The following is a 51,677-nucleotide window of genomic DNA, read 5'->3' on the forward strand; positions in this document are numbered from 1 at the left end:
ACATCGAACGCATCACCCTGTACGAGCCCGGCGACGACCACGACCTCGTCCGGACCCACCCCACCGGGCTGCGACTCCACCACTCACCCGCCACCGGCACCAGCACCGCCACCACCCCGGACGGCCGCGTCGTCGCCCAGATCTCCGGCATGCGCGCCACCGTCCTCGCCCGCGTCCCGGCCCGCCCCCGCACCGCGACCGCCGAGACCGTCACCACCGCCGTGCGGGCCGCGACCGGACCGACCGCGGACGGTCGCCGGACCGAGGACGACACCCCGTGACGCCGGCGGTCCCCGTACTCACCGGAGCCCGCCACCGCCGGGTGGCCTCCGCGGCGGGCCCGGTCGACCTCTGGTGGTACATCGCCCCGCGGGGACGCCCCGTACCCGGCCGGGTCCTGCTGCGCCACGCCGTCGCGGCGCGGCAGGCCCGCCCGGCCGAGACCGTCGCCCTGGTCCGCGACCCGCTCGGCCGCCCCGCGCTCGCACCGGAACAGAACCTGCCGCCCCTGCGCCTCACCGCCGCCCACTGCGGGTCCGTGACCGTGGCCGCACTGGTCGCGGCGCCCCGGGACGGCATCCGGATCGGCATCGACATCGAGCATCTGGTCTCCCCTCCGCCGCCGGAACTGCTGCGGTACGCGCTCCGTCCGGGCGAGGCCACCACGTCGGCCGACCGGCCCGAGACCATACGGAGGGAGGAGTTCCTCACTCTGTGGACGGCCAAGGAGGCCATGGCCAAGGCCCTGGGCTGGTCCCTGCTGCGGGCCCTCGTCGACGTCGAGATCACCCTGCGCCCCCGGCTCTCCCTGGCCCGACTGGGATACGAACCAGCGCCCCGCGGCTGGCAGTTGCTGCCCCTGAACCTGCCAGGGACACCGCACACGATCACCCTCGTCACCCACCATCCGCCCTCCGGCCCACGACGGGAGAACACATGGACCTCACCGGCAGGACCGCGCTGATCACCGGAGCCACCCGAGGCATCGGCCTGGCCATCGCCCACACCCTGCACGCCCACGGCGCCCGGCTCGTCATCACCGGCCGCTCCGAGGAGGTCGGCCGGGCGGCCCTCGCCCGGCTGGACGCCGGGGACGACATCGCCCTGTGCGTGGCCGACGCCACCGACCGGGCCGACGCCGAACGCGCGGTCGACGAGACGGTGGACCGCTACGGGCACCTCGACATCGTCGTCAACAACGTGGGCGGCGCCACCGACTTCGCCACCGTCGCCGACATCACCGACCACACCTGGCACCACACCCTCGCCCTCAACCTCGACTCCGCCCTCTACACCACCCGCCACGCCCTGTCCCACCTGATCCCGCAGCACTCCGGCCGCGTCATCAACATCGCCTCCATGGAAGGCCGCGACCCGGATCCCGGCCTGTGCGCCTACGCCGCCGCCAAGCACGCCCTGATCGGGCTCACCCGGGTCCTGGCCAAGGAGGTGGGGCCGTACGGCGTCACCGCCAACTGCGTGTGTCCCGGTGCGGTGGAGACCGACTGGTTCACCGAACAGGGACCCCGGGCCGCGCGCGTTCTCGGCACCGACTACCCCGGCCTGGTGCGCCACTTCACCGACCGCACCGCCACCGGCCGCCTGACCCGCCCCGAGGAGGTCGCCGCCGCCGTCCTGCTCCTCGCCTCCCGCGCCGGCTCCGGCATCACGGGCGCGTGCATACCCGTCGACGGAGGCGCCACCGTCTGAGAGCTCCCCGGTACGGCGCCAGGAGGCTCCTCACGGGCCTCCCCGTCGGAGATCCGGTGTTCAGGGAACGGCGGGAATCTGCCGACGCGGGGCGAAGAGGCTTGATTGAATGGGGAGTTGGGACGGGAATCAGGAAATGGGGAATCGGGACCATCACGCGACGAACCGGTGGGGTCGCCCGGTCTCCGGGACTGGGGGCAGACGTGGACGCACGGGACAGCGCATCAGGGCCGTTCGAGCAACCGCAACCGCGACCACCGCTTCCCCCGTACCCTTCGTTCCCGCCGCTTCCCCCGCAGGTACCGCACCTCCCGCCGCCGCCACCGTCACCGCCGGCGGCGGCGGGCAGTCGGGCGTCCCGGGCGGCCGGAGCGCTTGTCCGGTCATTCAAATCCCATCGCCGGTACTGGTGTTGGGGAATCCTGTCGCTGGTCATGGTGCTCGTCGCCGGTCTGCTGACCTTTGTGTTCCGGCCGGAGGAGAAGACGCCTCCGCAGCTGGCCTCGGAGGCCACGAAGAGCCTGCGTGCCTGGCGCGGGATCACCTATGCGGGGACCACGGTGAACGGCAACGGCGCGATCATCGGCTTCCGGCTGACGGTCGCCCGCGACGGCACCGCGTACGGAACCCTGAGCCGTGACTCGGGGGCGCTCGCGGAACTCGCTGTGCGCCCCGGGCGAACCCTTCTGCGCGGCAACGGCCAGTGGTGGTTCGAGCACGAGCCGGGCAGCGCCGAAGCGCTGGCCAACACCTGGATCGCCGACCCGCCGCAGAGCGTGACCGGCCTGGCCGAGCTGTCCCGGATGACCCCGACGGCGCTCGCCGACGCCCTCTCGGGCAAGGACACCGACGGTCCGTCCGGGCGGCCGTCCACGTGGCGCCAGAGCGGGGCCGCGTCGGTGAACGGCCGCCCGGCGAAGGCACTGACCAACGGCACCCTGCGCTTCGTGGTGAGCGCGTCCCCTCCGTACCGGCCGCTCTCGGTCGGCCTGCCGGGCGAAGCCGAACCCGAGGAGGACACCACGTTCGCACCTGCGCCGGATTCCTCGGACGCGCACACCGTCGCCTTCCGTCAGGGCCCGTCGGACGCTGCCGCACGGGGCGCGGGCCGGGTGCGGGCAGCGGCCGGTGAGCCCGCGCCCGCCCCGGCCCTGTCGTCCGCGGTCAGCGAGCCCGACAAGGCCCAGGTGCGGAGCACAACGGAGAACGTACGCCGGGTCGACACCTCGCAGGAGCAGGCCGAACCGCTGAGCCGACGTGTGGCGGCCCAGACGGACGTGGCCGTACAGCTCTCGACATCGTTCTGCGCCACTCCGAGCTGCCCGGCAACCGTGAAGGTGACCAACCAGGGCACCGCTCCGGCCAACGGCACGGTGATCGTGACCGTAGCCGGACAGACACCGCTGAACAGTCCTGTTTCCGTGCCCCCCGGCGGAAACCGCACGCTGACGACGGCGGCGAGGAATGTGGCACCGCCCGGCCAGACGATCCGGGTGAGCTGGTCCGCGGTCTTCTACGAGGCGAGCGTCATGGGCGACGACCCGGCGCTCGTCAAACGGCTGATGGGCCGCGGCTTCAAGCTCAATGAGCCACTGGGGGACCAGCGGGCCAACGACAGCAAGGGCAGGCCCGTCCTGCAGCTGCTTGAGGCGATGACGCCCGACATCGGTCCGCGGACCAGCCCCCAAGTCCGCGAGGACCGGATCAGCAAGGTCGGCCAGACGGTGGCCAATCTGGTGCGGCAGGGCGCGTTCGAGCCGTTCCACGACTTGGCCGTGAACACCGACGGCCTGCAGCTCACCACCGCATCCGGCTTCGCCGAACTGGAGGCGAAGACAGCTCAGCTCACCACCTCCGACCGACGAGCACTGGAGCACGCGGGCGATCTGGCGCGCGCGGGAAACAAGATCGTCTGGGGCGCCACCTACAAACCCAAGGACTCCGCGGACGGCTACGAGGCCGACCTCCAGAACCTGACCGGCAAGCAGACCATCCAGCTCAAGGCCGTGTCCGGGGGCACGGACGAGGTCGTGGACGACTTCGCGAAGGCGGTCGACGAGCTGTCCGGTGACGGAGTGGTCCCGCCCGGCTTCGAAAAGGTCGCCTGGATCGACATCGCCCCCGACGCGTCCACGCCCCTGGCCGGCAGCGACCGGCAGGCACTGGTGAAGGAGCTCAGGAGGCTCAAGCTCGACAAGCACTGCCGGGGCGCGAACGGTCCCGCCTTCGACACGGCCGTGTTCACCACCCATCCGCCCGGCCCCGACGGCACCCCGCAGCGTACGAACAGCGTGTTCACCTGCAACGAGCTGCTGAACAGTGCCGCCGACCACCGCAAGCACATCCAGGACGAGATGGTCTGGAAGGCCAACAACGACCCGGTCTGGTACTTCCGCAACTACATCATCGACGGCCGCCGAAGGAGCGAGGAGACCACGGAGAACGGCGTCACGCTGCCGATACTCGCCAAGGACAACGAGAACCACTGGATCTCCAAGAACAAGATGCCCTCGGCACCCGGCGCGAAGCTGTCCCCCGCGAAGTTCGTCGGCCTGGGTTCGGTCGGTGACGCGAAGCGGATGGGCCTGCTCGACAAGGTCGCCGACCATCGCAAGGCGTCCGTGGATCTCACCAACGCGGAGCGGAAGTTCCGGGAGAACGAGAGCACGGCCAATGGGCAGGCGCGGGACAAGGCGCTTCAGCGCTACCGGAAAGAACTGGGCGTCAAGCCCAACAACAGCTCCATATCCGAGCGGCTCGGTGAGAGCGCGGCTCGCTACCACGTCATTCCGGAGGAGTTCCGGGGAGCCCGGTGGATTCCCCTGCCCAAAACCCCCAATGGTGCCGACATGTTCGACCAGCTGTACCTGCTCAAGGACGGCAGTCTGCTCATCGTCGAGGCCAAGGCGCCATCGGGCAGCCTCGGCTGGCGTCAGGGGAAGGGCCGTCAGAAGAACAGGCTGGTCCAGCAGGGGACCAGGGAGTACCTGGAGACGATCATCGAGGCGATGAAGGAGCGTGCGGCGAAGTCCCCGCGGGACGGCGAGCTGGCGCACGACCTGGAGGAGGCGCTGGGCCGGGGCAAGCTCCGCTACGTCCTCGTGAAGGCGAAGGACGGCGGCAGCTCCTACGGGGGTGCCACCATGCAGGAATGCGCCATCTGACAGGAACGACGGCGTTGACGGCTGCACCGCCGGACCTCGGGGCCGGGCGGGACCAGGACCGTTGTCCGGGTGCGGGCCCGGCGCGGCCATGTGTCGGTACCGCGCCGGGCGGGATGCCGGCGCGGCCCGACTCCTGGCCTGTGGCGGGACGGGCTCACGCGTTCTCCGCGGCGGATCGGGCGGCCTCGCCGTCCGGGGGCCGGGGCCCGGGGACGGCCGCCGCGGCGAGGCCGGGGCGGGTGTCCCGCAGGGCCCGGCAGACGGCGGCCTCGTAGACCGGGCGCACCACCCCTGCGCCAACCGTGTTCGTCGGTGCGGTGGAGGGGTCATCGTGGTGCGCCGGGCGGTGGTTCGACGCGTGCCAGCCAGGTGGTGAGCAGCGTTTCGAGGTGTGCGGCCTCGTCGGGGTCGAGCTCGTCGAGCATGCGGCGCTCGTTGTTCATGTGGTCGGTGAAGGCCCGGTCGAACAGCTCCCGCCCTGCCGTGGTGAGCGCGACCACGCGTCCCCGGCCGTCCTCGGCGGACCGGCGACGCGTGACCAGCCCGTCGCGTTCGAGCCGGTCGATGCGCTTGGTCATCGCGCCCGTGGTGACCATGGTGAACGCGGCCAGCTCGCCCGGGGCGCGCTCGAAGGGGTCCCCGGCCCTCCGCAGCGCCGCCAGCACGTCGAACTCCCCCTCGTTCAGCCCGTGTCGCCGGTAGACCAGGCACAACTGCTCGGTCAGGAGGCCGGCGAGGCGATGGAGCCGGCCGATCACGCCCTGGGGGCTCACATCCACGTCCGGGCGCTCCCGGGCCCACTCGGCCTGGATGCGGGCGACGTGATCCTCGTAGTCGTTCACGACTTCACTATAGCTTCCATGGAAGCTATATTTCCTTCCGTGGAAGCTACTGTGCGATGGACGCTCGTGACGGCGATCGCCCCGGTCGCCTGGGGGACGAACTACTTCGTCACCCACGAATACCTGCCCACCGGCCATCCGCTCTACGGCGCGGCGATCAGGGCCTTGCCCGCAGGGGTTCTGCTGCTGGCCCTGTGCCGGCGAATGCCCCACGGGGCGTGGTGGTGGAAGTCGCTGATCCTCGGCACCCTCAACATGGGGTCCTTCTTCGCCCTGGTCTACCTCGCGGCCCAGTTGCTGCCGACGAGCATCGCCTCCACCATCATGGCGGCCTCACCACTGGTTCTGATGCTGCTCGCCCTGGCCGTGATCGCGGAACGGCCCCGCGGCCTCCCGCTGCTGGGCGGCGGCATCGGCATCGTCGGCGTATGCCTGATGCTGTTCACCGGCACCGTGGGCCTGAACGCACTCGGCGTCCTCGCATCGGTCACGGCGATGGTGACGTCCTCCCTCGGCCACGTGCTCGCGAAGCGGTGGAGCGCCGAGGTCGACGTCCTCGCCTCGACGTCGTGGCAGCTCGTCGCCGGAGGTCTGGTCGTGCTGCCGTTGGCCGTCGTCCGCGAAGGAGAGCCTCCCTCCCTCGACGCGGGCGCGGTCCTCGGATTCGCCTACGTCACCGTCGTCGCGACCGCGGTCGCCTTCGTCGCCTGGTTCACCGGCCTGCGTCATCTGCCGGCGGCCGCCGTCGGCCTGGTCGGACTGCTCAACCCGGTCACCGGCGTGCTGCTCGGCACCGTTGTCGCCGGAGAGGCCCTCACCCCGAGGCAGACGTGCGGACTGCTCCTCGTCCTGCTCGGGATCGTGCTCGGGCAACCCGCCGCCGCCACGGCCGCCGCCCGCATCCGGTCCCGGGTGACCGGGGCGGACTCCCGTCGCGACGGGCCCGCTGACCGGACCGGCCGCCCCGGCCGACGGGAAACCGACCGAGCCGCACGGCGGGGCCGCTGACCGGGCCCGCTGCGGAGGGCTCACGCGCAGGGCTCACCGAGGTGCGGGGGAATCCCCGGTCGCGCGTCGTCGGCCGGGCCACATGTCGTCGTACGCCGCGTCCATGAACCGCGCCTGCGGCCCGCGCAGCGCGGACGTGTCGTTCGTCCCGCCCCGGGCCGCCCCGGCGAGGCCCGCCGCGTAACGGTAGGCGGCGCCCCGCAGGGGCTCGCTTCCGGCGGCCAGGTCGATCTCCGCCTGGGCGAGCCACAGGTCGTCGACGAGCAGGTCCAGTTCCGGATCGACCGCGGCACCGTCACCGGACGGGCGCCTGAGCACCGCCTTCTCCACCTGCGACGCAATGCTCAGGAACTTCAGGACCGCATCCTTCAACTCGGCCCGGTGCGCGGCCGATTGCTGCACTTCGAGCTGCCGGGCACTCACCCGGGAGACGAGGAACTGGCCGAACAGAGACCCGCCCGCGCCGAGCGCAACACCTGCCAGCGACAACAGCGCCGGCCCCAAGGTTCCCCAAGATCCCATGGCCGGATTATCCCAACACCGGTTCGGCAAAGGGTCTCGGGCCCGGGACGACCGGACGATCGCGAAGGCGCGCTGCTCGTTCTTCACCCCGCGCCCGTTCTTCACCCCGCGCTCGTTCCTCACCCCGTGGTCGACCCGCCGCGGTCGTCGCGGGCGTGGCCCTTCGCCGCGACCCCGTCCCGTATCACCAGACGGGGCGCCAGGGCGGGATCGAGTCCCCGGCCAAGGCGCGGATGACCGCCGCGAGTTCGGCCCGCGGAACCTGTCGGCCGGCTTCGTGGAGCTGCTCGGCCAGCTGCGCCTCCAGCTCATGCAGGATCCGTCCGGCCGCGGCCAGGTGCTCCAACGCCTTCCCGGTCAGGACGACGAGCTTGCGCCGGCCGCCGGCGGGGTGCGGCCGGCGCTCGACGTAGCCCCGCTTCTCCAGGTCGTCGATGATCTGGCCGGCGGCCTGCTTGGTGACCCCGAGCCGCTCGGCCAGTTCGCTGCTCGTCGCGCCGGAACCGCGCAGCGCCTGGAAGACGAGCCCGTGCACGGGGCGCAGATCGGCGTGGCCGGCGGCGTCGAGACGGCTCACGAACTCGGAGAGGACGAGCTGGAAGGCCATCCCGAGCAGGAAGGTGAGTTCGGCGCGCTCAAGGGGGTCATGGGTCTCCACCGGTTCATCTTGACACACCTGAATAAAGCAACTTTACTCATCGCAAGTAAAGGAGCTTTACACAGGAGGTGCGTACATGCACGTGGTCAGCGAGAGCGACCGGCGGACGACCAGGACTCCGGCCGGCTCCATGTTCGGCCTGGCCGCCCCCAGCCAGGGCAGTACCGAGGTCAGCACCTGGCGGGTGGAGCTCGGCGCGGACTCCGCCACGCCGGTGCACGTCATCGACCGGGAACAGGTGTGGATGCCCCTGTCGGGCGAGTTCGAGATCGAGGCGGAGGGCGGGACCGGGTGCGCCGGGGCCGGTCAGGCCGTCATCGTGCCCGCCGGCGCGATACGGCGACTGAGGGCCGCGGGCGGCCCTGCGGTGGCCCTGGTCGCCATGGCCGTGGGCGGCAAGGCGATGCTGCCGGGCGGGGAGGACAAGATCCCGCTCCCGTGGGCCGAGTGAGTTCTTCCCTCTTCCCTCCCATGTGAACGGCCCGGCCGGCCGACGGTACCCGCGGACATGGCGGGATCGGCATCGCGAGCCGCTGAACGCGCGGCTCGCAGGTCCGGGAATCCGGGCGGGTCAACCTCGGGAAGTGGATCGGTGGCGGAGCGGGAAGGGCGGCGATCCCGCCCCGCCACCGAACCGGCGGCGGGAACACCCCGACCGCCGACGAAAGTGACCGTTTCGGCGAGTGGGGCCCGGTCGATGAGGTCGCGACACGCGTCCGGGGCCTCGAACCCGATGGACACGCCGCAGAACAGGATCAGTCCCGGCAGGGGCGACACGGCCTCCGCGACGGTCCGGCAGTACACCGACCACGCCATCTGGGGGCAGGTGTGCAGCCCCTCGGCCCGCAGCAGCAGCATGACGGTCTGCAGGTACATGCCGAGGTCGGCCCATTGGGCCGGTCCCATGTCGCGGTCGATATAGCAGAACAGGGCCGCGGGTGCACCGAAGCAGTCCCAGTTCGCGGCAACGGCCGCCTCGCGCGATCGCCGGTCCTCGTGTGGGATTCCGAGCGCGGCGTAGCGTTGCTCCGCGGCGGCGGATCGGCGGTCCCGGTACGGGGACTTCAGGTCGGGCGGGTACATCTGGTACTCCCGCGCGTCCCCGGGGTCGCCTGCGGTCACTCGCTCGGCGGTGCGTTTCTTCAGCTCCGCCAGTGGTGCGTCGGTCAGCACGTAGACGTGCCAGGGCTGGAGGTTCGCCCCGGACGGCGATCGGGCTGCGGCGGACAACACACGTTCCAGCGTTTCCCTGGAAATCGGCTCCCCGCTGAACCGGCGCACCGCCCGTCGGCTCGCAACCGCTTCGTAGACGTCCAAGACGAACTCCCCGCATGTCGACTCCGGCCCCGTCGGTCACCTGATGTCGGGACCCTCCATGGTGATGACGGCCGGCGACGGGGAGAGGTGACCGACGAGCGCGCACGACGGCCTCGCAGAGGGCTTCGAGACGCACCGCAGCCGACTGCGCGCGGTCGCCCAGCGCATGCTCGGCTCCTGCGGCGAGGCGGAGGACGCGGTCCAGGATGCCTGGCTGCGACTGGCCCGGACCGAAGCCGACACCGTGCACAACCTGGGTGGCCGGCTCACGACCACGGTCTCCCGCATCTGCCTGGGCGTGCTGCGGGCCCGCACGTCGCGGAGAGAGGACCTGACGGGCCACCCGATGCCCGATGAGGGCCTGGACCCCGCTGCCGGTGGGCGCCCTCGAAGGCGATGTCCCCGAGCCGGCCGACGGCCCGGCCCTTGGAGGCGTTCACGGGCCGCACCTCGACCGCGGCATCGGTCCGGTCCCCGGCGATCACCTGGATGCGCCCCGCGGGAACGTCCAGGACGACGGAGACCGGGGCGGTGATGTCGAACGTCTGCATGCTGCTCTCCTGCACTCACTCGATGTTTCCGATACAAGAAAAGCTATGTTGCGTTCATGAATTAGGAAACAAATCCGTTGCGGATGATCTGAATCAATGCAGCTAGCAGCGATTAAATCGTTGCAAAAGAACTGAAGGCAATGCAATTTCAATTCAGTTTTCGTTGCAATGAATTGAGTGTGAACGCTATGCTGACGGCCTCGGAGAACATGAAGGAGGCCGTGATGCCGGGAGGCAGGCTCACCCAGCAGGACCGTCAGCAGATCGCACTGGGGCTGGCCGACAGCCTCTCCTACGCGGAGATCGCCAGAAACCTCGGCCGCCCGACCTCGACGGTCACGCGTGAAGTGATGCGCAACGGCGGCCCCACCGGATACCGCGCGGATCTGGCCCACCGCGCCACGGAACGGCGTGCCCACCGGCGCAGGCCGGCCCCGTCCCGGGAGCCGGAGTCGGCCCCCCAGCCGCACGGGCGGGACGCCGAAGCCGTCCGTGAGTACGAGGAGCTGTTCACCACCACCATGATGGAATCGGGCCTGCCCAAGATGATGTCGCGGGTGATGGTCTGCCTGCTCACCAGCGACTCCGGCAGCATGACGGCGTCCGAGCTCGCCCGACGCCTCCAGGTCAGCCCGGCGACCGTCTCCAAGTCGATCGCCTTCCTGGAGAGCCAGGTTCTCGTCCGCAGGGAGCGCGACGAGCGCCGCCGCGAGCGCTACATCGTCGATGAGGACCTCTGGTACCGGACGGTGATAGCCAGTGCCCGGTCCCTCGCCCAGCAGGTCGAGGTCGCGCGGCGGGGAGCCGGTGTCCTGGGCCCCGGCACCCCGGCCGCCGTCCGCCTGGAGAACGTCGCCCGCTTCCTCGACTTCGTCGGCGAGAGCCTCGCCCGTGCCGCGGAACAGGCCCGCGAGGTCCTCGGCACGAAAGCCGAGACCACCCCGGCCGACCTCGCCGGGCCGGACCCGGACCCCGCCGGGCCGGACTCGGAACGCTGAGCCCGAACAGCCGGGCCCGGACAGCCGGTTGTGAGTGCCGAATGGGACCACGCCGTGGGGTTCGGGTGATATCCGCAGGCCGCGGCGCAGCCCCTGCCCGTGGCGCGCAGGCGGAGACGGAGCGGACCGGGGCAGGAGCCCTCGCGGCCGCCTCCGTCGAAAGCGGTCGGACGCGGCGCCTCCCCGCAGCCGGTCGGGGGAGGCGCCGCGTCGGGAGCACGAGTGATCAGCTGTCCGCCGAGCTGCCGCGGACCATGCAGGAGTGGTTGTTCTCCCAGCCCCAGCCGTCGCCATCGGGGTCCGATGAGCCGGAGGCGCAGTAGGGGTAACCGTTCGGGGCCGTGTCACCGCCCTCCCCGCCTCCGTACACCGTCGCGGGCTCGGACGTGGTCGAGATGCCGTTGGCCCCGGTGAGGAATCGGCTGCCCCAACTGGTGGGCGCGTCCGGGTCGAAACCGTCGACCATGTCGAGGTATTCGACCCCGCTGCCGTTCCCGCTCCAGGACCAGCCGATGTATCCCACCTTCAGGGACTGGGCGGTCGCCATGATGGCGTCCTCGTCCGGGTCGCCATCGCTGTGCGCGTTGCCGAACTCGCCCACGACGATGGGCAGTCGGTTGTCGACGAAATAGTTGAGGTAGTCCTGCACCTCGGCTGCGGTGTCGTACACGCCGTACATGTGGATCGAGAAGATCGTGTTGCGGTCGGGGTCGGAGCCGAAGCCGGAGGCGGCGTTGGCCCTCATGGTGTTGGACCAGTCCTGGCCCCAGTTGGGCGCGTCGACCATCAGCGCGTGGTGGAGGCCGGCGCCGCGGAGTTTGGCGATCGCGTTCTTGGTGGCATCGGTCCAGGCGCTGTAACCCGTGTTGCCGAAGGGCTCGTTGCCGATGTTGACGACGACGTAGTTCTCCTGTCCTTCGAGGGCGCTCTTGACGGCAATCCAGTAGTCGGCGGCGCGGTCCAGGGACGTGGCGGCGCCGTCCTCGCCGTAGCCTGTGGTGTCGTGCACTTCCAGGACGCAGATCAGCTTGTTCGCCTTGCACTGGTCGATCAGTGAGGAGACTTCGGAGGCGCTGGTCCTGGTCCAGCGGTCACCACTGCCGAGGACGATGCGGACCGTGTTGGCTCCGGTGGCCGCGATGTCGGCGAGCGAATCGGTCTCACCCGGGTACCAGACGTGAGCGTGGTTGACGCCCCGCATCACGAACTCGTTCCCGTTGGCCTCGTACAAGCGACCGTCGGTGACCCGCAGGCCGGTCGCGGCTTCCGCGTCGGCAGCCGTTCCGAAGACGGCCAGCACGGCGCCGATCAGGCCGGCCATCGCCATGACGACGACCGTGTGCAGAGTGTTGCTCGGCGGCGGTTTCATGTCTCTCCTCAAAGTGGGGGCTGCGGAAGTCCTGGCGGGGCCGGGAAGGCCGGCTGCATCCCGGGTACGGCTTCATGAGCGGCTCGGCCGACGGCTGTGCACGCCGTACGGCTCGGGGGTACCGACGGTCGATCGGTGCGCCGACCACGTAGACAACGTTGTCGTCGACCTGGACGAAGGGCGGGACTCGGATCGTGCGAGGGGCATTCGTCCAGGAGTGACGCACCGGGACCTGTTTGCGCCTGCGGACGGAAGATCCCCCGGGCACGCCGAGTTGCGGCGAGCCCCGGGCACCGGCAGCAGGTCGGATGTCGCACCCATATGAGGCATCCAATGTTCCCGCCATGTCAATAGACGTGTCATGGATGTTTCGTCCCCCGTTCCGCGTGGGGTTCCGTCGCTGCGGGCCGACTTCCCGGCGGCCGTACCGGAATTCGCCCGGCACCTCCTGGTGCAATCGGAGATACCGCGAGGTCTTCGGTGGTGAGGGGCGCCTCGATCCAGCGGATTCCTGTCCGAATGCCGGAGGGGTCGATCGCATTCCCTTGATATGCGTCAAGTGGGATTTTGCTAAACTTTTACTTTACTGAACCAGTTCACTAGACAACGTTGTCAAAGCGAGGCACAGTATCGATTCCGAGCGATCGGGCATTCCGGCCAGGAAAGGGAAGAACGTGACGGTGTACGGAGCACTCGACATCGGCGGTACCAAGATCGCAGGGGCGCTCCTCGACGGAGAGGGCCGTCTCCTCGCGCGGGCGCAGCGCGCGACACCGGCCACGGGACCTGCTGTCGACCTGGCCGCGGTCGTGATGGGGGTGCTGGACGAACTGGCGACACACCCGGCCTGGGACGAGCTGTCCTGCATGGGCATCGCCAGTGCGGGACCGGTCGATACCGTCGTGGGCACGGTCAGTCCCGTCAACATTCCCGGCTGGCGCGGGTTTCCGCTCGTCGATCTCGTGCGCACGCACTCCCGGCTGTCCCCGGGGATCCTCCCGGTTCTGGTCGGGGACGCCGTCGCCATGACGGCGGCCGAACACTGGCTCGGTGCCGCACGCGGGTGCGGGAACGCCCTCTGCATGGTGGTGTCGACCGGTGTCGGGGGCGGACTGATCCTCGACGGGAGAGTGCACGCGGGGCGCACGGGCAACGCCGGGCACATCGGCCACATCACCGTCGACCACGAGGGTCCGCGCTGCGTCTGCGGTGCGCCGGGATGCGTCGAGAGCCTGGCGAGCGGAACGGCGATCGCCGCCCACGCCCGTGCTCTCGGATGGACGGCCGGGCCCGGCGTGCCGCCGAACGCCGCCGCGGTCGCCGCCGCGGCCCGTGCGGGGGACGAGCGGGCCCTTGCCGCCTACCGGAGAGCGGCGCGGGCCCTGGCCGCGGCGACGGCGGCCACGGCAGCCCTCGTCGAGCTGGAGCGGGTGGTCATCGGGGGCGGCGTCGCCCAGGCCGGGGACATCCTGTTCTCCCCGTTGCGGCAGTACGTGAACGACTACGCCGTACTCGACTTCACCCGTGGCATCCCCATCGTCCCCGCCGGTCTCGCACTGGACGCCGGACTCGTCGGAGCGGCCGCCACGGCATCCGCCCGAGCCGCGTCCCCGGCGGGGATCCCGCATTTCTGACACCGTCGTGTGCCGCCTTCGTCGGCAGCCCGGAAGGAAACACCTGTGGATCGGCTCCTGAACACCATCCGGCCCTACGACTGGGGCTCCACCACCGCGCTGCCCGAACTGATGGGCACCGCCCCCGACGGCACGCCACAGGCCGAGCTGTGGATGGGGGCCCACCCGGCGGCACCCTCGCGACTCCTCCGCGCCTCCGGTCCCGAGCCGCTCGACGCACTCATCCGCGCACGGCCGGCCGCCGAGCTCGGAGCGGCGACGCTCCGCAGGTTCGGGCCCCGACTGCCCTTTCTCCTCAAGCTGTTGGCCGTCGAGTCACCGCTCTCCCTCCAGGTGCACCCGGATCTGGCCCAGGCCGCCGTCGGACACCGGATCGAGAACTCGCAGGGTGTCCCTCCTGACGCCCCTCACCGCAATTACCGGGACGACAACCACAAACCGGAAATGATCGTGGCGCTCGGCAGCTTCGAGGGCCTCTGCGGCTTCAGGCCGCCCGCACACTGCGCCGACCTGCTCGAAGCTCTTCGTCTTCCCGAACTCGCCCCCCATGTCGGGGCTCTGCGGAAGGAGCCCGAGGAGCCCGCCCTGCGCGCCGTGTTCTCCGCCTTCCTCGCTGCCCCCGGGGCCCTGGTCGACGCGGTGGCCGCGTCGGTGGCCCGCGAGGCGGAGGGCGCGGGGCGCCACCGGTCCGTGTGGGAGGCGTATGACGGGATCGCCCGGGCCCGTCCGGGCGATCCGGGGCTGCTCGCCGCGTTGATGCTGCAGCACGTGCGACTGGCCCCGGGGGAAGGGATCTTCCTGGGAGCCGGGGTCCCGCACGCCTATCTGAGCGGGCTCGGCGTCGAGATCATGGCCGCGTCGGACAACGTCCTCCGATGCGGCCTCACCTCCAAGCACGTGGACGCGGAGGAGCTGCTGCGCGTGGTGAGGTTCACCGCCTCGCCCGTACGGGTCCTGCGGCCCGCCGCACGCGGAACGGAAGCCGAAGCGGTCTATCCGGCCCCGGTCGACGACTTCCGGCTCTCCCGCGTCCGCCCCTCCGGTGGATCGTGCGTCGTCCTGGACGCGACAGCACCCCAGATCCTCGTCTGCACGCGCGGGCGGATCGGGCTGAACGGCCCACACGGTTCGTTGGCCCTGGAGCCGGGGGACTCCGCCTACGCGCCGGCAGGCGAGCAGATCACCCTCCGGGGCGAGGGCGAGGTCTTCCGGGCGACTGTCGACGCGGGGTATGCGCACGGGGAGGGGCGTGCGACCGGTGCCGGTATGAAGCCCTGACACTAAACCGGTTTGGTTTCCGGTCCGTCTCGAATGAACACCTTCTGGAGACCGCTGCCCCGGGCTTCACCTCACCCGGCGGGCAGGTGTCCGTATGAGGATTTCTTCACGGCCTCCCTGCGAACCGTCGGCTCTTCCGCTGATCGCTGTTCTTTTCCGGCCCAGGTGATTCGAAAGTCATGGCAGCAGCTATTCGAACTTCCTGCGCGCGTGATTGCGGCCACCACTTGTTTCGAGGGGCCGGTGCGGGGCGGAAGTTCCGTACGGCCTGCTGTGAATGTTCGGCCGCGAAGGGCGTCCCACCCCGCCGGGCACCGCGTTCGCCAGGGCCCTTCACCTGCTGAGTGTGGCCGACCTGGCCGACGACACCTGTCGCCGCCGGACGAACCGGCAACTCACCGTGCAGGAGCCCTGCCACAAGTCGGCCCGGGCATCTGCCACGGCAGGCGCGGGCAGATCATGCGGGCATTCGGGACCGGGCGGGAGGCCCGGCTCGGTGCGTTGGGCCGCTCCATGGCTTCCGCGCCTCTCCATTCCGGCCGGCGGCTTGTGGCCGCTGCGCGGCCCGGCCACCGCCGATACCAAGGAGGAAGAGGAGGGATGAGCCGGGGCGGGGCCAGTCGGTGGACGCCGACGCGGTGTTCGGAGTGCTTGACGGCCCAGGTCGGGACCGTGCGACACCAGTGGTCGAATATTGCGCGCCCCGCATATTTGCGTGCCGCGCAATTTTTGTTACCGTCCTTCCATGGGGTTGCGAGAACGGAAGAAGGCCGAGACACGCACCGCGCTCAGCTGGGCGGCACTGCGTCTGGCCGTCGAGCGCGGGCTCGACAACGTCAAGGTCGAGGACATCGCCGAGGCAGCCGGTGTCTCACCGCGCACGTTCAACAACTATTTCTCCAGCAAGGGCGAGGCGATCGTCGCCCGCCACCTCGATCGTTGCCTGCGCATCGCGGAAGCACTGCGTGAGCGCTCGGCAGAGCCGCTGTGGGACGCGATCACTCGCGCGGTGCTGACACAGTTCGGACCGGACACCGCAGCGGCCGCTCATCCTGTTCCGGACGCGTCGGAGTGGATGGCAGGCGTGCGCATGATGGTGGCCGAACCGACGTTGCAGGGGGAGATGCTGCGGGCCGGGGCCATCGCCGAGGCCGAGATCGCCGCAGCCATCGCAGACCGCACCAGTACCGACCTGAAACAGGACCTGTACCCGCACCTCGTCGCATCCACGGTCATGGCCGCAACCAACGCCGCCATGGCACACCACCTCCGCACCGAACCGCCGGTACCGATGGGGCGCCTGCTTGCAGACGCCCTTGCCCGGATCGCGGCGGGTCTGCCGACTCCCTGACAATCCACTGCGGACAGCAAGCCCGGCGGGAAGTCGGGCCGGTGCCCCCGCCCGGAAAAGGAAACTGCCCATGATCGACGTCATCGTCGCGGGCGCCGGCCCCAATGGTCTGATGCTGGCCTGCGAACTCGCTCTGGCCGGTGCGCGCCCGCTCGTCCTGGAACGCCTCACCGAACCATCCGGCGAGCAGCGCGCGAACGGCCTGGTCGGCCAGGTCGTCCGTATGCTCGACCGGCGCGGACTGTACGAGCGGCTGACTGTACCCGGTGCCACACCTGAGCCGGCGTCCGGCTTCGTGTTCGGTGCGTTCCCGCTCGACCTGAACGACCTGCCGGACAATCCGCTCCACACGCTGATGGTCCCGCAACACAGGGTCGAGCGGATGCTCGCGGAGCGGGCAGCCGAACTGGGCGTCGAGATCCGCCGCGGTCACGAGGTCACCGGCCTGACGCAGGGCGAGGACTCGGTGACGGTCGGGCTGCGCGGGCGGGAGCCGGTGAAGGCGGCGTTCCTGGTCGGCGCCGATGGCGGGCACAGTACGGTCCGCAAGCTCGCAGGGATCGGGTTTCCCGGCGTGACCACGGATGCCTCGGTGTCACGCACCGCACACGTGAGCGTGCCCTTGGAGATGCTCGGTGCTGATGGCGGCCTGGCTGTACCCGGTTTCGGTGTCATACCGCCGTTTCGGCACCTGCGCACCGAGCGTGGCCTGATCACCTGGGCACCGTTCCCGGGCGGCGCTCCACTGATCAGCACGACGGAGTGGGACCAGCCGGCCGAGGGCAAGGCTTCACTTGACGAGCTTCGGTCCAGCGCCTCCCGGGTACTCGGCGCGGACCTGCCGCTTCACCCGCCGACCGGACCGGGACCGCACATGATGCGGCGGCTGTTCGGCGGCAACACCCGGATCGCGTCGCGGTACCGTGCGGGCCGTGTTTTCCTGCTCGGTGACGCCGCGCACGTGCACTCGGCGATCGGTGGCCCGGGGCTCAATCTGGGCCTGCAGGATGCGGTGAACCTCGGTTGGAAGCTGGCTGCGGAACTGCGCGGCCACGCGCCGGAGGGGCTGCTGGACACCTACGAACGGGAGCGGTCCCCGGTGGCGCGGCGGGTCGCCATGCACACTCGGGCGCAGTCGCAACTGATTCGCCCAGGCGCCGATGTGACGGCGCTGCGCGAACTGTTCGGCGAGCTGCTTGCCCAGCCTGCGACACGGCAGCACATCGCGAATCTGCTGTCAGGTGCGGACATCACCTACGACATGGGGCCGGCAACCGGACCGTTCGTCGGCCGATGGGCGCCGGACCTGCCAGGCCTGCGTGAACTCACCTGCACCGGCCGCCCGCTCCTCCTGGACCCCACCGGCACCCTCGACGCGGGCGTCTGGGCGTCGCACGTCGACACCGTGACCGTCCCGGGGCTGGACACGGCACTGCTTCTCCGGCCCGATTGCTACGTCGCCTGGCAAGGCACCACGAACGATGGCCTGCACGAAGCGCTGGGGGCCTGGTTCAGGGCGGCCTGAACAGCACGCCCGGCGGGGCGGTCGACCTCATGTGCTCCTCGCCGGACCGTTCCCTCACCGACATCGCCCACGGCCTGGGCATCCATCTGGAGACCCTGCGCAAATGGGTCCGCGACGACCGGACCCACACCCGGACGGCGGAGGGTGAGGGTGACGCCGACATGACTCCTGATGAGAAAGAAGAGCTCAGGTGTCTGCGGCGGGAGAACGCCCGGTTGGAGGAGGACAACGAGATCCTCCGGAAGGCCGCCGCCTGTTTCGCGCGGGAGACGACACGGTGATCCGCTTCCGTTTCGTCGACGGACACAGAGGCGCCCACAGGGTGAAGCGGATCTGCGACGTTCTCGGTTGGGACCGCTCCGGCTGCTGCACCCGGTACCAGAACAAGGAGGCACGGCAGGTGGAGGCCGATGCGGAAGAGGGTCCGGCCCGCCGCATCCGGGAGATCCACACCGATTCCCGGGGATCCTGCGGGGCTCTGCGGATCACCCGGAAACTCCGGTACCAGGGGCACGTGGTGAACCGCAAGCATGTCGCTCGGATCATGCGGGAGAGTGGGATCGTCGGGATGACGCGACGGAAGTCGCGGTCGCTGACGAGACAGGACCGCACGGCGCCGCCGGCGCCGGATCTGATTCTGCGAGACTTCACCGCGCCGCTGTCGGGTCCGAAGTTTGTCGGGGACGTCATCTGCCTGCCGACGGCCGAGGGACGGCTGTATCCGGCGACGGTGATCGGTCTGTGCACGCGGGAGGTCGTGGGCCGGTCGATGGCCGACCGCATGCGCACCACACTGGCCGCAGACGCCATCCGGATGGCGTCTGCGGGTGGACACACGGCAGGAAACGCGATCTTTCACTCCGATCGCGGGTCGCCGTACACGTCCCATCAATTCCACTCCCTGCTGGGCGAGTTGGATATTCGGCAGAGTGCCGGACGCACCGGTTCGTGCTTCGGTAACGCCGCCGATGAACCCGGTCAGCCTCCAAGTCCATCCGCGTGAGATCGGCGTCCCGCCGCAGCACGGCAGGACCTCCGCAATCCGTCGGCTCGTTCTCCGAGTCCCGGCCCCGTCAGCGCGAAGGCACTCGGCCACCACGACAAGACCACCACCCGCCTGGGCACCGAGGCTGGTGGAACCTGGAACCGATACGCCCTGGCGACCACGATCGGTGACCACCGGAGGACGGAAGCTCAGGCAACCGACGCCCTGAAAGGGTCGGTGGGGACGATCTCTGCCTGGTCGAAGAGCTGCTCCAACGCCTCGTGTCCGTGATGTCTGCGGAACTGGATCTCGGCTGTCGTTACGGGCAGGGTCCACAGGATGCGGGTGCGGCCCTCTGGAACGGGACAGTGTTCAAGGTCTGGTCCGTGGAGACAGGGCAGGCTGATCAGCAGGTGATCACAGCTCGACCTCGGCACCCACGGTTCACCGATCGGCATGCTGTACTCCAGGTCGAGCTGATGTCCTCCGCAGTGGTAGTGGGCGATCATCGCCATGAGCTCGATGAACCGCTGATCGCGGACGTGGGCGGTCATGACGAACTCGAGGCCGTGACCGTCCTTCTCCATCGCGGCCCAGCACCCGGCGGTCATATAGGCCCAGCCGTCGTTGCGGGGACCAGGCCCCACAACGAGAACTCGCAGATCGGGCGCCACCTCTCGCCGTTCCGGCCCGAGGCCGTAGTCGACGACCTGCACCGAGTGCCCCTCGAAGAACGCCCGGAGCCCGACCCGGACCCGGACCGGGAGCCGGCGTCGGAGCCGGACCCGCATTCCGGCCGAGGCCGCAGGAAGAGGCCGCGGGAAGGGGTTGCGGGAAGAGGCTGCGGGAAGGGGCCGCAGGAAGGGATTGCGGAAGCGCGGCGACCGCGTTACTTGGTCGCGCCCTGGGCGAAGCCGTTGTAGATGTAGCGCTGGAGGAACAGGAACGCTATCAGCGTGGGGACGATGACGAGAACTGCCCCCGCCGAGATGTTCTCCCAGTGGGCTCCGAAGGGGCCCTTGAAGCGGAACAGGGCGGTGGAGATCGTGCCGAGTTCCTGGGAGGGCATGTAGAGGAAGGGGATGTAGAAGTCGTTGTAGACGGTGATCCCCTTGATGATCACCACGGTTGCGATCGCCGGTTTGAGCAGCGGGAGGATGATCTTGCGGTAGACGGTGAACGAGTTCGCTCCGTCCAGTCGCGCGGCTTCGTCCAGGGAGACCGGGATGCCGCGGATGAACTGCAGAAAGATGTAGATCGAGACGATGTCCGTGCCCATGTAGAGCAGGATCGGGGCCCAGCGCGTGTCGAACAGCCCGAAGCCGTTGATGACCTGGAAGGTCGCGACCTGTGTGGTCACTCCGGGCACGAGGGCGGCGATCAGGAAGAGGCCCATGACGAGCTTCTTGGCGCGGAAGCGGAAGCGGTCGATGGCGTAGGCCGTCATCGACCCGATGAGCACGGTGCCGGTGATCGAGAACAGCAGGATGAACGCGGTGTTGCCGAAGGCCGTCAGCATCCGGCCGTCGGAGAACGCGGTCATGTAGTTGTCGAAGTTCAGCCAGTTGCCGGGGAGCGACAGCGCGTTGCCCTCGGCCGCTTCCTCGGAAGTCTTCAGGGACGTGAGGAAGACGACGGAGAGCGGGAGAAGCACCACCAGCGAGGCGACGACGAGCGAGAGGTAGACGAGTGTCTGCCCGAGCCTGCCGCGCAGTTCGGCGGAGCGGCGCGAGGGGGCGGTGGTCTGCTGGGCCGTGGTCATACGAGGTCCACCTTTTCGTCGGGCACGAGCCGGCGCTGGATCCAGGTGATCAGCAGGATGATCAGCAGCAGTACGACGGCGGCCGCGGAGGCCAGCCCGGTTTTGTTGAACTGGAACGCGAGCTTCACGGTCTGGATGACGAACGTCGACGTGCCGGTCGCGCCGCCGGTCATGATGTAGGGGATCTCGAAGACGGCGAGTGAGCCGGAGATCGCCAGGATGATGCTCAGACTGAGGACGGGCTTGATGCTGGGGGCGATGATGTGGCGGAACTGCTGCAGCCGGCTCGCGCCGTCCAGTTGAGCGGCCTCGTGGAGTTCGCCGGGGATCGACTGGATGGCGCCGAGGAACAGGACGAAGTTCAGGCCGGTGAAGCGCCAGACCGAGACGCCGGCGAGCGAGGTGTTGGCCGAAGCGGGGTCGCCCAGCCACGCGTGGTCGGTCCCCGCTCCGAACCAGGACAGGACCGAGTCCAGGGTGCCGCCGTCCTGGAAGAAGTACAGGAAGACGAAGCCGATGGCCACGCCGTTGATGAGGTAGGGGAAGAAGAGCAGGCCCTTGAACAGGTTGCGGAACCGCAGATTGAAGCTGAGCACCGTGGCGAAGTGCAGCGCGACGACGATCTGCACCCCGGATGCCGCCAGGTAGTAGAGACTGACGAAGAACACACGGAAGAGCTCGGGGCGGGTGAAGATCTGGACGTAGTTGTCCGCCCCGGTGAAGTCGCGGTCGGGGCTGATCCCGTCCCAGTCCGTGAAGCTGTAATAGATCATGTTCGCCACGGGGACGTAGGTGAACGTGATCAGCAGCGCCAGTGGCGCCACCAGGAAGAGCCAGGGTGTTGCGCGACGCAGCAGCCGTCCCCGCGGCGGGTGCGGCGGTGCGGTCCGGCCGCCATCGGCGGTTTCGCGCGGGGGGAGTGCGGCGCGGTGTGCCTTCGCACCCGCCGCCTCGGTCGTTCCGGTCATGTCGGGCCTTTCGTCATCCGCGTCTCGTTCCTTGTGCACGGGAGGGGTGGGCCCCGGCCGGTGTCGTACGGCCGGGGCCTTCCTCGCCGGTTCAGGAGCCGACGGTCCTCGCCGCCTCGTCCCATCGCTTGTCGAGCTCGGCGAAGTAGTCGTCGAGGCTGCCCTTCTGGGCACCACGTGCGATGTCGATCAGCTTCTGGCGGTAGTCGGGCTTGTTGAGCCCGATCTCTGCGGCGTTGTCGATCTCGTTGACCTCGCCCGTGTCGCTCTCCGAGCGCTCCGTAAAGATGACATCGTTGTCAACGAAGTCCTTGAGGGTGCTGGGCATCGGGGCCGACTTGAGGGTGGGGACGGCGCCCTCCTTGGCGGAGTACCCCGACTTCTCGGTGAACCAGTCGATCCAGGCGCGGGCCGCTTCCTTGTGCTTCGAATGGATGTTGACGGCCTGCTGGTAGTCGGAGACCAGAGTGGCGCAGTGGCCGTCCCCCTTCAGGACCGGGAGGGGCATGTAGCCGATGTCGTCCGGGTTCCCACCCGCCTTCTCGGCGGCTTCCCGCATCTGCGTGATGGACCAGGAGCCCACCATCATGGAGCCGATCTCGCCCTTGGCGAGCTTGGTCTTGGAGGCTTCCCAGTTCGTGGTGCTGGGGTCCTTCTCCGAGAGCCCTCCCTCGACGATGTCGTACAGCAGGGTGTCGATCACCTGGAGTTCGCTGCCCGACTTCCACGGGGAGACGGGGCCGGCCAGCTTGTTGGTGGCGTCCTCGTCGCAGGTGACCGAGCCGATGTTGGTGGTCCACTGGACCAGCGGCCACCCGTCCTTGAAGTTGGTGTAGTAGGGGATCGCACCAGTCTTGGCCCTGATCGCCTTCAGGTCCGCGAGGAACTCGTCCGATGTGGTGGGCCAGGCGGTGATGCCGGCCTTCTTCCACAGGGCCTTGTTGTAGACGAAGCCGTTGGCGGTGCCGAACTGGGCGATGCCGTAGACCTTGTCGCCGACGGTGGACTTGTCGTTGAAGCGGTACTTGTCCGCCATCTTGATGGAGGGGCCGAGCGGCGCGAAGAACTTGGGGTAGTCGTTCTTGGCGACGGAGGCCGGGATCATGAGGACGTCCCCGTAGTCCTCCGTGTTCATCCGGATCTTGACCTCGCCCTCGTAGTCGGTCAGGGCCTCGAACTTCACCTCGACCTTGGGGTAGATCTTGTTGAACTCCGCCGCGTACGCGTCCATGGCCCCGCTCTGGACCAGATCCGTCCGCTGGGTGAGGACCGTGATGCTGCCGGTCGCCGTGCCCGGGTCGGCGGGGGCCGTGGCCATTTCGGTCGACGGCGCCCCGCCGCCGCTGCAACCCGTCACGGCAAGTGCCGCGACGGCCAGAAGTACGCCCGTGAGCGTCTTCGTGTTCCCCATGTGCCCAACTCCTTAGGTGGCGGCTCGGGTCTGCGGTGGGATGTTGGCACTATGGCAGGGCGCATGTGAACCGGTAAAGCTCACATTTCTTTGGCGATACTTAATCGTTACCAGGTGTTGCGATCATGCACTCAAATGGGTCATTTGTGGGCATCGGTGTTGCGGATTCGTTACTAGACCGGTTTATGGACAGTGGTCAATCTGCACGTTAGGTTGTGTGCCGTCAGCCATCTGAGAGCGCGCGAATTCGGGCGATTGGAGCCGCACATGAAGGACGTCACCCAGCTCACCGAGGGGTGGAACCTGCGCCACGGCCGGGAGTTGCTGCCGGCCCGGGTCCCCGGCTGTGTCCACACGGATCTGCTGGCCGCCGAAGTCATTCCGGACCCCTTCCTCGGCCTCAACGAGACCGAGGTCGCCTGGGTCGGCCGGCGTGAGTGGACCTACGTCACCGACGTTTCGCACGACAGCGGGCACGAGCGCACCGACCTCGTCCTCGACGGCCTGGACACCGCCGCGCGGATCACCTTCGGCGGCCGTGAGATCGGCACCACCCGGAACATGCACCGCACCCACCGGTTCGATGTCACCGGGACGACCGGCGAACTGGAAGTGCGCTTCGCCTCCGCCTACGACGAGGCCGAAGCGGTCCGGGAGGTGACCGGGGACCGGCCCAACGTCTATCCCGAGCCGTTCCAGTACATCCGCAAAATGGCTTCCGGCTTCGGCTGGGACTGGGGACCGACGCTCGTCACCGCGGGCATCTGGCGGCCGGTGCGCCTGGAGCACTGGTCGACCGCGCGTCTCGCGTCCGTCCGCCCGCTGGTGACCGTCGGCGAACGGACGGGCGGCGTCGAGATCCGGCTCCGGGTGGAGCGGACGGACCGGGGGGCGGGCCGGGACCTGCTGGCGCGGGCCACGGTCGCCGGGCAGGAGGCGCAGGTCCGCTTCGAGGGCGACGAGGCGGTGCTGCGCCTGACGGTCGAACGGCCTCGCCTCTGGTGGCCGCGCGGGTACGGGGACCAGCCCCTGTACGACCTCGACGTCACCCTGCTCGACGCGGACGGGGAACTGGACACCTGGCACCGCCGCATCGGCTTCCGCACCGTCGAACTGGACCGCACCGCCGACGAACGGGGTTCGGGCTTCACGCTCGTCGTGAACGGCGAGCGGGTGTTCGCGCGGGGCGTCAACTGGATCCCCGACGACGTGTTCCCCTCGCGTGTGACCCCCGAGCGCTATCGCGCCCGGCTGGGCCAGGCGGCCGACGCCAACGTGGACCTCGTGCGCGTCTGGGGCGGCGGCATCTACGAGGACGATGCCTTCTACGACGTCTGCGACGAGCTCGGGCTGATGGTCTGGCAGGACTTCCTCTTCGCCTGCGCCGCCTACCCGGAGGAGCAGCCCCTGCGGGGAGAGATCGAGGCGGAGGCTCGTGACAACGTTATCCGCCTCATGCCGCACCCCAGTCTGGTCATCTGGAACGGCAACAACGAGAACCTCTGGGGGTTCCGCGACTGGGGCTGGGAGCCCGAACTCGCGGGCGACTCCTGGGGCGAGGGCTACTACCTCGGCCTGCTGCCCCGCCTGGTCGCCGAACTCGACCCCACCCGCCATTACACCGCGGGCAGCCCCTGGTCCGGATCGTGGGACCACCACCCCAACGACCCCGACCACGGCACCCACCACTCCTGGGAGGTGTGGAACCGGCAGGACTACGCCGAGTACCGCGCGAACGTCCCCCGTTTCGTCGCCGAGTTCGGCTGGCAGGCACCCCCCACCATGGCCACGCTCCGACGCGCGCTGCCCGACGAGGAGCCGGCCCCCGACTCCCCGGGAATGCTGCATCACCAGAAGGCCGAGGAGGGCAACGACAAACTCAACCGCGGAGTCGCGCGCCACTTCGCCCTGCCCGAAGGCGACTTCGACCGCTGGCACTACCTGACCCAGGTCGTCCAGGCCCGGGCGGTCGCCGCGGGCATCGAGCACTGGCGCTCCCACTGGCCCGTCTGCTCCGGCACCGTGGTCTGGCAGCTCAACGACTGCTGGCCGGTGAGCTCCTGGGCCGCGATCGACGGGGACGGCCGTTCCAAGCCCCTCCACCACGAGCTGCGCCGTGTCTACGCCGACCGCCTGCTGACCCTGCAGCCCGGCGAGGGGGCTCCCGTCCTCGCCCTCGTCAACCAGTCCGCGACCGAGTGGCGGACCGCAGTGACGCTGCGCCGTCTGGAGGCGGCCGGTGCCACGCTCGACCGCAGCGTCCAGGAGGTGGCCGTTCCCGCGCGTTCGGTCCTGCGCCTGCCGGTACTGCCCGGACTCGTGCCCCGGGCGCACACCGCCGAGGAGTTCCTCGTCGCCGACGCGGACGGTCTGCGTGCCCTGTACTTCCCGGTGACCGACAAGGACTTCTCCTACGTGCGGCCCGCCTTCGACATCGCCCTGGAACCGGTCGGGGGCGACGGCGGTAAGGTCGACGTCGTGGTGAACGCGCATACCCTTGTCAGGGACCTCCTCCTCCAGGCCGACCGGCTCGGCCCCGACGCCCGCGCCGACCGGGGCCTCACCACCCTGCTGGCCGGCGAGCAGGCCCGGATCCGCCTCGACGGCTGTGACGGCGTGACGGAGGACGACGTACGGGCCGCCCTGTTCTGCGTGGGCGCGAAGTGAGCGGTTCCGCCCGGATCACCATCAAGGACGTCGCGGCCCGGGCCGGCGTCTCCAAGGGCGCGGTCTCGCTGGCGTTCAACCGCAAACCGGGTGTTTCGGAGGCGACGCGCGAGCGCATCTTCGAAGCCGCCCGGGACCTCGGCTGGGCGCCGAACCAGACGGCCCGCAGCCTCTCCAGCCAGCGAGTCGACATCATCGGCCTGGCCCTGTGCCGCCCCGCCCGGCTGCTCGGACTCGAACCGTTCTACATGGACTTCATCTCCGGCATCGAGAGCGTCCTGGCGGAGCGTTCGTGCTCGCTGCTCCTGAGGCTGGTGCGGGACGTCGACGAGGAGATCGACCTGTACCGGACCTGGTGGCGCGGTCAGACGATCGCCGGCGCCATTCTGGTCGACTTCGAGGAGAACGATCCGCGGGTTCCGGCGCTCCAGGCCGTCGGCCTGCCCGCGGTGGCCGTCGGACACCCGTCGCTGACCGGTTCCTTTCCCGCGGTGTGGACGGACGACGCCACGGCGATGGCCGAGGCCGTCCGCTACCTGGCCGCCCTGGGGCACCGGCGGCTGGCACGGGTGGGCGGGCCCGCCAGGTTCGGGCACAGCGCCATCAGGACCGCGGCTTTCGCCTCGACCGTACGCGAGTTGGGGCTGGAGGAGGGGCGGCAGACAGCGACCGGATTCGACGAGAGGGAAGGCGCACGCGCGACCCGGTCCCTCCTCCTGGCCGCGAACCGTCCCACAGCCATCATCTACGACAACGACATCATGGCGGTCGCGGGCGCCGGCGTCGCGGCGGAGATGGGCTTCGTCGTTCCGGACGACGTCTCCCTGCTCGCATGGGACGACTCCCAGCTGTGCAGGATCACCCACCCGACCCTGTCGGCCATGAGCCACGACGTGCACCACTTCGGCGCGGAGGTGACCCGGACCCTCTTCTCCCTGATCGAGGGCACGCACACCGGATCGCTCCAGGTCCCCACCCCCTCCCTCACCCCGAGAGGATCCACCGCACCGGCACCCCGGCAGTGAGCCGTCACGGCACGGCCGGCCGGACGGACCCCGGCGCCCCGATCCCTTTCACCGTCGCCCGGATGCCCCGCCCGTCGGGGCGGCGGCCGTCCGGGCGACGGTCCCCCGTCAGCGGGGCGCGGCCGTCCTGGCGCGGAAGGTCCGTCGGCAGGTCAGGGGCGCCACCCCGATCGTGAGCGCCATGTGCCGCCGCCGTGCGGTGCCCGGTCCGGCCGGGGCTCGCGTGCCGGATGCGCGGGGCGAGGTTAGTGTCGAGAAGCGTGCCGGGCGACCGGGCAAGGAAGCTTCCCGACCGGCAACGGTCATGGGGTGCCGGTTCCGACGTGACGAGGAGCGTGGTCGGTGTGGCCCGGAATCGCCGGTTGATCCTGAGCTCGCCGTCCAGGGTCTGGGACCTGCTGTCCGACGGCCGTCGCTACGGGGAATGGGTCTCGGGGACACAACAGGTCATCGACGTGGACCCGCACTGGCCCGAAGTGGGCGCCCGGCTGCGGGTCCGGGTCGGCGCCGGCCCGCTGACCCTCGACGACACCTGCGTCGTCCGCATCTGCGAGCCGCGGCACCGCCTGGAACTGGAGGCGAAGGCGGACCCCTTCGGGGCGGCCCGCATCGCCATGAACCTGATCCCCTGGGGCGAGAACACCCTCTTCGTCCTCGAATGGCACGCCCTGCGGGGGCCGGGCACCCGGATGCACGGACTCCCCGTGGACTACCTCGTCTCGATCCGCAACGGCATGATGCTGACGAAGCTGGCCCGGATCGCGGTGCGCGAGCGGCACGAGGGCTCCGGTGACGTCCCCCGGAACGCCCGGAGCCGATGAGCGCCTCCGCACCGCGGCCGGCCCCTCCCCGCTGTCCCGGCGCACCGGCCGGAACCCCTAACCGCCCACCGCGTCCCGCACGAACCGCCGGAGGTGGGCGCGTACGACGTCGGGCCGTTCGAGCCAGGGTTCGTGTCCGGCACCCTCGATCCGGGTGAGGGGGAGACCGAGCCGGAACGCGAGCGATTCGAGGGCCGACATCGGACGGGGGTCCTCGACGCCGCCCAGGATCTCCGCCCGGGCGGGCAGGCACGCGCGCAGCTCGGCGAGATGCCCGTCGAGCGGGTCCCGGCGATTCTCCTCGCCGAGCTCACCGTTCATGACCCAGTTGACGGGGCGCCGGTGCCGGGCGCTCCACGCGGCCCGGCGCCACCCGGCTCCGGGATCCGCGTGGTCGGTGAACCAGGACAGCGTGAGCAGTTCGACCTCCTGCTCCTCCGTACGGCACGGCAGCTCCTCCAGCACACGCAGCCGCTCCTGCTGCGCCGCGGACATGCGGCGCTCGCGCTCCGCCCGGTCCCCGGCACGCCAGTCGCCGACGAACGGCCCGCACATCAGCAGCACCGCGGAGACCCGGTCGGGGTGCGCCAGACAGAACCGGCTCGCCAGGTCGGCGCCGTAGGAGTGCCCGATCAGCACGGCCCGGGGCGCTTCTCCGGGCGTGTCCCGGGCGTCGAGCAGTTCGGCGAGATCGGCGACGTGCCGGGCGAGGGAATGGCGGCCCCGCCACGGGGACCGGCCCGTGCCGCGCTGGTCGTACCGGTACACGGGCGCGAGGTCCGCGATCATGGGGGCGACATCGCCCAGGTAGTCGGGCAGGCCGGGACCGCCGTGCAGCAGCACCACGGGCGGCTGCCGCGCCGCGTCCCCCAGGACGGTCCGGTGCAGTCGGGCCCCGTCGCTCATCCGTACGGGGCCCTGCGTCTCCAACAAGGTCACCGCGGAGAAGCTACCAGTACCACCGGGGAGACCACCGGCGTGGCCGGACCCCGTCGGCCGGACGCCCGTACCGGCCGCGGAGGCAGGCCGGTACGGGCGGGTTCCGCCGCGACGCCGGGCGCTCAGCCCGCGTGCTGGTCCATCCAGGCCTCGACCTCGTCCGCCGACCTCGGCAGGCCCGCCGACAGGTTCTCGTTGCCGTCCTCGGTGACGACCAGGTCGTCCTCGATCCGGACGCCGATGCCGCGCCACTCCTCGGGCACGGTCAGGTCGTCCGGCTGGAAGTACAGGCCGGGCTCCACGGTGAGCACCATGCCCGGCTCCAGCGGGCCGTCGACGTACTCCTCGTTCCTGGCCTGCGCACAGTCGTGGACGTCCAGGCCGAGCATGTGACCGGTGCCCGCCATGGTGAAGCGGCGCTGCAGGCCGAGCTCGTACGCGCGGTCGGCCGGGCCCTCGATGAAGCCCCACTCGACCAGCCGGGCCGCCAGGTGACGCTGCGACGCCTCGTGGAAGTCACGGAACGCGGCACCCGGCTTGACCGCCGCGATGCCGGCCTCCTGGGCCTCGTACACCGCGTCGTAGACCTTGCGCTGCACGGGGGAGAAGGTGCCGCTGATGGGGAGCGTGCGCGTGACGTCGGCGGTGTAGAGGGTGTGCGTCTCCACGCCCGCGTCGAACAGGAGCAGCTCCCCCGGGCGCACCGGGCCGTCGTTCCTCGTCCAGTGCATGATCGTGGCGTGCTCGCCCGCGGCGCAGATCGAGCCGTAGCCGACGGCGTTGCCCTCCAGCCGCGCCCGGCGGAAGAACGTGCCCTCGATCCACCGCTCGGACGACGCGATCGCCCCGGAGAGGTCGCCGATCGCGTCGACGAATCCGCGCACCGTGGAGTCCACGGCCTTGCGGAGCTCGGCGATCTCCCATTCGTCCTTGACGAGCCGGAGGCCGCTGAGCACCTCCTCGAACTCCTCGTCGCGCTCCTCGTCGGTGGTGACGGCGGCCTCCAGGGCCGGGTCGACGCCACGGATGATCCGGGTCGGCACGTCGGAGGCGGCGGCCAGGTCCTCGGCCGCCCCGCGGACGTCCCGGCAGGGCAGCCCGAGCACGAGCTCCGCCTCGGCGAGGGAGTGGCGCCGGCCCATCCACAGCTCCGCCGTGACACCGGTCCAGAACTCGTTGTCGTCCCGGCTGTCCCGCGGCAGCTGGTAGCAGTAGGCGTCGTGGCCGCCGTCCGCGCGGGGTTCGAGGACGAGGGCGCCGTCCCGGGCCTGGTCCCCGGTCATGTGCACGTAGCCCGAGTACGGCCGGAACGGGTAGGTGTCGTCGTTGGAGCGGACCTTGAGGTTCCCCGAGGGGACGACGAGGCGCTCGCCGGGGAAGCGCGCGGAGAGCGCGGCACGGCGGGCGGCCGCGTACGGGGCCTGCTCGTCGGGCCGCAGGTCGTGCCGCTCGGTGTCCGCCCACCCCGTCCGCATCAGGGCGGACAGTTCTTCGGAGATCCCTGCGTAGAGACCGTTCTTGCGGCCTTTCGCCACGGTGTGCACCTTCTTCCGGGTGGGTTTCCTCAGTGGCGGGGGGCGAAGCGGGCCGTACCGGCGGGCTGGCCCCGGTACGGCCCGGCCCCCTCGCTGCCGCCGTTCGGCGGCGGCTCCCGGACGGTATCCCGCGCCGCCCGCCCCCGGTGCCCGGAAGTGCCATTGGCACTGATCGGCCACCATGCCGTCCGGAGTCGTCGACAATGAGGCGTATGGCGAACGTGAGAATCGGCGAGGCCCTCCGGCTGCTGGGCCTCGATCCCGCGGCGATCCGGGTCTACCTGGCGCTGCTCGAACTGGCGCCCGCTCCGCTGGGCGAGATCGAGGCCGCGTCCGGTCTGGGCGGTGCGGAACTGGCCGAGGCGTACGGCGCGCTGGTCGCCGCGGGTCTGGCCAGTGCCGCCGAGGCGGGCGGGGACGTGGTGGCCCCGGTCCCGCCGGCCGCGGGCCTGGAGATCCTCGCCCGGCACCGGGCGGCCGAGATCGAGGAGTCCCGCATCACCGTCGGGGGCGCGTTCGAGTCGTTCCGGCGGCAGCGGCTCGCCGCGTACAACGACGATCTCGTCGAGGTCGTCACCGGCGAGGCCATCGGCCCCAGGATGCGGCACGCCTGGGCGAGCGCCCGGGAGCAGATCCGGCAGTTCGAGTCACCGCCGTACTTTCTCCTGTCCGAGGCCACGGACGACGCGCTGGCCACGCTCGCCCGCGGGGTGACGCAGCGCGTCGTGTACTCGCGGGAGTCGCTGGAGTACCCGGGCCGGCTGAAGGACGCCATCGAGCCGTGCATCAAGGCCGGCGAACAGGCCAGGGTGCTGCCGTCGGTGCCGGTCAAGCTCGTGATCATCGACGAGGCGTACGCGCTCGTGTCGTTGTCGATCAGGGAGGCCGACGTGCACAACACCATGCTGGTCGTGCAGCCGTGCGGCCTGCTCTCCGCGCTCATCGCCCTGTTCGAGCAGTCCTGGCGAAACGCCCTGCCGTTCCACGGCCGCACCACCCGGCCCGGCGGCCTGCCACCCGCCGACCGCCGGCTGCTGTGGCTCCTCGCGGGCGGTGCGAGCGACGACGTCATCGCCCGCGAGCTGGGAATCAGCCGCCGCACGCTGTTCCGCCGCCTGCAGGTCCTGATGGCCCGGCTGGGCGCCGCGAACCGCTTCCAGATGGCCCTGCAGGCACAGCGCTCCGGATGGTTGTGACCGCCGGGGCGACGGGGCGGCGGGGCGACTGACCGGCGGGGCGACGGGTCGGCCGACTGCGGATCGGCAGGGCTGCGGGGCGGCCGACCGCGGATCGGCAGGGCTGTGGGGCGGCAGGGCTGCGTCACGCCACGGCGCCGGGCTGCGTCACGCCACGGCTGTTCCCTCCAGCTCGACCATCTGACCGGGGACCGCCAGCCGCGTCACGCCCAGCATCGTGGTGGCCGGTGCCACCCCTGCCGCGCCCAACCGCCCGGCCAGCACGCCGTAGTGACGGAGGAGCAGGTCGACGTCGGTCGTGCAGACGTTGAGCCGGACGAGGTTCGCGAGAGACATGTCGGCCTCGTCGAGCACGGCCTCCATGTTGTCGATGCTCAGCGCCAACTGCGCCGCCATGTCGCCGTCGTGCCGGGGCCGGCCGTCGTCGCCCATCGCGGTCTGCCCCGAGAGGTACAGGGTCCGGGTGTGTCCGGAGACGACCTCACCCTGGTTGAACCCCATCTCCACCGACCACGTCACCGGGTTGACCGCCGTTCGTTCCACTGCCACGTCAGCTCCATTCGATTCGTCCCGCCGGGAATGCGTCCCATCGGGAACGCACCCATCGGGAATGCGTACGTCCAACGGCTCGGCAACCGCCGGCCCGACGTTGTGGCAACCAGCCTCCCGACGAATCACGACACCCTCGGTCATGTATTCCGTTGGAGTTTTTCGCATGCGCGCCGACCGGCTGGTCTCCCTGGTGCTGTTGCTGCGTCAGCGGGGTCGGTTGACCGCGAACGCACTGGCCCGCGAGCTGGAGGTGTCCACCCGCACCGTGCTGCGCGACATCGAGGCGCTGTCCGCGGCGGGCGTCCCGGTCCACGCCGAACGTGGCCGGCACGGCGGCTTCGTGTTGGCACCGGGTTTCCGCACCGAGCTCACCGGTCTGAACCACGACGAGGCCCTCGCCCTGCCGGCTGCCGGGTCGGGGCGCGGAGAGCAGGTGTTCGGCCTCGGCCCGGCGCTCGCCTCGGCCATGCGGAAGGTGGTCGACGCACTGCCCGAGAGCCACCGGACCACCGTGAGCGACGCGGTCCAGCGATTCCTCGTCGACCCGGTGACCGATCTGCTCCCGCGCCGGCCGGTCACCGAGGAGGTGCCCGGCACCACGATGATCGAGGTCCGGCGCGCGGTGCTCGCCGGACACAAGCTGCGCATCCACTACGCGGCCACGGGCCGGGCGCCGCAGTGGCGCACGGTGGACCCGATCGGCCTGGTCACCGTACGGGACCGGGGCTACCTGCTGGCCACGCGATCCGGCGCGGACCGCACCTACCGGCTGTCGAGGGTGCCGGCCGCCGAGGAACTCCCCGAACCGGCGCAACGGCCGGGCCGGGTCGACCTGGACCGGATCCGGCGGGAACGCTCCGCGCGGTTCCTCTCCGACGGCGACCACGTCACCGTGCTGATGCGGGTGGACCCGGCGCGACGGGAGGAGTTGCTGAACACCGCCCTGGCCGTCCGCGCCGAGGAGCCCGACGCGGACGGGCGGCTGCGGCTGGAGGTCGCCTTCCAGGACGTGCGGCACGCCGAATGGGCGCTGTGGCAGCTCGGCACGGACGCGGAGGCCCTGTCCCCGCAGTCGCTGCGCACCCGCCTGCGCGACCGGGCCGCCACGATGGCCACCCGCTACACGGATCCGTCCCGAAAGCGGTGAACCGCGGCCGCCGCATCTGTGATGATCGCTCCGGAGGCCGAGGAGGGCGAGATGAGCAGTCGGACGGACGGGGCCGGGGCGGACGGGTCGGGCACGGACGGTCGTGACGTCCGGTTCCGGCCGGGGGATGTGCTGAAGCTGGAGTGCCCGTTCACCGGGACCACGGTCGCCGATGTCTCCCGCTTCCACGTCTCCGTGCGGTGGCCCTGGTCGGAGGTGGACCCGCAGGCGGAGAACTTCGGGTGGAACGGCCGACGGGCGCTTCCGCTGCCCGCGGCCCGCGAGTGGGAGCTCTTCCGGACGCGGCCGGCCGAGACCGAGTTGAGGCCGGACGACACCTGCCGGGTGGGCATCCCTCCGACCGTGGTACACGTCCTGACGGTCCATCACTTCGATCCGCCCCGGGTGACCGGCATGCTGCCGAGGCCCGCGACCTACCTGGAAGTCCTGCCGCAGGGTGAGACCCATGACCTCGAACTCGAGGACCAGGGCTACGCGTTCGACCCGGCGGGCGACGAACCGATCCGCTTCGAACTGCTCTTCCGCCCCTACGCCTTCCTCGAACCGGGCGACGAGGTCACCGACCGGAACGGGCGCCTCTGGCGGTTCGACGCGGCCTGGGAGTGGTATCCGCTCGACGGAGCGGGGCCCGACGCCCCGGCCTGGCCGCTGACACTGCTCTCCCGCAGCGGTGGGCCCACGCCCGAGGAGGCGGCCGCGGTCGCCCGGGCGACCGCGGCCGGTGACCACGCCGAGGAGTCGGCGCGGTGGACCGGACTCACCGGCGCGAGCCCGGTCCCCCGGCAGTGGTGACCCGCCGGGGCCGGGCCGGACCACTCACGGGGGCGACGTACCGCCGATGGGACCAGGTCCCGTCCTGCCGATCTCGGCCTTCCAACGGTCATGCTCCGATGAAGCTCACCGTTTCCGTCATGTCGGCCCGCTCGGTGCGCAGCCGTGGCACGCCTTCCCTCTCGAATCCCACCGAGATGCCGCAGAACAGCACGAGGCCGTCATCGGCTCCGACGGTCCGGCCGACGGTCCTGCGGTACATGGTCCACATCACCTGCGGGCAGCTGTGCAGCCCTTCCGCCCTCAGCAACAGCATGACCGTCTGCAGGTACATCCCCGCGTCACCCCACTGACCGGGCCCCATCGTCCGGTCGAGGTAGCAGAACAGGACGACCGGCGCCCCGAACGCCGCCGAGTTCAGGGCGGCGATCTTCCGGGGCCGCTCGGGGTCGTCGCGCTCGATCCCCAGCGCTTCGTAGCGCTGAGCCGCCGCAGCGGAGAAGCGGTCCAGATACGGTGAGGCCAGTCCGTCCGGGTACATCGGGTACTCCCGCTCATCACCCGGGTCTCCCGCCAGTGCCCTGGCCGTCGCGCGCCTCTTCAGTTCGGCCAGGGGTTCGCCGGTCACGACGTACACATGCCATGGCTGAAGGTTTCCGCTGGACGGAGCGCGCGTCGCCGCGGTCAGCACCCGTTCGAGTGTCTCCTTGGGCACCGGCTCGTCGCTGAACGCCCGTACGGCCCGGCGACTGTCCACGGCCTCATACACATCCACGTCTTCGCGTCCTCTCCTTCGACCCGGCCCCTCCACCGTATTCAGCGGTCGGCACCGAGCGACCGCCCGGCGGAGGCGGTGCGGGAGGTGAGGCGGTCGGCCGCCCGGCTTCGACAAGGACCGCTGCAAGAAGCGCAACATCGTCGAACGGGCGGTCAGCGGGCTCAGGACCTTCCGCGCGGTTGCGATCGCGTTCGACGAGCGCGGCCACGTCCACCTCGGCACCGTCACTGTCACCGCAGCCGCACTCGTCATCCGGCTCCGCCCGTGATCGCCAGGACACCGCCCGAGGGAGTTGACGCGGGGTCAGGCCCGTGCCTCGCGGAACCGCTTCACCACGTCGCCCGCGCTCACCGCCAGTACCACCACCGCCGTCACGGTGTAGAAGGACTGCGGGGTCTGCCAGCCGCCGTTGACATCGGCCAGGAAGGCCGGGTTGAACAGCTCCTGCCGGTACAGGACCCACACCAGCGGCAGTGCGAAGGCCGCCTCGGCGCCGACGCTCCAGAGTGCCAGTGAAGGCGTCCACGCCCGTACGGAGCGGATCACGTCGAGTGCCACGAGGCCGGCGAGCCCGGCCAGGATCGGCCAGATCCACCCCGACCACAGATCCGGGGCGAGCACGTCGAGGGGGGTGCCGTCATCGGTCCGGTACGGCCGCGCGGTGTGCTGCCAGACGATCAGGGCGATCAGCAGCGAGTGCCACGCCACCCGGGCGTAGACCGCCGGGTCGCGCTTCTTCGGCGTGACGCGTTCGGGGAGGTCGTCGGGCGTCCAGGACCTGCCGATCGCGCCGGGCAGCCTGCCGGACCGCTCGATCAGGGCGAACACCACGGTGAGCCAGGCGAGCATCTGGGCGCCGACGACGAGCACCGTCCCGACCGCCCCGCCGATCACCTCGCCGATACCCCGGCCGTCCAGTACGTCGAGCACCGCGCCCAGGACGGTGACCGCGGGCAGCACGGTGGACAGCAGGACCGTGAGGAGCCGGGTGTACGTCGGGTAGAGGCCGGGCCCGATCAGTGCGAGCGGCCGGTCCGCGTACCGGGCGGCGAGCCGGATCGGGTCGCCCATCTCGGTGAGCACCTCGCGCTCGGCGGTCTCCGGGGCGGCCGGATCGCGGGCCTCGACGGTGTCGGCGATCGTGGCGCGCAACTCGTCGGCCACATCGGCGCGTTGGTCGGCCGGTATGCGCCGGACGACCTCCACCACGTAACGGTCGGTCAGTGTGCCGGTGCCGGCCACCTGCGACTTGCTCAACGGTCCCCCTTGGTCAGTCGTGATATCGAGGTGCAGAGGTCCTGCCACTCGCGCAGCAGTCCGGTGCGGACCCGGGCGCCCTCGGGGCTGACCCGGTAGAACTTGCGCGGCCTGGTCTCCTCGGTGTTCCACTCGCTGATGAGCAGCCCCTGTTTCTCCAGCCGGCGCAGCAGCGGGTAGAGGGTGTTGCCGTCGACGGAGACGCCGGCGTCGCCGAGCGTCTCCAGGAGCGCGTATCCGTACTGCGGCTCCTCCAGGAGTGCCAGGCAGGCCAGGACGACCGTGCCGCGGCGCAGCTCCTGGGCCTGGCTGAGGATCAGTTCATCGGTGCCCACGCGTCACACCATACTGTGTGCCGCACACTAATGTCACGTAGCCGATGTCGTGCCACGTCCTTGATGCCGTGTCATGGTGCAGATGTCGCACCGGAGTTCCGGTGTCGCGTCGCGGTTCCGTCCTCGCGCCGCGGTGTCGATGGCGGCGCCGATGCCGGGGCGGAGCCTCCTGCACATGCCCCCAGCAGCCCCCGCATGCCTTCGCGTGAATCGTCCGTTCGGCAGCTTCTCGCCTTTGTGCGGCGGAACATGACGGTCCATCATCTTTCCCGATGGGGTCCTCGCGCCGAGTGCCCGGTTTTCGTGTGCCGGTGACGGTTTCGTGCTGACATCTTCCTGCAACGCGCTTGCCCCGGTATGCGCGCACTGACTTACATGAAAGCGGTGGGCCCCCCACGCATCACGCCTGCCCCGCACACGCATCGTCGTCGTCACCGACCTCGTCACCCCTGACGACGGTGTCCGTGTGCGCTCAGCCGACCCCGCCCGGCCACAGGCCCGACCACCTGTCGCCCGGCCAAACAGTCGAGAGTTAGAGGGCGCATGTCTGTCCACGGGGACTCCCTCCTGCCATTGACCGCCGCCCAGGCGGGCATGTTCTACGCACAGCGGCTCGACCCCGCCAACACCGTCTACAACGCGGGCGAGTACCTGGAGATCCACGGCGCGGTGGACACCGGGTTGTTCGAGGCCGCGCTGCGACGGGTGGTCGGCGAGGCCGACGCGCTGCGCGTCCGGGTGGTGGAGACCGAGGACGGGCCGCGCCAGCTCGTCGAGCCCGCCCGGGAGTGGCGGCTGGAGGTCGTGGACCTCGGCGGGGAGGCGGACCCGCGGGCCGCGGCCGAGGCCCGGATGCGCGCCTCGCTGGCGCGGACCGTCGACCTGACGGCCGAACCGCTTTTCCGCTTCGCACTGTTCGGGGCCGGACCGGACCGCTGGTTCTGGCTGCACCACTACCACCACATCGCCGTCGACGGCTTCACCGTCGCGATGATCGCCCGGCGGGTGGCGGCGGTGTACACGGCACTGGTCGCGGGCGAGGAGGTGCCCCCGACCCCGTTCGCACCGCTGGCCGAACTCGTCGCCCTCGACCAGGAGTACCGCCGGTCCGAGCGGTTCACCGACGACCGCGATCACTGGGTGGCCGAACTGGCCGGCCGGACCGAGCCGGTGAGCATGTCCGGGACGCGGCCGGGCACGGCACGGCGGCTCGCCCGGCGCACGGCACGGCTGGACGCGGCGAGCACCCGCCGGCTGCGGGAGCTGACGCGGGCGGCGGAGGTGCCGTGGCCGGCGCTGGTACCGGCCGCGAGCGCCGCGTACTTCCAGCGGATGACCGGCCAGTCCGAGGTGGTGCTCGGGCTGCCCGTCACCACCCGGCTGGGCAGGGCGGCCCGGTCCGTGCCCGGCATGGTCTCCAACGTGCTGCCGCTGCGGCTGTCGGCCCGCCCGGGGATGACGGTGGCCGAACTGCTGACGCACACCCACGGCCGGATGCGCGCGGCGATGCGCCACCAGCGCTACCGGTACGAGGACCTGCGCCGCGACCTGCGGCTGCTGGAGGACGACCAGCGGCTGATCGGCCCGCAGGTCAACATCATGATGTTCGACTACGACCTGCGCTTCGGCCCGCACCGCAGCACCGTCCACAACCTCTGCATCGGCCCCGCCGACGACCTGTCCGTGATCGTCTACGACCGCGGTGACGCCGACGGCCTCCAGATCGACTTCGACGCCAACCCGGACCTGTACCCGGACGAGCTGATCGAGGCGCACCAGAAACGCTTCCTGGCCTTCCTGGACCGGCTCGCGGCGGCCGGACCGCAGGCGCTCGTCGGCCGCATCGACCCGGCCGGGGCGGCCGAACCGCCGGGCCCCGCCGCCCCGGCCCGCCGCGGCGGGGCGCACGGCGACCTGGCGGAGCTGTTCTCCGCACAGGCCGCCCGGGTGCCGGAGAAGGTCGCCGTCTCCTTCGAGGACACCGAACTCACCTACGCGGAGCTGGAGGAGCGGGCCAACCGGCTGGCGCACCTGCTGATCTCCCGCGGGGCGGGGCCCGAGGGCTTCGTGGCGCTCGCGGTGCCGCGCTCGGCGGAGATGGTCGTCGCACTGCTCGCGGTCATCAAGTCCGGTGCCGCGTATGTGCCCTTGGACCCGGACTACCCGGCCGACCGGATCGCGTTCATGCTCGCGGACGCGGCACCGGCCCTGGTCGTGACCGTCGGCGGCGGCGACTGGTCCGGGACACCCACCGTGGACCTCGCCGACCCCCGGACCGGGGCGGCGCTCGCCGACTGCCCGGCGAGCGCGCCCACCGATGCCGACCGCGGCGCGCCCCTGACCCCGGCCACGCCCGCGTACGTCATCTACACCTCGGGATCGACCGGCCGGCCCAAGGGCGTCGTGGTCCCGCACGCCAATGTGGTGCGGCTCTTCGACAGCACCCGGCACTGGTTCGGCTTCGACGGCGACGACGTCTGGACGATGTTCCACTCCTACGCCTTCGACTTCTCGGTCTGGGAGATCTGGGGCCCGCTGCTGCACGGTGGCAGGCTCGTGGTGGTGCCCCACGCGACCAGCCGCTCCCCGGAACGGTTCCTGCGGCTGCTCGTCGACGAACGGGTGACCGTGCTCAACCAGACCCCGTCGGCCTTCTACCAGCTCATGCGCGCGGACGCCGAGAACCCCGGACTCTCCGCCCGACTGGCCCTGCGCTCCGTGGTGTTCGGCGGCGAGGCGCTGGACCTGTGGCGGTTGGGCGACTGGTACGCGCGGCACGACGACACCGCTCCGGTACTGGCCAACATGTACGGCATCACCGAGACCACGGTGCACGTCTCCCACATCGCCCTCGACGCGGCCGTCGCCGCCGAGGGCCGGGGCAGCGTCATCGGCGGGCCCATCCCCGACCTCGCCGTCCACGTCCTGGACGACGCCCTGCGGCCGGTGCCGCCGGGCGTGGCGGGGGAGATGTACGTCTCCGGCGCGGGCCTGGCCCGCGGCTACCTGGGCCGCCACGGCACCACCGCCGAACGGTTCGTGGCCGACCCGTTCGGGCCGCCCGGCACCCGGATGTACCGGACCGGCGACGTGGCCCGGTGGACCGGGGACGGCCGACTGGAGTTCGTCGGCCGGGCCGACGCCCAGGTCAAGATCCGCGGCTTCCGGATCGAACCGGGCGAGATCGAGTCGGTGCTGTCCGGACACCCGGCCGTCGCCCAGGTCGCCGTGATCGCCCGCGAGGACCAGCGGGGCGACCGGCGGCTGGTCGCCTACGCGGTGCCCGCCGACGGACAATCCCTGGACGGGCTGCGGGAGTTCGCCGGCCGGACGCTGCCGGACCACATGGTCCCCTCGGCGGTGGTGCCGATGGACTCCCTCCCGCTGACCGCCAACGGCAAGCTGGACGCCCGCGCACTGCCCGCCCCGGAGTTCACCGCCTCCGGCGGCCGGGGCCCGCGCACCCCGCAGGAGGAGATCCTCTGCCGGCTGTTCGCCGAGGTGCTCGACGTGCCCGGGGTCGGCATCGACGACAGCTTCTTCGACCTCGGCGGCCATTCGCTGCTCGCCACCCGGCTCGCCGGCCGGATCCGCGCCGCCTTCGGCGTGGACGTCGGCATCGCCGCGCTGTTCGCCGCGCCCACGGTGGCCGGTCTCGCCGAGCACGTCGCCCGCGACGGCGACCGGGACAGCTCGCTCGACGTCCTGCTGCCGCTTCGCCCGCACGGCGAACTGCCCGCGCTGTTCTGCGTGCACCCGGCCGCCGGACTGAGCTGGATCTACTCCGGCTTCCTGCGCCACGTGGAGGCCGAACGCCCGATCTACGGGCTCCAGGCCCACGGTCTGCGGGACGCCTCGGCCGCGCCGGACTCCATCGAGGAGATGGCCGCCGCGTACATCGCCGAGATGCGCAAGGCGCAGCCGGCCGGCCCGTACCACCTGCTCGGCTGGTCCTCCGGCGGTGTGGTCGCGCAGGCGATCGCCACCCGGCTCCAGGAGGAGGGCGAGGAGGTCGGCCTGCTGGCCGTCCTGGACGCCTACCCCGGCCTCGAACTGCCGCCGCTGGACGAGCAGGAGATCATGGCGACCCTGCTCGACTTCGCCGGCTTCGACCGGCGCCGACTGGGCCCGGAACCGCTGGAGTTCCAGCGGGTCGTGGAACTGCTGCGGAAACTCGACAGCGCCCTGGCCGGCCTCGGCGAGCAGGACATCACCGCCATGGCCCGCGTCTACGGCGAGGCCGGCGAGCTGATGCGACGGTACCGGCCGCGGCGCTTCACCGGGGACATGCTGTTCTTCGTGGCGACCCTGGACAAGGTCGAGTTCTCCCCGACACCGCAGACCTGGCAGCCGTACGTGGACGGCGGGATCGAGGTGCACTTCGTCGAACGGTCCCACACCGACCTCCTGAAGCCGGCCCCGCTCGCGGAGATCGCCCGGGTGGTGGCCGACCGCCTCGCCGCCACCGGCGAGCCGGCCGCCGGGCAGGAACCGCGCCCCGAACGGGTGCCGCTCTCCGCCGGGCAGCGCCGGCTGTGGTTCCTCAGCCGGCTGGAGTCCGGGCAGCCCTCGCCGGGCACCTACAACGTCCCCTTCGCGCTGCGGCTCTCCGGCCGGCTGGACCGGGAGGCGCTGCGGCTCGCGCTGGGCGACGTGGCCCGGCGGCACGAGAGCCTGCGCACCGTCTTCCCCGACGTGGACGGGGTGCCCCACCAGGTGGTGCTGGACTCGCCGGTGGCCACGGCGCCCACGCTCGTGGTCCGCCGCGCCGCCGACGACGAGGAGGCCGCGGAGATCCTGGCGACGGCCGCCGCGACCCGCTTCGACCTGTCGGCCGAGCCGCCGTGGCGTGCCGAACTGATCGGGACGCCACCGTCCGGGGCGGCCGACGGCGAACCCGCCGAGCAGCATCTGCTGTCGCTGGTGGTCCACCACATCGCCTGCGACGGCTGGTCGTTGGGACCGCTGACCCGCGACCTCGCCACCGCCTACGCCGCCCGCCGGGCGGGCGGCGCGCCGCGCTGGACGCCGCTGCCCGTCCAGTACGCCGACCACACCCTCCGGCAGCACGGGCTGCTGGGCGCCGAGGACGACCCGGACAGCCGGCTCGCCGGACAACTCGCCCACTGGTCCGAGGTGCTGAGAGGGCTGCCGGACCGGATCGAGCTGCCCACCGACCGGCCCAGGCCGCCGGTCGCCTCGCACCGCGGGGACACCGTCGACGTCGCCCTGGACGCCGAACTGCACACCCGTATAGCGGAGTTGGCGCGAAGACGGGGAGCCAGTGTCTTCATGGTGCTCCAGGCGGGCCTGGCCGCACTGCTGACCCGGCTGGGAGCCGGCACGGACATCCCCGTGGGCAGCCCCGTCATGGGCCGCTCCGACGAGGCGCTGGAGGACCTCGTCGGCTTCTTCGTCAACACACTGGTGCTGCGGACCGACACCTCCGGCAACCCGGGCTTCGGCGAGCTGGTGGACCGGGTCCGCGAGGCCGACCTGACCGCCTTCGGACACCAGGACGTGCCGTTCGACCGGCTGGTGGAGGTGCTCCGGACGCCCCGCTCGCTCGCCCGCCACCCGCTGTTCCAGGTGATGCTGGCCTTCCAGGAGGACCCCGGCACCGAGGTGCGGATGCCCGGCCTCGATGTCCGGCCCCATCCCGTCCCGCGCCGCAGCGCCAAGTTCGACCTCACCCTGGACCTCACCGAACGGCGCGCCGCCGACGGCGCCCCGGCCGGTCTGGACGGAGTGCTGGAGTACGCGACCGACCTGTTCGACCGGGACACCGCCGACCTGCTGGCCGCCCGGCTGGTCCGGCTGCTCGACGCGGCCACCGCGGACCCCGGGACGCCGCTGGGCAGACTGGCCCTCGACGGCCCCGGCGACCGGCACCAGGTGCTCGTCGAATGGAACCGCACCGACCGCCCCCTCCCGGCGACCACCGTCCCCGCCCTGTTCGAGCTCCAGACCTACCGCACGCCCGACGCCGAGGCCGTCACCGCGGCCGGCCGGACCGGCGACGCCCTCGATTACGCCGAACTCAACGCCCGCGCCAACCGGTTGGCACACCACCTGATCCGGCAGGGCATCGGCCCCGAGGACTTCGTCGCGGTGTCCATGCCGCGCACCCCGGACCTGGTGGTCGCCGTGCTCGGTGTGATCAAGGCGGGCGCGGCCTACCTCCCGGTCTCGCCCGACCACCCGGCCGACCGGATCGCGTTCATGCTCGCGGACGCGGCACCCGCCCTGGTCCTGACCGACCTCGCGGACCTGCCGACGGCCCACCTGCCCGACCACAATCCGACCGACACCGAACGCGTCCGGCCGCTGCTGCCGCAGCACGCCATGTACGCCATCTACACCTCCGGTTCCACCGGCCGGCCCAAGGGCGTGGTGGTCTCCCACGCCTCGGCGGTGGACCTGGCCCTGTGGGCGGGGCGGGCGCTCGGCCCCGACGCGCTGGCCCGCACCCTCTTCTCCACCTCGCTCAACTTCGACGTCTCCGTCTTCGAACTGTTCGGCACCCTGCTCGCGGGCGGCCGGGTCGACATCGTCCGCGACCTCACCGCACTCCTCGACCGGCCGGACGGCTCCTGGACGGGCACGCTGATCAGCGGCGTCCCCTCGGCGGTGGCACCGATCCTGGCCCAGTCGCCCCCGCCCGCCACCGCGGGCACCGTCGTCCTGGCCGGCGAGGCACTGCCCGCACACCTGGTCCACGACATCCGCGCGGCGCTCCCCGGCGTCCGGATCGCCAACATCTACGGCCCCACCGAGGCCACGGTGTACGCCACCGCCTGGTACGCCGACCCCGGCCTCGACGTCGACTCGGCACCGCCGATCGGCCGGCCCGTCACCAATACCCGCGCCTACGTCCTGGACGCGGCACTGGAACCGGTGGCCGTCGGAAGCACCGGCGAGCTGTACCTGGCCGGGGCCGGCCTGGCCCGCGGCTACCTGGGCCGCCCGGGACTCACCGCGGAACGGTTCGTCGCCAACCCCTTCGGCGCCCCCGGCGAGCGGATGTACCGCACCGGGGACCTGGCCCGCTGGACCGCGGACGGCGAGCTCGAATACCTCGGCCGCACCGACAGCCAGGTGAAGGTCCGCGGCTTCCGGATCGAACCGGGCGAGATCGACGCCGTGCTGGCCGGATTCCCCGGGGTGCGCGAGGTCGTCACCCTCGCCCGCGAGGACCGGGCGGGCATCGTACGGATCGTCTCCTACGTGGTGGGGAACCCCGAAACCCCCCTCGAAACCGAGGAGTTGCGCGCCCACGCCGCCGCGACACTGCCCGACTACATGGTCCCGGCCGCCTTCGTGGAGCTGGAGCGGCTGCCGCTCGGCCCCAGCGGCAAACTGGACCGGGCCGCACTGCCGGAGCCGCAGCTCGCCGCCCCCTCGGAGCGGACCGCCGGCACCGACGCGGAGCGATTGCTCTGCGGCCTGGTCGAGGAACTGCTCGGACTGCCGCACGTCGGCCCCGACGACCACTTCTTCACGATCGGCGGCGACAGCATCGTCTCCATCCAACTGGTCAGCCGGGCCCGGAAGGCGGGGCTGCTGATCACCCCGCGCGACATGTTCCAGCAGGACAGCATGGCCGCGCTGGCCGCCGTCGCCCGCCCCGTCGACACGGTGGACGCGCTGGCCGACGTGGCCGACGTCGGCACCGGCGAGATACCGGTACCGCCGATCGTGCACTGGATGCGCGAACGCGGCGGCCCGTCCGCCGGGTTCACCCAGTCGATGCTGCTGCGCGTCCCGGCCGACCCCGGCCCCGACCGGCTGACCGAGGCCCTCCAGGCGGTGCTCGACCACCACGACGTCCTGCGGCTGCGCCGGACGTACGCGGCCAACGGCAGCGGCTGGACGCTCACCGCCCAGGAACCCGGCACCCTGGACGCGGCCGACTGCCTGCTGCGGGTGGACGTCTCCGCGGTCCCGGCCGACCAGCTGGACTCCGTGATCGACGGCCACGCCGCGGAGGTCCGGCTCGTGCCCGACGAGGGCCGGATGATCCGGCTGGTGTGGTTCGACGCCGGACCCGGACGGCCCGGACTGCTGCTGACGGTCGCGCACCACCTGGTCGTCGACGGCGTGTCCTGGCGCATCCTGGTGGCCGACCTCGCCGCCGCCTGGAACACCGGCGACGACTCGGCCCTGACCCCGGTGCGCACCTCCTACCGGCGCTGGGCGCAGAACATCGCAGCCCTGGCCCACGAACCCGCCCTCCAGGCCGAGCTGCCGACCTGGCGGGCCGTGCTCGCCGGCCCCGACCCGCTGCTCGGCGAACGCCCGCTGGACCGGACCCGGGACGTGCTCGGCACCTCGCGCCACCTGGTGGCCACCCTCCCGGCGGAGGCGACGGCACCCCTGCTCGGCACCCTGCCGACGGCGTTCTCCTGCGGCGTCGACGACGTACTGCTCACCGCGTTCGCCTCGGCGCTCGCGGACTGGCGGCGGCGGCTGGGCCTCGGCGCCGGCACCGAGGTGCTGCTCGACCTGGAGGGCCACGGCCGGGACACCGCCGAGTCCCTGGACGTCTCCGGCACCGTCGGCTGGTTCACCACCCTCCACCCGGTGCGGGTGGACGCGGGAGCGACGGCGCCCGAGGACGGCGACGCGCTCGCCCGCGGCCTGAAACAGGTCAAGGAACAACTGCGCGCGCTGCCCGGCAAGGGCCTGGGCTACGGGCTGCTGCGCTATCTGGACCCCGAGGCCGGACGGGAGCTGTCGGCACTGCCCGCCCCCCAGATCGGCTTCAACTACCTGGGCCGCTTCCCCGCGGCGCAGGACACCGACTGGGCCATGGTGATCGGCGACGACGCCCTGTCCGGCGCCGCCCGCGGCGTCGACCCGGACATCCCGCTGGCCCACCTGCTGGAGTTCAGCGCCCTGGTCGAGGACGGCGCCGAGGGGGCGCGGCTGTCCGTGGTGACCGCCTGGCCGTCCGCCCTGCTGCCCGAGTCCGACGTCCGTGACCTGGTGGACACCTGGCTCCGGGCGCTCACGACGCTGGCCCGGCACGCCGAACGGCCCGACGCCGGCGGCGTCACCCCCTCCGATCTGTCGGTGGCCATGAGCCAGGACGAGATCGACGAATTCGAGATCGACCTGCTCAGCGATTGGGAGTCCTGATGAAGCCCCGCCTGGTGGACGTACTGCCCCTGTCTCCGGTGCAGGAGGGGCTGCTCTTCCACTCGATGTACGACGACGGCACCGACGTCTACACCGTGCAGCTCGCCTTCGACCTGGAAGGCCCGCTGGACGTCGACCGCCTCACCGGGGCCGCCACCCGGGTGATCAACCGGCACGACAGCCTCCGCACCGCGTTCCGCCAGCGCAGGAGCGGCGAATCGGTCCAGGCCGTGCTCAGCGAGGTACCGGTCAAGGTCGTCGAGCACGACCTGTCCGGACTGGACGGGGCCACCCGTGAGAAGGAACTCGACCGGCTGGCCGACGAGGACCGCACCCGGCGGTTCGCCCTGGACCGCCCGCCGCTGCTGCGCCTGACCGTGGTGCGGACGGGCGGGGAGCGCTGCCGGCTGCTGCTCACCAACCACCACATCGTGCTGGACGGCTGGTCGACCGCGATCCTGGTCGGCGAACTCTTCGCGACCTACGCGGACCCCGCGACGAAACCGGCCCCGGCCACGCCGTACCGCGACTACCTGGACTGGCTGGCCGGGCAGGACCGGGACGCCGCGATGGCGGCCTGGCGGGAGACGCTGGACGGGGTCACCGGGCCCACCCTGGTCGCCCCCGCGGACCCGGAACGGACCGCGGTGGTGCCGAGCAAGCTCGTGGTCACCATGACCGAGGAGGAGACCACCGCCCTGGTGGCCTCCGCACGGAGCCTCGGACTCACCCTGAACACCGTCGTCCAGGGCGTGTGGGGCGTGCTCGTCGGCGAGTTGACGGGAAGTCAGGACGTGGTGTTCGGCACCACGGTCTCCGGTCGGCCCCCGGAACTGCCCGGCATGGAGTCCATGGTCGGACTCTTCGTGAACACCGTGCCGGTACGGGTGCGCACCCGCGCGGACGAACCGCTGGCACACCTGCTCCGGCGGGTCCAGGACGAGCAGGTGCGCCTGCTCCCGCACCAGCACCTGGGGCTCGGCAGCATCCAGAACCTGGTGGGCACCGGCGAGCTGTTCGACACCAACATGGTGCTGGAGAACTACCCCGTCGACCCCGACGCCCTCCAGGGCACCATCGGCGACGGCCTGCGCATCCTCGGCCTGGAGGGGCGCGACGCCGCACACTACGTACTGACCTTCTTCGCCGCGGTCGTCGAGGGCCGGATGCACCTGCGCCTCGACTACCGCCACGACCTGATCGACGGCGAGAGCGCGCGGGGCGTCGCGGACCGCGCCCGGCGGCTCCTGGAGACCTTCGCCACCGAACCCGACCGCCCGCTGGGCGCCGCCCGGGTGCTGGGCCCCGCCGAGCGGCACCGGGTGCTGCACGAGTGGAACGACACCGAGAACCCGCTGCCCGACCGGTCGCTGCCGGAACTCTTCGCGGAGCAGGCCGCCCGCACCCCCGACGCGATCGCGGTCGGCTTCGGGGACGAGGAGATCACCTACGCCGAACTGAACGCCCGCGCCAACGCCCTGGCGCACCGGCTGACCGGGATGCGCATCCGCCCCGAGGAGCCGGTGGCGATCCTCCAGGACCGCTCCGTCGACCTGGTCGTCTCGATCCTGGGCGTGCTCAAGGCGGGCGGCGCGTACGTACCGCTGGACGACCGCTACCCGACCGAACGGCTCGCGCACATCATCGGCGAGACCGGCACCGGCGTCGTGCTGGCCGACGCCGCCCATGTGAGCGGGGACCTCACCGGTGTGGTGACCCTGGTGGTGGGCGGCGAGCCGTACGGCGACGCCGTCACCACCGACCCCGAACCGGTGCCGCACAGCGGTCAGTTGGCGTACGTGATGTACACCTCCGGCTCCACCGGGGTGCCCAAGGGCGTCGGGGTGACCCACCGCGACGTCGCCGCGCTGGCCCGGGACCGCTCGTTCGGGACCGGGGCGCACCGGCGGGTGCTGCTGCACTCGCCGCAGGCGTTCGACGCCGCCACCTACGAACTGTGGGTGCCGCTGCTGTCCGGCGGCCGGGTCGTGGTCGCGCCGCCCGCCGAACTGGACATCCCCACCCTGGAGGAGGTGATCGCCCGGCACCGGGTCACCGGTCTGTGGCTGACCGCGGGCCTGTTCCGGCTCCTCGCGGAGGAGAAGCCGGGCGCCCTGGCCGGGGTGTCCGAGGTGTGGACCGGCGGCGACGTCGTCCCCGCCGAGTCCGTCCGACGGGTCTTCGCGCACTGCCCCGGCCTGGTGCTGGTGGACGGCTACGGGCCCACCGAGACCACCACCTTCGCCACCCGGCACCGACTGGAGCCGGACGCCGAGGTGCCCGCCTCGGTGCCGATCGGCACCCCGCTGGACAACATGCGGGTCTACGTACTGGACGCCGGACTGCACCCCGTACCGGTCGGCGCGGCGGGCGAACTGTACATCGCGGGCGCGGGGGTGGCGCGCGGCTACCTCGGCAGGCCCGGCGCCACCGCCGAACGCTTCGTCGCCGACCCCTTCGGCCCGCCCGGCGGCCGGCTGTACCGCACCGGTGACCTCGCCCGCTGGAACCCCGCGGGCGAGATCGAGTACCTGGGCCGGGCCGACGACCAGGTGAAGATCCGCGGCTTCCGCATCGAACCGGGCGAGATCGAGGCCGCCATCGCCCGGAGCCCGCAGGTCGGCCAGGTCGCCGTGGTGGTGCGCGAGGACCGGCCCGGCGACAAGCGGCTGGTGGCCTATCTGGTGCCCGCCGCCGAACGCGACGAGGCCACCGAACTCGAAGCGGTCTCCGAGTGGTCCGACCTCTACGACAAGATGTACACCGAGCACGCCGCGACAGGCGGTTTCGGCGAGAACTTCGGCGGCTGGAACAGCAGTTACACCGAACGGCCCATCCCGCTCGACGACATGCGCGCATGGCGCGACGACACCGTCGAGCAGATCCGCGCCCTGCGCCCGCGCCGGGTCCTGGAACTCGGCGTCGGCAGCGGCCTGCTCCTCGCCCCGCTGCTGCCGCACGTCGAGGAGTACTGGGGCACCGACCTGTCCCCGGTCGCCGTCCACAACCTGGAACGCGCCCTGGAACGGCACGGCGAGCACACCGACCGGGTCACCCTGCGCACCCAGCCCGCACACGACTTCGACGGACTGCCCGAGGGGTACTTCGACACCGTCGTCATCAACTCCGTGGTGCAGTACTTCCCGCACGCGGAGTACTTCACCGACGTACTGCGCCGGGCCGTGGAACTGCTCGCCCCCGGCGGCGCCGTCTACGCCGGCGACATCCGGGACCTGCGCCTCCAGCGCGCCTTCCAGACCGGGGTCCGGCTGGCCGGGGCCGAACCCGGCACGGACGCCGGGACCCTGCGCACCGCGGTCGACCGGGGCGTCCGGGCCGAGAACGAACTGCTCCTCGCCCCCGAGTACTTCGCCGCGCTGCCGTCCGTGATCGACGGCATCGGCGCCGTCGAGATCCAGCTCAAGGGTGCCTCGTACCACAACGAGCTGAGCCGCTACCGGTACGCGGCCGTGCTGCGCAAGGAGCCGGTGGACCCCCTGTCGGCCGCCGACGCCCCCGCCGTCGCCTGGGGCGCGGAGGTGCGCGACGTCGAGGAGGTCGCCGCCCGGCTCGCCGACGGCCCCGAACTGCTCCGGGTGACCGCCGTGCCCAACGCCCGGACCGCCCCCGAGGTCCGCGCGATGCGCGCGCTGGACTCGGGCGCCGACGCCGAGGAGGTGCGCCGGACCCTCACCGAAGGACCGGCCGCGATCGAACCGGACGCCTTCCGCGCCCTCGCCGCACGGCACGGCTACCGGGCCCACCTCACCTGCTCCGGCCCCGAGGCACTGGACTCCTTCGACGTGGTGCTGGTCGCCGACGCGTCCGCCGACCGGCCCCTCCACGGCACCTGCCCGGCCCCGCCCGACGGCCCGGCGGCGTACGCCAACACCCCGGTGACCGTCCGCGACCTCGCCGGAAACGTCCGTGACCTGGTGCGCGACCGGCTGCCGGAATACATGGTGCCGACCGCGTTCGTCACCCTCGACGCGCTGCCGCTCACCCCCAACGGCAAGGTGGACCGCAAGGCGCTGCCCGCCCCCGACTTCGCCGCCGCCACCGGCGGACGCGGCCCCGGCACCGCCGTCGAGGAAACCCTCTGCCGGCTCTTCGCCGAGGTGCTGCGGCTGCCCGCGGTCGGCGTGGACGACAGCTTCTTCGACGTGGGCGGCGACAGCATCTCCTCCATCCAACTGGTCAGCCGGGCCCGCAAGGAGGGACTGGTCTTCACCCCGCGCGACGTCTTCACCCGGAAGACCGTCGCCGGCCTCGCGGCACTGGCCGCATCGGACACCGACCGCGCACCCGTCGTCGCCGAGCACCCGGACGCGGGCATCGGCGAGCTGCCACTGACCCCGATCGTGCACTGGCTGCGCGAACTGGACGGTCCGGTCGACGGGTTCAGCCAGTCCATGCTGCTGACCACCCCGGCCGGACTGGAGAGCGGCCCCCTGGCGGCGGTGCTCCAGTCGCTGCTCGACCACCACGACGCCCTGCGGCTGCGACTGACCCGCCGGGACGGGCACTGGTCGCTCGAAGTGGCACCGCGCGGCGCGGTCCGGGCCGCCGCACTGCTGCGCCGCGCCCCGCTCGCCGACCTCGACCGGGAGGCCGCGGCGGCCCGCGACCGACTCGCCCCCGACGACGGGGTGATGATGCAGGCGGTCCTGTTCGAAACCCCCGACGGGGAACCCGGCCGGCTCCTCCTCGTACTGCACCACCTGGTCGTCGACGGGGTGTCCTGGCGGGTGCTGCTGCCCGACCTGGCCGAGGCCTGGCAGGCGGTGGCCGCCGGCCGCACCCCCGCGCCCGGACCCGTACCCACCTCGCTGCGCCGCTGGTCCCAGGGCCTGACCGAGGCCGCCCGCACCCGGACGGACGAACTCCCCTTCTGGCAAAGGACCCTGGCGGAGCCCGACGCCCCGCTCACCGACCTCCCGCTGGACCCGGCCCGGGACGTGGCGCGCACCGCGAACGCGCTCTCCCTCACCCTGCCGCCCGAGGTGACCGGGCCGCTGCTGACCACGCTCCCCGCCGCCTTCCGGGCCGGGGCCAACGACGTACTGCTCACCGCCCTCGCCCTGGCCGTCGCCGACTGGCGGCGACGCCGCGGCGGCGAGGACGGCGCACTCCTCGTGGACCTGGAGGGCCATGGCCGGGAACCGGTGATCGACGGCGTCGACCTCTCCCGCACCGTCGGCTGGTTCACCAGCATGTGGCCGGTCCGGCTGGACCTGACCGGGACGGACACCGCGGCCGCGCTGGACGGCGGCCCGGAGGCGGGCGCCGCCCTGAAGCGGATCAAGGAACAACTGCACGCGGTGCCCGACAACGGCATGGGATACGGGCTGCTGCGCCACCTCAACGAGGACACCTCCGGCCCCCTGGCCGAACTCGCCCGCGCCGCACACCCGCAGATCGCCTTCAACTACCTGGGCCGGCTGCCCGCCGCCTCCACCACCGACGGGACACCGGGCGAGTGGGCCCCGGCACCCGAGTCGGGCGTGCTCGGCGGCGGCGGTGACGGCGACCTGCCCCTGGCGCACGCGCTCCAGATCAACGCGCTGACCGAGGACCACCCCGACGGACCGCGCCTGTCCGCCACCCTCTCCTGGCCCCGGGCCCTGCTCGGCGAGCCGGACGCCCGCGACCTGCTCGACACCTGGGAACGGGCACTGACCGCCCTGGTGCGCCACGCCGAGGCACCCGGCGCGGGCGGACTCACCCCCGGCGACCTGCCCCTGGTGTCGCTGAGCCAGCGGGAGATCGAGGCGTTCGAGGCCCGGTTCCCCGAACTGGTGGACATCGTCCCGCCGGCACCGCTCCAGGAGGGCCTGTTCTTCCACGCGGGCTTCGACGAGAGCGCCCGGGACGACTACATCGTCCAGACCTTCTTCGACATCGAGGGCGGGCTGGACACCACCGCGCTGCGCGAGGCCGGACGGGCCCTGCTCGCCCGGCACGCCAACCTGCGCTCCGCGTTCTGCCAGCGCGCCGGCGGCGCGGTCCAGGTGGTCCTCCCCGAGGTCGAACTCCCCTGGCGGGAGCTGGACCTGGGCGGACTGGGCGAGGAGGACGCCGCCGAACGGTTCGAGCAGACCGCGACCGCCGACCGCGCCACCCGCTTCGACCTCGCCCGGCCGCCGCTGATCCGGCTGATGGCGATCCGGCTGGGCGACGGGCGCCACCGGATCGTGCTCACCAACCACCACATCCTGCTGGACGGCTGGTCCATGCCGCTGCTGGTCGCCGAACTGTTCCAGCTCTACGCCCACCGGACGCTCGGCGCCGCCGGCGCGCTGGCAGAACGCGGAGCGCAGGTTGGCGTGCCGGGCGAGCAGGGCCCGTCCGGCCTCGCGCAGCGCGGTGGTGTCCAGCCCGCCCTCGATGTCGAAGAAGGTCTGGACGATGTAGTCGTCCCGGGCGCTCTCGTCGAAGC

Annotated in this window: 36 protein-coding genes and 2 pseudogenes; 22 read left to right on the forward strand and 16 right to left on the reverse strand. The window is 71.4% G+C overall.

Going from position 1 to position 51,677, the window contains the following annotated elements; translation table 11 throughout:
* The 4 genes from EAO76_RS44520 to EAO76_RS14115 form a co-directional block, all read left to right on the forward strand.
* The coding region (locus EAO76_RS44520) for a hypothetical protein (protein ID WP_187438612.1) at positions 1–281 on the forward strand (281 nt) is incomplete at its 5' end.
* Positions 278–964: a 4'-phosphopantetheinyl transferase superfamily protein gene (locus tag EAO76_RS14100; protein WP_148836290.1), complete on the forward strand. Its 687-nt coding sequence runs from the start codon at positions 278–280 to the stop codon at positions 962–964. The genes EAO76_RS44520 and EAO76_RS14100, both read left to right, overlap by 4 nt.
* A complete protein-coding gene (locus EAO76_RS14105; protein WP_148836291.1) occupies positions 937–1,710 on the forward strand; it encodes an SDR family NAD(P)-dependent oxidoreductase in 774 nt (257 codons plus the stop codon). The genes EAO76_RS14100 and EAO76_RS14105 overlap by 28 nt, the downstream gene beginning before the upstream one ends.
* A gap of 434 nt (positions 1,711–2,144) precedes the next feature.
* Entirely contained in the window at positions 2,145–4,874 is a 2,730-nt protein-coding gene (locus EAO76_RS14115; protein ID WP_148836292.1) for a hypothetical protein, read from the forward strand.
* A 154-nt stretch (positions 4,875–5,028) separates the two neighbouring features.
* Here EAO76_RS14115 and EAO76_RS46175 read toward each other — a convergent pair whose 3' ends face one another.
* Both EAO76_RS46175 and EAO76_RS14120 read right to left on the reverse strand, forming a co-directional pair.
* Complete coding sequence (locus EAO76_RS46175; protein ID WP_262375458.1) at positions 5,029–5,163, reverse strand: hypothetical protein; 135 nt, start codon at positions 5,161–5,163, stop codon at positions 5,029–5,031.
* 37 nt (positions 5,164–5,200) lie between these two features.
* Positions 5,201–5,716 carry a MarR family transcriptional regulator gene (locus tag EAO76_RS14120; RefSeq protein ID WP_262375459.1) on the reverse strand — a complete coding sequence of 172 codons (516 nt, stop codon included), beginning with the start codon at positions 5,714–5,716 and terminating at the stop codon, positions 5,201–5,203.
* A 39-nt stretch (positions 5,717–5,755) separates the two neighbouring features.
* Between EAO76_RS14120 and EAO76_RS14125 the strand changes: the two genes are divergently transcribed.
* Entirely contained in the window at positions 5,756–6,724 is a 969-nt protein-coding gene (locus EAO76_RS14125) for a DMT family transporter (protein WP_148836294.1), read from the forward strand.
* Between the two features lie 33 nt (positions 6,725–6,757).
* On the opposite strand, the gene EAO76_RS14130 is transcribed toward EAO76_RS14125, so the two are convergent.
* Positions 6,758–7,246: a hypothetical protein gene (locus EAO76_RS14130; protein WP_262375460.1), complete on the reverse strand. Its 489-nt coding sequence runs from the start codon at positions 7,244–7,246 to the stop codon at positions 6,758–6,760.
* A gap of 184 nt (positions 7,247–7,430) precedes the next feature.
* Positions 7,431–7,904 (reverse strand): MarR family transcriptional regulator, encoded by a 474-nt coding sequence (locus tag EAO76_RS14135; RefSeq protein ID WP_222872160.1) that lies wholly within the window; start codon positions 7,902–7,904, stop codon positions 7,431–7,433.
* A 76-nt stretch (positions 7,905–7,980) separates the two neighbouring features.
* Between EAO76_RS14135 and EAO76_RS14140 the strand changes: the two genes are divergently transcribed.
* A complete protein-coding gene (locus EAO76_RS14140) occupies positions 7,981–8,355 on the forward strand; it encodes a cupin domain-containing protein (protein ID WP_148836295.1) in 375 nt (124 codons plus the stop codon).
* Between the two features lie 203 nt (positions 8,356–8,558).
* Here EAO76_RS14140 and EAO76_RS14145 read toward each other — a convergent pair.
* Positions 8,559–9,221, reverse strand: a pseudogene (locus EAO76_RS14145) (nitroreductase); the annotation flags it as partial.
* Positions 9,222–9,357: 136 nt separating this feature from the next.
* On the opposite strand from EAO76_RS14145, the pseudogene EAO76_RS45380 reads away from it, so the two are divergent.
* Together EAO76_RS45380 and EAO76_RS14155 are read left to right on the forward strand one after the other, a co-directional pair.
* Positions 9,358–9,516, forward strand: a pseudogene (locus EAO76_RS45380) (sigma factor); the annotation flags it as partial.
* 480 nt (positions 9,517–9,996) lie between these two features.
* Complete coding sequence (locus EAO76_RS14155; protein ID WP_148836320.1) at positions 9,997–10,770, forward strand: helix-turn-helix domain-containing protein; 774 nt, start codon at positions 9,997–9,999, stop codon at positions 10,768–10,770.
* 226 nt (positions 10,771–10,996) lie between these two features.
* On the opposite strand, the gene EAO76_RS14160 is transcribed toward EAO76_RS14155, so the two are convergent.
* Positions 10,997–12,139 carry a cellulase family glycosylhydrolase gene (locus EAO76_RS14160; RefSeq protein WP_148836297.1) on the reverse strand — a complete coding sequence of 381 codons (1,143 nt, stop codon included), beginning with the start codon at positions 12,137–12,139 and terminating at the stop codon, positions 10,997–10,999.
* A 674-nt stretch (positions 12,140–12,813) separates the two neighbouring features.
* Here EAO76_RS14160 and EAO76_RS14165 point away from each other — a divergent pair.
* The 6 genes from EAO76_RS14165 to EAO76_RS14190 all read left to right on the forward strand — a co-directional run bounded on the left by EAO76_RS14165 (position 12,814) and on the right by EAO76_RS14190 (position 18,930).
* Positions 12,814–13,773 carry an ROK family protein gene (locus tag EAO76_RS14165; RefSeq protein WP_148836298.1) on the forward strand — a complete coding sequence of 320 codons (960 nt, stop codon included), beginning with the start codon at positions 12,814–12,816 and terminating at the stop codon, positions 13,771–13,773.
* Positions 13,774–13,818: 45 nt separating this feature from the next.
* The gene (manA, locus tag EAO76_RS14170) at positions 13,819–15,051 is read left to right on the forward strand and encodes a mannose-6-phosphate isomerase, class I (RefSeq protein ID WP_148836299.1); all 1,233 of its coding nucleotides are present in this window, start codon (positions 13,819–13,821) and stop codon (positions 15,049–15,051) included.
* Between the two features lie 745 nt (positions 15,052–15,796).
* A complete protein-coding gene (locus EAO76_RS14175) occupies positions 15,797–16,402 on the forward strand; it encodes a TetR family transcriptional regulator (RefSeq protein WP_148836300.1) in 606 nt (201 codons plus the stop codon).
* A 70-nt stretch (positions 16,403–16,472) separates the two neighbouring features.
* Positions 16,473–17,927: an FAD-dependent monooxygenase gene (locus EAO76_RS14180; RefSeq protein WP_148836301.1), complete on the forward strand. Its 1,455-nt coding sequence runs from the start codon at positions 16,473–16,475 to the stop codon at positions 17,925–17,927.
* Between the two features lie 29 nt (positions 17,928–17,956).
* On the forward strand, positions 17,957–18,208 hold the full coding sequence (locus tag EAO76_RS14185) for a transposase (RefSeq protein ID WP_148836302.1): 252 nt from the start codon (positions 17,957–17,959) through the stop codon (positions 18,206–18,208).
* Positions 18,205–18,930 carry an IS3 family transposase gene (locus EAO76_RS14190; protein WP_187438613.1) on the forward strand — a complete coding sequence of 242 codons (726 nt, stop codon included), beginning with the start codon at positions 18,205–18,207 and terminating at the stop codon, positions 18,928–18,930. The genes EAO76_RS14185 and EAO76_RS14190 overlap by 4 nt, the downstream gene beginning before the upstream one ends.
* Before the next feature lie 191 nt (positions 18,931–19,121).
* Here the strand turns inward: EAO76_RS14190 and EAO76_RS14195 are convergent, their stop codons facing one another.
* The 4 genes from EAO76_RS14195 to EAO76_RS14210 all read right to left on the reverse strand — a co-directional run bounded on the left by EAO76_RS14195 (position 19,122) and on the right by EAO76_RS14210 (position 23,053).
* A complete protein-coding gene (locus EAO76_RS14195; protein WP_262375461.1) occupies positions 19,122–19,628 on the reverse strand; it encodes a suppressor of fused domain protein in 507 nt (168 codons plus the stop codon).
* Positions 19,629–19,801: 173 nt separating this feature from the next.
* Positions 19,802–20,674: a carbohydrate ABC transporter permease gene (locus EAO76_RS14200; RefSeq protein WP_148836305.1), complete on the reverse strand. Its 873-nt coding sequence runs from the start codon at positions 20,672–20,674 to the stop codon at positions 19,802–19,804.
* Positions 20,671–21,642, reverse strand: a complete 972-nt coding sequence (locus EAO76_RS14205) for a carbohydrate ABC transporter permease (protein ID WP_148836306.1) — start codon at positions 21,640–21,642, stop codon at positions 20,671–20,673. The genes EAO76_RS14200 and EAO76_RS14205 overlap by 4 nt, the downstream gene beginning before the upstream one ends.
* Positions 21,643–21,733: 91 nt before the next feature.
* Positions 21,734–23,053 carry an ABC transporter substrate-binding protein gene (locus EAO76_RS14210; protein WP_148836307.1) on the reverse strand — a complete coding sequence of 440 codons (1,320 nt, stop codon included), beginning with the start codon at positions 23,051–23,053 and terminating at the stop codon, positions 21,734–21,736.
* 267 nt (positions 23,054–23,320) lie between these two features.
* Here EAO76_RS14210 and EAO76_RS14215 point away from each other — a divergent pair, with 267 nt between their 5' ends.
* The 3 genes from EAO76_RS14215 to EAO76_RS14225 all read left to right on the forward strand — a co-directional run bounded on the left by EAO76_RS14215 (position 23,321) and on the right by EAO76_RS14225 (position 27,566).
* Positions 23,321–25,720 (forward strand): glycoside hydrolase family 2 protein, encoded by a 2,400-nt coding sequence (locus tag EAO76_RS14215; RefSeq protein WP_148836308.1) that lies wholly within the window; start codon positions 23,321–23,323, stop codon positions 25,718–25,720.
* Positions 25,717–26,745: a LacI family DNA-binding transcriptional regulator gene (locus EAO76_RS14220; protein WP_148836309.1), complete on the forward strand. Its 1,029-nt coding sequence runs from the start codon at positions 25,717–25,719 to the stop codon at positions 26,743–26,745. The genes EAO76_RS14215 and EAO76_RS14220 overlap by 4 nt, the downstream gene beginning before the upstream one ends.
* A 344-nt stretch (positions 26,746–27,089) precedes the next feature.
* The gene (locus EAO76_RS14225) at positions 27,090–27,566 is read left to right on the forward strand and encodes an SRPBCC family protein (RefSeq protein ID WP_148836310.1); all 477 of its coding nucleotides are present in this window, start codon (positions 27,090–27,092) and stop codon (positions 27,564–27,566) included.
* 57 nt (positions 27,567–27,623) lie between these two features.
* On the opposite strand, the gene EAO76_RS14230 is transcribed toward EAO76_RS14225, so the two are convergent.
* On the reverse strand, positions 27,624–28,505 hold the full coding sequence (locus EAO76_RS14230) for an alpha/beta fold hydrolase (RefSeq protein WP_262375462.1): 882 nt from the start codon (positions 28,503–28,505) through the stop codon (positions 27,624–27,626).
* Positions 28,506–28,627: 122 nt separating this feature from the next.
* The gene (locus EAO76_RS14235) at positions 28,628–30,040 is read right to left on the reverse strand and encodes an aminopeptidase P family protein (protein ID WP_148836311.1); all 1,413 of its coding nucleotides are present in this window, start codon (positions 30,038–30,040) and stop codon (positions 28,628–28,630) included.
* Positions 30,041–30,252: 212 nt separating this feature from the next.
* Between EAO76_RS14235 and EAO76_RS14240 the strand changes: the two genes are divergently transcribed.
* Positions 30,253–31,236 (forward strand): LuxR family transcriptional regulator, encoded by a 984-nt coding sequence (locus EAO76_RS14240; RefSeq protein WP_187438614.1) that lies wholly within the window; start codon positions 30,253–30,255, stop codon positions 31,234–31,236.
* A 147-nt stretch (positions 31,237–31,383) separates the two neighbouring features.
* Here EAO76_RS14240 and EAO76_RS14245 read toward each other — a convergent pair whose 3' ends face one another.
* Complete coding sequence (locus tag EAO76_RS14245; protein WP_148836322.1) at positions 31,384–31,779, reverse strand: RidA family protein; 396 nt, start codon at positions 31,777–31,779, stop codon at positions 31,384–31,386.
* A gap of 172 nt (positions 31,780–31,951) precedes the next feature.
* On the opposite strand from EAO76_RS14245, the gene EAO76_RS14250 reads away from it, so the two are divergent.
* Together EAO76_RS14250 and EAO76_RS14255 are read left to right on the forward strand one after the other, a co-directional pair.
* A complete protein-coding gene (locus EAO76_RS14250) occupies positions 31,952–32,935 on the forward strand; it encodes a YafY family protein (protein WP_148836313.1) in 984 nt (327 codons plus the stop codon).
* 51 nt (positions 32,936–32,986) lie between these two features.
* On the forward strand, positions 32,987–33,748 hold the full coding sequence (locus EAO76_RS14255) for a hypothetical protein (RefSeq protein ID WP_262375463.1): 762 nt from the start codon (positions 32,987–32,989) through the stop codon (positions 33,746–33,748).
* A gap of 88 nt (positions 33,749–33,836) precedes the next feature.
* Here EAO76_RS14255 and EAO76_RS14260 read toward each other — a convergent pair whose 3' ends face one another.
* The 3 genes from EAO76_RS14260 to EAO76_RS14270 all read right to left on the reverse strand — a co-directional run bounded on the left by EAO76_RS14260 (position 33,837) and on the right by EAO76_RS14270 (position 36,097).
* A complete protein-coding gene (locus EAO76_RS14260) occupies positions 33,837–34,502 on the reverse strand; it encodes a nitroreductase (protein WP_148836314.1) in 666 nt (221 codons plus the stop codon).
* A 306-nt stretch (positions 34,503–34,808) separates the two neighbouring features.
* Complete coding sequence (locus EAO76_RS14265; RefSeq protein WP_262375464.1) at positions 34,809–35,762, reverse strand: HAAS signaling domain-containing protein; 954 nt, start codon at positions 35,760–35,762, stop codon at positions 34,809–34,811.
* Positions 35,759–36,097, reverse strand: a complete 339-nt coding sequence (locus EAO76_RS14270; RefSeq protein ID WP_148836315.1) for a PadR family transcriptional regulator — start codon at positions 36,095–36,097, stop codon at positions 35,759–35,761. Before EAO76_RS14270 ends, EAO76_RS14265 begins: the two co-directional genes overlap by 4 nt.
* A gap of 543 nt (positions 36,098–36,640) precedes the next feature.
* On the opposite strand from EAO76_RS14270, the gene EAO76_RS14275 reads away from it, so the two are divergent.
* Positions 36,641–45,238, forward strand: coding sequence for a non-ribosomal peptide synthetase (locus EAO76_RS14275; protein ID WP_148836316.1), 8,598 nt, complete (start codon positions 36,641–36,643; stop codon positions 45,236–45,238).
* A partial coding sequence (locus EAO76_RS14280) for a non-ribosomal peptide synthetase (RefSeq protein ID WP_148836317.1) occupies positions 45,238–51,677 on the forward strand: 6,440 nt, incomplete at its 3' end. The genes EAO76_RS14275 and EAO76_RS14280, both read left to right, overlap by 1 nt.

Origin of the sequence: Streptomyces sp. sk2.1, assembly GCF_008120935.1 — a bacterium.
GTDB lineage: Bacteria > Actinomycetota > Actinomycetes > Streptomycetales > Streptomycetaceae > Streptomyces.

Coding starts and splice junctions, on each gene's coding strand:
- EAO76_RS14105 (WP_148836291.1), top strand. CDS start 937: ATGGACCTCACCGGCAGGACCGCGCTGATCACCGGAGCCACCCGAGGC.
- EAO76_RS14115 (WP_148836292.1), top strand. CDS start 2,145: ATGGTGCTCGTCGCCGGTCTGCTGACCTTTGTGTTCCGGCCGGAGGAG.
- EAO76_RS14130 (WP_262375460.1), bottom strand. CDS start 7,246: ATGGGATCTTGGGGAACCTTGGGGCCGGCGCTGTTGTCGCTGGCAGGT.
- EAO76_RS14140 (WP_148836295.1), top strand. CDS start 7,981: ATGCACGTGGTCAGCGAGAGCGACCGGCGGACGACCAGGACTCCGGCC.
- EAO76_RS14155 (WP_148836320.1), top strand. CDS start 9,997: ATGCCGGGAGGCAGGCTCACCCAGCAGGACCGTCAGCAGATCGCACTG.
- EAO76_RS14160 (WP_148836297.1), bottom strand. CDS start 12,139: ATGAAACCGCCGCCGAGCAACACTCTGCACACGGTCGTCGTCATGGCG.
- EAO76_RS14175 (WP_148836300.1), top strand. CDS start 15,797: ATGGGGTTGCGAGAACGGAAGAAGGCCGAGACACGCACCGCGCTCAGC.
- EAO76_RS14180 (WP_148836301.1), top strand. CDS start 16,473: ATGATCGACGTCATCGTCGCGGGCGCCGGCCCCAATGGTCTGATGCTG.
- EAO76_RS14185 (WP_148836302.1), top strand. CDS start 17,957: ATGTGCTCCTCGCCGGACCGTTCCCTCACCGACATCGCCCACGGCCTG.
- EAO76_RS14200 (WP_148836305.1), bottom strand. CDS start 20,674: ATGACCACGGCCCAGCAGACCACCGCCCCCTCGCGCCGCTCCGCCGAA.
- EAO76_RS14205 (WP_148836306.1), bottom strand. CDS start 21,642: ATGACCGGAACGACCGAGGCGGCGGGTGCGAAGGCACACCGCGCCGCA.
- EAO76_RS14210 (WP_148836307.1), bottom strand. CDS start 23,053: ATGGGGAACACGAAGACGCTCACGGGCGTACTTCTGGCCGTCGCGGCA.
- EAO76_RS14215 (WP_148836308.1), top strand. CDS start 23,321: ATGAAGGACGTCACCCAGCTCACCGAGGGGTGGAACCTGCGCCACGGC.
- EAO76_RS14240 (WP_187438614.1), top strand. CDS start 30,253: ATGGCGAACGTGAGAATCGGCGAGGCCCTCCGGCTGCTGGGCCTCGAT.
- EAO76_RS14250 (WP_148836313.1), top strand. CDS start 31,952: ATGCGCGCCGACCGGCTGGTCTCCCTGGTGCTGTTGCTGCGTCAGCGG.
- EAO76_RS14255 (WP_262375463.1), top strand. CDS start 32,987: ATGAGCAGTCGGACGGACGGGGCCGGGGCGGACGGGTCGGGCACGGAC.
- EAO76_RS14275 (WP_148836316.1), top strand. CDS start 36,641: ATGTCTGTCCACGGGGACTCCCTCCTGCCATTGACCGCCGCCCAGGCG.